This window comes from Marinobacter santoriniensis NKSG1 (genome assembly GCF_000347775.1).
Taxonomy (GTDB): Bacteria; Pseudomonadota; Gammaproteobacteria; order Pseudomonadales; family Oleiphilaceae; genus Marinobacter; species Marinobacter santoriniensis.
This window is the reverse complement of sequence record NZ_APAT01000015.1, coordinates 1-57,671: the sequence shown is the minus strand read 5'-3', so window position 1 is coordinate 57,671 and position 57,671 is coordinate 1. Positions and strand designations below refer to the sequence as shown.

Annotated in this window: 48 protein-coding genes; 19 read left to right on the top strand and 29 right to left on the bottom strand. The window is 56.9% G+C overall.

Annotation, left to right across the window (positions count from 1 at the left end):
* Positions 1-90: 90 nt before the first annotated feature.
* Together MSNKSG1_RS06000 and MSNKSG1_RS05995 are read left to right on the top strand one after the other, a co-directional pair.
* Positions 91-549 (top strand): hypothetical protein, encoded by a 459-nt coding sequence (locus tag MSNKSG1_RS06000; protein WP_008938356.1) that lies wholly within the window; start codon positions 91-93, stop codon positions 547-549.
* A gap of 85 nt (positions 550-634) precedes the next feature.
* Complete coding sequence (locus MSNKSG1_RS05995) at positions 635-937, top strand: hypothetical protein (RefSeq protein ID WP_008938355.1); 303 nt, start codon at positions 635-637, stop codon at positions 935-937.
* Here MSNKSG1_RS05995 and MSNKSG1_RS05990 read toward each other — a convergent pair.
* From MSNKSG1_RS05990 to MSNKSG1_RS05975, 4 genes are all read right to left on the bottom strand, one after another.
* Positions 930-1,517, bottom strand: a complete 588-nt coding sequence (locus MSNKSG1_RS05990) for a hypothetical protein (protein ID WP_008938354.1) — start codon at positions 1,515-1,517, stop codon at positions 930-932. The two genes, MSNKSG1_RS05995 and MSNKSG1_RS05990, sit on opposite strands and share 8 nt — an antisense overlap.
* Positions 1,518-1,654: 137 nt before the next feature.
* On the bottom strand, positions 1,655-3,121 hold the full coding sequence (locus tag MSNKSG1_RS05985) for a PhnE/PtxC family ABC transporter permease (RefSeq protein ID WP_008938353.1): 1,467 nt from the start codon (positions 3,119-3,121) through the stop codon (positions 1,655-1,657).
* 17 nt (positions 3,122-3,138) lie between these two features.
* Positions 3,139-3,789: a phosphonate ABC transporter ATP-binding protein gene (locus tag MSNKSG1_RS05980; RefSeq protein ID WP_008938352.1), complete on the bottom strand. Its 651-nt coding sequence runs from the start codon at positions 3,787-3,789 to the stop codon at positions 3,139-3,141.
* Entirely contained in the window at positions 3,789-4,664 is an 876-nt protein-coding gene (locus tag MSNKSG1_RS05975) for a putative selenate ABC transporter substrate-binding protein (RefSeq protein WP_152638734.1), read from the bottom strand. The genes MSNKSG1_RS05980 and MSNKSG1_RS05975 overlap by 1 nt, the downstream gene beginning before the upstream one ends.
* A 110-nt stretch (positions 4,665-4,774) precedes the next feature.
* Here MSNKSG1_RS05975 and senB point away from each other — a divergent pair, with 110 nt between their 5' ends.
* The gene (senB, locus tag MSNKSG1_RS05970; RefSeq protein ID WP_008938350.1) at positions 4,775-5,767 is read left to right on the top strand and encodes a selenoneine biosynthesis selenosugar synthase SenB; all 993 of its coding nucleotides are present in this window, start codon (positions 4,775-4,777) and stop codon (positions 5,765-5,767) included.
* Here senB and selD read toward each other — a convergent pair.
* From selD to MSNKSG1_RS05950, 4 genes are all read right to left on the bottom strand, one after another.
* The gene (gene selD / locus MSNKSG1_RS05965) at positions 5,751-8,027 is read right to left on the bottom strand and encodes a selenide, water dikinase SelD (protein WP_008938349.1); all 2,277 of its coding nucleotides are present in this window, start codon (positions 8,025-8,027) and stop codon (positions 5,751-5,753) included. The genes senB and selD overlap by 17 nt on opposite strands.
* A complete protein-coding gene (locus MSNKSG1_RS05960; protein ID WP_008938348.1) occupies positions 8,027-8,638 on the bottom strand; it encodes a helix-hairpin-helix domain-containing protein in 612 nt (203 codons plus the stop codon). The genes selD and MSNKSG1_RS05960 overlap by 1 nt, the downstream gene beginning before the upstream one ends.
* Before the next feature lie 39 nt (positions 8,639-8,677).
* Positions 8,678-9,076 (bottom strand): hypothetical protein, encoded by a 399-nt coding sequence (locus MSNKSG1_RS05955; RefSeq protein WP_008938347.1) that lies wholly within the window; start codon positions 9,074-9,076, stop codon positions 8,678-8,680.
* Between the two features lie 167 nt (positions 9,077-9,243).
* Positions 9,244-10,773 (bottom strand): bifunctional GNAT family N-acetyltransferase/carbon-nitrogen hydrolase family protein, encoded by a 1,530-nt coding sequence (locus tag MSNKSG1_RS05950; protein WP_008938346.1) that lies wholly within the window; start codon positions 10,771-10,773, stop codon positions 9,244-9,246.
* A gap of 195 nt (positions 10,774-10,968) precedes the next feature.
* Between MSNKSG1_RS05950 and MSNKSG1_RS05945 the strand changes: the two genes are divergently transcribed.
* Positions 10,969-12,855 carry a methyl-accepting chemotaxis protein gene (locus MSNKSG1_RS05945; protein WP_008938345.1) on the top strand — a complete coding sequence of 629 codons (1,887 nt, stop codon included), beginning with the start codon at positions 10,969-10,971 and terminating at the stop codon, positions 12,853-12,855.
* A gap of 5 nt (positions 12,856-12,860) precedes the next feature.
* On the opposite strand, the gene MSNKSG1_RS05940 is transcribed toward MSNKSG1_RS05945, so the two are convergent.
* Positions 12,861-13,778, bottom strand: coding sequence for a hypothetical protein (locus tag MSNKSG1_RS05940; protein ID WP_008938344.1), 918 nt, complete (start codon positions 13,776-13,778; stop codon positions 12,861-12,863).
* A 158-nt stretch (positions 13,779-13,936) separates the two neighbouring features.
* Between MSNKSG1_RS05940 and MSNKSG1_RS05935 the strand changes: the two genes are divergently transcribed.
* Entirely contained in the window at positions 13,937-14,497 is a 561-nt protein-coding gene (locus MSNKSG1_RS05935) for a YiiD C-terminal domain-containing protein (RefSeq protein ID WP_008938343.1), read from the top strand.
* Here MSNKSG1_RS05935 and recQ read toward each other — a convergent pair.
* A complete protein-coding gene (gene recQ, locus MSNKSG1_RS05930) occupies positions 14,494-16,362 on the bottom strand; it encodes a DNA helicase RecQ (RefSeq protein ID WP_008938342.1) in 1,869 nt (622 codons plus the stop codon). The two genes, MSNKSG1_RS05935 and recQ, sit on opposite strands and share 4 nt — an antisense overlap.
* Before the next feature lie 229 nt (positions 16,363-16,591).
* On the opposite strand from recQ, the gene MSNKSG1_RS05925 reads away from it, so the two are divergent.
* Positions 16,592-17,770, top strand: a complete 1,179-nt coding sequence (locus MSNKSG1_RS05925; protein WP_008938341.1) for a lysophospholipid acyltransferase family protein — start codon at positions 16,592-16,594, stop codon at positions 17,768-17,770.
* A 15-nt stretch (positions 17,771-17,785) separates the two neighbouring features.
* On the opposite strand, the gene glgP (MSNKSG1_RS05920) is transcribed toward MSNKSG1_RS05925, so the two are convergent.
* From glgP (MSNKSG1_RS05920) to glgB, 3 genes are read right to left on the bottom strand one after another with little or no spacing between them, the layout of a single operon-like run.
* A complete protein-coding gene (gene glgP, locus MSNKSG1_RS05920) occupies positions 17,786-20,341 on the bottom strand; it encodes an alpha-glucan family phosphorylase (protein ID WP_040886768.1) in 2,556 nt (851 codons plus the stop codon).
* A 38-nt stretch (positions 20,342-20,379) separates the two neighbouring features.
* Complete coding sequence (gene glgA / locus MSNKSG1_RS05915; protein WP_008938339.1) at positions 20,380-21,837, bottom strand: glycogen synthase GlgA; 1,458 nt, start codon at positions 21,835-21,837, stop codon at positions 20,380-20,382.
* Positions 21,834-23,720, bottom strand: coding sequence for a 1,4-alpha-glucan branching protein GlgB (gene glgB, locus MSNKSG1_RS05910; protein ID WP_008938338.1), 1,887 nt, complete (start codon positions 23,718-23,720; stop codon positions 21,834-21,836). The genes glgA and glgB overlap by 4 nt, the downstream gene beginning before the upstream one ends.
* Positions 23,721-23,914: 194 nt before the next feature.
* On the opposite strand from glgB, the gene glgC reads away from it, so the two are divergent.
* The 5 genes from glgC (at position 23,915) to glgP (MSNKSG1_RS05885) (ending at position 31,398) form a co-directional block, all read left to right on the top strand.
* A complete protein-coding gene (glgC, locus tag MSNKSG1_RS05905) occupies positions 23,915-25,180 on the top strand; it encodes a glucose-1-phosphate adenylyltransferase (protein WP_008938337.1) in 1,266 nt (421 codons plus the stop codon).
* Complete coding sequence (locus tag MSNKSG1_RS05900; protein ID WP_008938336.1) at positions 25,170-26,891, top strand: glycoside hydrolase family 57 protein; 1,722 nt, start codon at positions 25,170-25,172, stop codon at positions 26,889-26,891. Before glgC ends, MSNKSG1_RS05900 begins: the two co-directional genes overlap by 11 nt.
* A 6-nt stretch (positions 26,892-26,897) precedes the next feature.
* Positions 26,898-28,397, top strand: a complete 1,500-nt coding sequence (gene malQ / locus MSNKSG1_RS05895; protein ID WP_008938335.1) for a 4-alpha-glucanotransferase — start codon at positions 26,898-26,900, stop codon at positions 28,395-28,397.
* Between the two features lie 81 nt (positions 28,398-28,478).
* Entirely contained in the window at positions 28,479-28,829 is a 351-nt protein-coding gene (locus MSNKSG1_RS05890; protein ID WP_008938334.1) for a PilZ domain-containing protein, read from the top strand.
* A gap of 43 nt (positions 28,830-28,872) precedes the next feature.
* Positions 28,873-31,398 carry an alpha-glucan family phosphorylase gene (glgP, locus tag MSNKSG1_RS05885; RefSeq protein ID WP_008938333.1) on the top strand — a complete coding sequence of 842 codons (2,526 nt, stop codon included), beginning with the start codon at positions 28,873-28,875 and terminating at the stop codon, positions 31,396-31,398.
* Between the two features lie 9 nt (positions 31,399-31,407).
* On the opposite strand, the gene MSNKSG1_RS05880 is transcribed toward glgP (MSNKSG1_RS05885), so the two are convergent.
* Positions 31,408-32,820, bottom strand: coding sequence for a TrkH family potassium uptake protein (locus MSNKSG1_RS05880; protein WP_040886766.1), 1,413 nt, complete (start codon positions 32,818-32,820; stop codon positions 31,408-31,410).
* Positions 32,821-33,071: 251 nt separating this feature from the next.
* On the opposite strand from MSNKSG1_RS05880, the gene MSNKSG1_RS05875 reads away from it, so the two are divergent.
* The 3 genes from MSNKSG1_RS05875 to MSNKSG1_RS05865 are packed head-to-tail and all read left to right on the top strand — an operon-like array spanning position 33,072 to position 34,831.
* Complete coding sequence (locus tag MSNKSG1_RS05875; RefSeq protein WP_008938331.1) at positions 33,072-33,632, top strand: porin family protein; 561 nt, start codon at positions 33,072-33,074, stop codon at positions 33,630-33,632.
* 27 nt (positions 33,633-33,659) lie between these two features.
* Positions 33,660-34,232, top strand: coding sequence for an acyl carrier protein phosphodiesterase (locus tag MSNKSG1_RS05870; RefSeq protein ID WP_008938330.1), 573 nt, complete (start codon positions 33,660-33,662; stop codon positions 34,230-34,232).
* On the top strand, positions 34,232-34,831 hold the full coding sequence (locus MSNKSG1_RS05865) for an ATP-dependent zinc protease family protein (protein WP_008938329.1): 600 nt from the start codon (positions 34,232-34,234) through the stop codon (positions 34,829-34,831). The genes MSNKSG1_RS05870 and MSNKSG1_RS05865 overlap by 1 nt, the downstream gene beginning before the upstream one ends.
* 51 nt (positions 34,832-34,882) lie before the next feature.
* Here the strand turns inward: MSNKSG1_RS05865 and MSNKSG1_RS05860 are convergent, their stop codons facing one another.
* The 4 genes from MSNKSG1_RS05860 to MSNKSG1_RS05845 all read right to left on the bottom strand — a co-directional run bounded on the left by MSNKSG1_RS05860 (position 34,883) and on the right by MSNKSG1_RS05845 (position 39,265).
* Complete coding sequence (locus MSNKSG1_RS05860) at positions 34,883-35,935, bottom strand: NAD(P)-dependent alcohol dehydrogenase (RefSeq protein WP_008938328.1); 1,053 nt, start codon at positions 35,933-35,935, stop codon at positions 34,883-34,885.
* 148 nt (positions 35,936-36,083) lie between these two features.
* A complete protein-coding gene (locus MSNKSG1_RS05855; RefSeq protein ID WP_008938327.1) occupies positions 36,084-38,285 on the bottom strand; it encodes a PepSY domain-containing protein in 2,202 nt (733 codons plus the stop codon).
* Positions 38,286-38,306: 21 nt separating this feature from the next.
* Complete coding sequence (locus MSNKSG1_RS05850; protein WP_040886765.1) at positions 38,307-38,765, bottom strand: DUF2271 domain-containing protein; 459 nt, start codon at positions 38,763-38,765, stop codon at positions 38,307-38,309.
* A gap of 104 nt (positions 38,766-38,869) precedes the next feature.
* On the bottom strand, positions 38,870-39,265 hold the full coding sequence (locus MSNKSG1_RS05845) for a PepSY domain-containing protein (RefSeq protein WP_008938325.1): 396 nt from the start codon (positions 39,263-39,265) through the stop codon (positions 38,870-38,872).
* A gap of 190 nt (positions 39,266-39,455) precedes the next feature.
* Here MSNKSG1_RS05845 and MSNKSG1_RS05840 point away from each other — a divergent pair, with 190 nt between their 5' ends.
* Both MSNKSG1_RS05840 and MSNKSG1_RS05835 read left to right on the top strand, forming a co-directional pair.
* Entirely contained in the window at positions 39,456-40,115 is a 660-nt protein-coding gene (locus MSNKSG1_RS05840; RefSeq protein ID WP_008938324.1) for a response regulator, read from the top strand.
* Positions 40,115-41,470, top strand: coding sequence for an ATP-binding protein (locus MSNKSG1_RS05835; protein ID WP_008938323.1), 1,356 nt, complete (start codon positions 40,115-40,117; stop codon positions 41,468-41,470). The genes MSNKSG1_RS05840 and MSNKSG1_RS05835 overlap by 1 nt, the downstream gene beginning before the upstream one ends.
* Here the strand turns inward: MSNKSG1_RS05835 and MSNKSG1_RS05830 are convergent.
* The 6 genes from MSNKSG1_RS05830 to MSNKSG1_RS05805 form a co-directional block, all read right to left on the bottom strand.
* Positions 41,453-43,048 (bottom strand): ArnT family glycosyltransferase, encoded by a 1,596-nt coding sequence (locus MSNKSG1_RS05830; protein ID WP_152638733.1) that lies wholly within the window; start codon positions 43,046-43,048, stop codon positions 41,453-41,455. The genes MSNKSG1_RS05835 and MSNKSG1_RS05830 overlap by 18 nt on opposite strands.
* 67 nt (positions 43,049-43,115) lie before the next feature.
* Positions 43,116-43,430, bottom strand: coding sequence for a DUF190 domain-containing protein (locus MSNKSG1_RS05825; RefSeq protein ID WP_008938321.1), 315 nt, complete (start codon positions 43,428-43,430; stop codon positions 43,116-43,118).
* 6 nt (positions 43,431-43,436) lie between these two features.
* Complete coding sequence (gene crcB, locus MSNKSG1_RS05820; RefSeq protein ID WP_008938320.1) at positions 43,437-43,829, bottom strand: fluoride efflux transporter CrcB; 393 nt, start codon at positions 43,827-43,829, stop codon at positions 43,437-43,439.
* 132 nt (positions 43,830-43,961) lie between these two features.
* Positions 43,962-44,216 (bottom strand): hypothetical protein, encoded by a 255-nt coding sequence (locus tag MSNKSG1_RS05815; protein ID WP_008938319.1) that lies wholly within the window; start codon positions 44,214-44,216, stop codon positions 43,962-43,964.
* Between the two features lie 146 nt (positions 44,217-44,362).
* Complete coding sequence (locus MSNKSG1_RS18690; protein ID WP_008938318.1) at positions 44,363-44,791, bottom strand: NfeD family protein; 429 nt, start codon at positions 44,789-44,791, stop codon at positions 44,363-44,365.
* Positions 44,792-44,844: 53 nt separating this feature from the next.
* Positions 44,845-45,798, bottom strand: coding sequence for an SPFH domain-containing protein (locus tag MSNKSG1_RS05805; protein WP_008938317.1), 954 nt, complete (start codon positions 45,796-45,798; stop codon positions 44,845-44,847).
* Positions 45,799-45,926: 128 nt separating this feature from the next.
* Here MSNKSG1_RS05805 and MSNKSG1_RS05800 point away from each other — a divergent pair, with 128 nt between their 5' ends.
* Together MSNKSG1_RS05800 and MSNKSG1_RS05795 are read left to right on the top strand one after the other, a co-directional pair.
* Positions 45,927-46,793 carry an AraC family transcriptional regulator gene (locus MSNKSG1_RS05800; protein WP_008938316.1) on the top strand — a complete coding sequence of 289 codons (867 nt, stop codon included), beginning with the start codon at positions 45,927-45,929 and terminating at the stop codon, positions 46,791-46,793.
* Positions 46,794-47,042: 249 nt separating this feature from the next.
* On the top strand, positions 47,043-48,404 hold the full coding sequence (locus MSNKSG1_RS05795) for an InlB B-repeat-containing protein (protein WP_008938315.1): 1,362 nt from the start codon (positions 47,043-47,045) through the stop codon (positions 48,402-48,404).
* An 11-nt stretch (positions 48,405-48,415) separates the two neighbouring features.
* On the opposite strand, the gene MSNKSG1_RS05790 is transcribed toward MSNKSG1_RS05795, so the two are convergent.
* Complete coding sequence (locus tag MSNKSG1_RS05790; RefSeq protein WP_008938314.1) at positions 48,416-49,288, bottom strand: pirin family protein; 873 nt, start codon at positions 49,286-49,288, stop codon at positions 48,416-48,418.
* Positions 49,289-49,341: 53 nt separating this feature from the next.
* A complete protein-coding gene (ycaC, locus tag MSNKSG1_RS05785; RefSeq protein ID WP_008938313.1) occupies positions 49,342-49,962 on the bottom strand; it encodes an isochorismate family cysteine hydrolase YcaC in 621 nt (206 codons plus the stop codon).
* Positions 49,963-50,170: 208 nt separating this feature from the next.
* Between ycaC and MSNKSG1_RS05780 the strand changes: the two genes are divergently transcribed.
* The gene (locus tag MSNKSG1_RS05780; protein WP_008938312.1) at positions 50,171-51,085 is read left to right on the top strand and encodes a LysR substrate-binding domain-containing protein; all 915 of its coding nucleotides are present in this window, start codon (positions 50,171-50,173) and stop codon (positions 51,083-51,085) included.
* A 406-nt stretch (positions 51,086-51,491) separates the two neighbouring features.
* Here the strand turns inward: MSNKSG1_RS05780 and MSNKSG1_RS05775 are convergent, their stop codons facing one another.
* The 3 genes from MSNKSG1_RS05775 to MSNKSG1_RS05765 all read right to left on the bottom strand — a co-directional run.
* On the bottom strand, positions 51,492-54,695 hold the full coding sequence (locus tag MSNKSG1_RS05775) for a type I restriction endonuclease subunit R (protein WP_008938311.1): 3,204 nt from the start codon (positions 54,693-54,695) through the stop codon (positions 51,492-51,494).
* Positions 54,695-55,840 (bottom strand): restriction endonuclease subunit S, encoded by a 1,146-nt coding sequence (locus MSNKSG1_RS05770; protein ID WP_008938310.1) that lies wholly within the window; start codon positions 55,838-55,840, stop codon positions 54,695-54,697. Before MSNKSG1_RS05770 ends, MSNKSG1_RS05775 begins: the two co-directional genes overlap by 1 nt.
* Positions 55,837-57,671, bottom strand: a 1,835-nt coding sequence (locus tag MSNKSG1_RS05765; protein WP_040886697.1) for an HsdM family class I SAM-dependent methyltransferase, incomplete at its 5' end; no start/stop codon positions are given. The genes MSNKSG1_RS05770 and MSNKSG1_RS05765, both read right to left, overlap by 4 nt.

The following is a 57,671-nucleotide window of genomic DNA, read 5'->3' as shown; positions in this document are numbered from 1 at the left end:
GTATTTTCTCATGAGTGACGACAATTTAGAAACCTTTGCCTTGTCGTCGCGAACCCTCATAATGCGTTTTTTGCTGACCGGGGGTGAACAATGGTACGTGTCATCGCGATCGCAGGATTACTGGTGGCCCTGATCGCTGCGGTGGTATTCGGGCCACATTATCTGTTCTCCACGGATGCCCGGGATTCGGCAGACGGATCGGCCCCGGCCTGCGATCTCCAGGCGGGGCCTTGCACCTGGAAAAACGACGCTGGTCAGTGGTCGGTGGCCATCACGTCCGTCGGCACCGGCAATCAGGGCACCGAATTCCGGTTATCGGTGACCGCGCCAACCCACCCAGGTCGATTCCTGGCGGTGCTGCGGGGCGAATCCATGTATATGGGGGAGTACCCGGTGCCCCTGAAACAGGCCGGGGACAACCGCTACACCGCACAATTCACGGCGCCGTTCTGCACCAGTGGATCGGGGATGCAGTGGCGGATCGACCTGCAGAGCGGCGAGGATCCGGTAGGGCGGGCACCGGAAAAACTGACCTTCTGGGCCCGGTGACCCTCCGGAAGCGTGATCGGGGTGGTGCTCCCGTTGCCCCGGGTTGGTGTAACATTCGAATCGGTTCAATCAAAGGGAAAGGGTAATGGATTACGGTGACAGCGTTCAGGGTGTACTTCTCAGGAAAATCCGCAAGGCCGAGCAGGATGTGCTGCAGTTGAGGCTGGACTACTGCCGGTTTGTGTTCGGGCTTTCCCACCGTTCCAGGGTGATGTCCGGCGACCGGGTTTACGAAGTGACCGGTGTGGACGTTGACAGCATGGTGTACACCGACGATGGGAGCCTGTCCCGGCCCGGTATTACCGGTGTGCCCGTGGATGCCGAGGCCGGTACCGAGCCGGTGGATCTGGGCACGGACTGGACGCTGGACGCGAAAGCGATCAAATAAAGGCGTTGCTGGTGACCGCGTCAAACAGGCTGGAAGGTGTTGGAACAAAGTGGTGGCGCCCCCAGTGTTCCGCGCCTTCGAGTCCGCAGCGATAGCAGGCCAGGTGCACCGTATCCTCCGTCAATGAACGAATCGCGGCCAGTGCGCCGCGCTCACTGACCCCGGTTTTCCGCTGGGCAATCTGGACCACAAGCTGCTTGAGAGCCTCCGAATGCCGCTCGGCGGGCTCGCACAGCGCGTTGGCAGCGCCATACAGCCAGGCCGCGGCGTAGCGCAGTACCGGTTCTGCCGCCTCTGGCAGGTGCAGCCCCCGTTCCCGACAATCCCGTTCCTGTAATCCGGCCACGATGTGCAGTTGAGTGATCAGTTCTGCCTGGCGAAGCTGGGTGGGACGGCTTGTCGACGCCTCCCGGGCCTGTCGCTGGTAAGGAGCGGATGGGCGGGGAAAGGGCGCAGCCGTAACCTGGGGCACCTGTGCCGTTGCCGATTCCGAGCGCGTCAGCATCAGCATCCTGAACGCAAGCAGCATCAGCAGACCAATCAGGCCCGCCTGGGTAATCACGATCAGCCAGTCCGACATACGATTTTCCGATCCGATATTCAGTGGATTTCAGATCGAGTGTAACAGTGTGTAACGTCAAAAGAATGCCGATGGTGGGGCGAATTTGATATTGATCGTTGCTGCTTGACGAAAATGTGACGGCGCTCTCGGTGGGCCTAGCAGGTCGGCATGGTTTGCAGGGCGAGCTTGCGTCGAATGTAACGGCCAAGGGTGTCGATGCCGATGTTCAGCAGTGCGGTGATCAGGATCAGCACCAGCGCCCGGTCAAAGTGGATGTTCTGGATAGCGCTGTCGACGTAGAAGCCGAGGGTGTAAATGCCCAGGATGCCCAGAATCGCGGTTTCCCGCATGATGATTTCCCACCGGTAGAACAGGAAGGCCAGGAACGAACGGTAGATCCGGGGTGTCAGCTCCCAAGTGTAGCGGTTGAAACCTTTGGGGGCGTCCGGGCGCAGGCGGATGCCGTTGGTCTGACGACCGATCAGGTGCCCGATGATGCCCCCGTTGTGCAAGGCCAGGGCAACCACCGCCGGCAGCATGGACGGCCCCCACAACTGAAGCAGAATGTACGCCAGCACGTATTCCGGTGTGGAGCGGGCTATCACGAGGAAAACGTGGCCGAAGGTGCGCCGGACCGGGCCGCCAAAATGGTTGGACACCAGGGGAAAGGCCAGCAGGGCGAGCATGCCGGTGGCAACCAGGGCAATCTGTGTGAGGATCACCGTGTTCCAGATCCCTGGAAGCGCTGCGTTTACCATCAGGTCATTCAGCCAGGGGACCAGTCCGGCCAGGCCTTCGCCATTGCGCAACGGGGCGGGAACAATGTCCTGGGTGAAGAAGCGGGCTACATTGCCCCAGACGATCGGCAAACCTTCCCCCAGGAAGAATGGCGCCGAGAGCACGTAGATGGGCAGCAATTTCGGGCGCACCCAGATGGGGATGGTGGCGATCAGCACGTAGAACAGGATGAGCATGGCGCCGGCGTCGGAATAGAGCCCCTGGGAAAAGGAGGCTTCCAGGTAAAAGCCCAGGGTCGGCAGGCCCACAAAGCCCAGTATGGCGCTGGAGCGAAGGCCGCACTCGAGCCGGTAGGCGGTGTAGGTGCGGATCTGGTGCCAGCAGTCGGGAATGCGTGCGAACAGGAATGCCGAGATAACCCCGGTGCCTGATGGAAGCAGATTGCGCGGTCCGGGATCGGCCTCGTCCAGGATTTCGGAGTAGACCTTGGCGAAGATGCCGGCGTAGGGGATGGCGATGGCCAGCACGCCGGTGAGCGGATGAAACCCGAAGAACTGGAGAAAGATCAGGGCCCAGAACAGTTCGTGGATCGCACGGATGAAGTTGCAGAAAATCCGCACGGGCAGAAAGCGGTACACCAGTGCCAGCAGGAAACCCGAGGCACTGCCGACGGCCACCCCGACGAAGGCGAAGGCCACGGTACGCAGCAGGGCGGTCATCAGCCCTTCGGAGCTGAAGAAGTTCGGGGTCACCACGCCGAGAAAGAAGTTTGCCAGATCCTGCCAGGGGTTGGAGGACGTGATGGCGATGTCCGAAAACAGCAGACCTACCAAGGCAATGGCAACAAAGATGAAACTGGTACGAACCGTGGGATAGGAAAACATGGATTCAGCCCCGGCCGTCAGTAAAGCGACATGATGTCGGACGCCGCAAGCCGGTCACTGGGTTCGTCGAGAGCGACCCTGCCATCCTGAATGCCGATGATCCGGGTGCAGTAGGCGAGCGCCAGTTCCACGTCGTGCATGGCAACGACACTGGTGGCAAACCGGTCACGGAGCAGTGCCATGACCTGGTGTGCCCTGGGGCCGTCCAGGGCGGAAACCGGTTCGTCCGCCAGTAAGAGATCCGATTGCCGGTAGATGGCACGGGCAATGGCGACCCGCTGGCGTTGTCCGCCGGACAGCGCCGCCGTGGGTGTCCAGAGTTTTTCCGCCATACCAAGCTCGCCGAGCAGGTGACTGACCACGGATCGGTCGGCGGCAAACGGACGAATCAATGTCCAGCCGTTGTACCAGGTGGAATGCCGGTCGAGTTGTCCCATGAAGACATTGTGGAACACGGGCAGGGCGTTCACCAGGCCCAGGTCCTGGGGGACCAGCGAGGCATCGCGCCCGACCTCCTGATACAGCAGTCGGATCAGCGTGGATTTCCCGGCGCCGCTACGGCCAACAAGGGCGACCTTGTCGCCCTTGTCAACGCGGAGGGAGAGCGGTCCCAGAACACGCTCTCCTCCGAATGAGGCTGTCAGCCCCGAGACTTCAAATGCGGACATTAATCGAGGATTCCGATCTCTTCTGCGGTTTTGCGGATGGGCTCATAGGCGTCGTTCGATACCGGGATGAATCCGGAGCGGGGGAAGCTTTCAAGCAGTTTGGGATCCTTCAGGTTCAGCAACGCCTGCTTGACCTTCTCCTTGAAACCGTCTCCGAAGCGGTCGTTGACATCACCACGAATGGTCCACTGGTAGTCGGGGAATGGCGGTGTTTTCCAGATCACGCGGACGGCGTCGGTGTCGATGTTTCCGTCATCCAATTCCTTTTTCCAGACCTGGAAGTTCAGGGCGCCCACCTGGTAGGTGCCGGCTTCGACGAGGCGAAGCGTCCGGGTGTGGTTGCCACTGAAGCCTACCCGCGAGAATACGTCTTCAGGCGCTTCACCGAAGGCTTCGCGAATGTGGTATTCGGGCATCAGTCGGCCAGAGGTAGATCCTTTGGAACCAAACGTGAAGGTCTTGCCGCGCAGCTGGTCAGCCAGGTCGGCGAGGTTGTCCGCCGGCTCGATGCCCGTGCTGGTGTTGGCGATGAAATAGGTCTCGAAAGCCTTGTCTTCCACACCCTGGGCCAGTGCTTCGGAACCCGGTACCAGTTTGCGCGCCTGGACACCAGACAGACCACCGAACCAGGCCAGTTGGACCTGATTGTTGCGGAATGCGGTAATGGCTGCGGCATAGGACTTGACCGGGATGTATCGGACATCCACGTCCAGCTGTTCAGACAGGTAGTCGGCAACGCCCTGGAAACGCTCAACGAGTTTGGTTTCGTCTTCGTCCGGGATGGCGGTGAACACAAATGTTTCCGCGGTTGCGACGGATGCGCTAAAAAACAGAAGGCTGGAAACCATCAATTTCCGTATAAAGCTGGTAGCCATATTGAATCCTTGTTGTGGGGGGGATTGTGTGGGCGTCAGGATACCCTGATTTACCCGAACTCTGAACAGCTATACGATTGACCATCTTTATTGGCTCAGCAGCCCCTGTTATGAACATCCTGATCATCACACCAGCACTGCGCGGCTCAAGGGCCGGCAATCGAGCGACGGCCGAGCGCTGGCAGCGACTTCTCGGAACGGCGGGTCACGACGTGCGGGTCATTACCGAGTACCGCGGCGAGGCCTGTGATCTGTTCATAGCTCTGCACGCCTGGCGAAGCCGGGAGGCCATTGCCGCCTTCCGCGCGGACTGGCCCGATTTGCCACTTATTGTCGTGCTGACCGGGACCGATGTGTATCAACACCAGCGCCTATACCCTGAGGACACGTTGGCCTCAATGGAGGCGGCGACTGCCCTGATCGGCCTCCATGACCGTGTGGGACAGGATATCCCCGTGCATCTGCGCGGTCGCCTGGTGACGCTCCGCCAGTCAGCGGCATTGCCGATCCGGCGATCAGAGCCGCCATCCGACGCCTTCCAGGTATGCGTGATTGGGCATCTGCGGGAGGAAAAAGATTCGCTGCGGGCTGCGAAGGCCGCGCGGAAGATGCCACCGGAATCGAGAATTCGGGTGGTTTGTGCCGGAAAGCCGCACAATGAGCAATGGCAGGCTGCGGTGGCGGCCGAAGTGGCGGAGAACGACCGTTTCCAGTGGGTCGGCGAGCTCGGTGAAGCAGACACGGCCGCGTTGCTCACCGGCAGCCATGTGATGGTTATCAGCTCCATCATGGAGGGTGGGGCGAATGTGGTGTCCGAAGCCTGTCGGGCCGGGGTGCCTGTTGTTGCCAGCGACATTCCGGGCAACCGGGGCTTGCTGGGTGACGACTACGAAGGTTACTTCCCGGTCGGCGACGAGGCAGCCCTGGCAGACCTGCTCTGGCGGGCTGAACGCGAGCCGAGCTTCCTGGATCGACTGAACGAACAGGTCAGCCGGCTGGCCCCCCGATTCACGCCGGAGATGGAGCAAAAGAGCCTCGAGCAGGCGCTGGCCCTGGCGGGCGAGCGCTGTTCTTCAGGCCGGCGAGTCAATCCCGAAGGGTAATCGGTTCGATGGGCCCGGTCTCATCCTGCGCGGTGACGCGACCGATGACGGCAGTGTGCGTATAGCCCAGGGATTTGAGTTCCCGCACGCATGCCTCGGCTTCTTCCGCCGCGACACTTGCCAGCAGGCCGCCGGCCGTCTGCGGATCGAAAATCAGCGGATACCTCGGGTGGTTGACCCACTTTTCCTGATCACGGATGCCCCGGCGCAACCGGACGTTTGCCGGCTGCAAGGAACTGAGTATGCCCTCGGCCACGGTCTCTTCCGCGCCTGGCAATATCGGGATCCGGGAAAGCTCCAGTTCCGCATCCACGCCGGATGGGCGTGTCATCTCGACCAGGTGCCCCAACAGGCCAAATCCGGTGACATCCGTGCAGGCCCTGGAGCCATGCCGACGCAGACACTCGGCGGCGAGCTTGTTGGAATGCATCATTGAGGCGAGGGCGGCGTCGATCCAGCGTCCCTTGGCGGCCATCCGTGCATGGGCAGCAAACAGGGTGCCGGTGCCGATGGGTTTGGTCAGGATCAACACGTCACCGGGGCGGAGACCGCCCTTGCTCATCACCTCTTCAGGATCAATCAGCCCGTTCACCGCAAAGCCGAGGGCGAGTTCCTTGCCTTCACCGGTGTGTCCGCCAACCAGCGCGCAGCCGGCTTCGTTCAGAACCTCGACGGCGCCGGACATCATCTGGAAGACGGTGTCCTCGACCTTGGATTCGATGCCGTAGGGAACGGTCGCCACGGCTGTCGCACTCTGTGCCTCCGCGCCCATGGCAAAGACGTCGCCGAGACTGTGATTGGCCGCGACCTTGCCGAACACGTAGGGATCGTCGATAAACGCCCTGAAGAAGTCGACCGTATGCACCACGGCCTTGCCGGGCGGTACGGTCAGGACGGCGGCGTCATCCGGTGCATGGAGGCCGATCAGGATGTCATCCCGTTCGATGGGCTTGAGTTCGCTCAGCGCGCGGGACAGGACCGTGCTGCCCACTTTGGCACCACAGCCGCCACAGCGCATGGCAACGGCGGATATGGCCTGGGCGGCTTCCTCTGAACTCTGTGCCGCTGCGGTATCCGGCAGATCGGCGGTGTCCTCCATCGCCGGGAGATCGCTGAATTTGCGCATGAACCGACGATCAATCCAGTCCTTCCAGCGCCAGACCCAGCGGCCATGGAATTCGGTGTCTCCCCGGGACGCCACAGCGTACTGATCACCGGTGCTGATCAGGGCAAGCCATTTCTTCTGCGGGTAGAAGTTATGGGTAGCCTTGCCCGTAGCCAGTCGTTTCAGGTTGTCTGCCAGCGGCGGCCCCTGCCGGACCGCGAAGACGCCCGCCTTTTCCCGGGGATGATTCACCACGTTGGCAATATCGCCGGCCGCGAAAATATTGTCGTCTGTTTCGCTCTGGAGCGTATCCCGGACCCGGATAAATCGCCCTTCATCAAGGGCCAATCCGGTGTCCTCAAGCCAACTCGGGCCACCGGCCCGGGTCACCCAGAGCACTTCGTCCGCCTCGAAGCGTTGTCCGGACTCGTCGGTCAGAATGCCGGCCTCCACCTTCGAAACGGCGGAACCCAGGTGTACCTGTACGCCCCGCTGGGCAAGCTTTTCCTGAAAAATTGCCCGAACCCGCTCGTTGTGTGTGGGCAGGATTTCCTGGGCCGCATCGAAAAGGTGAAAATGCAGCTGGTCCGGATCCTTGCCGCGTTTTTCCAGCTCATTTCTCAGTCGAAACTGCATGGCCAGGGTCAGTTCGACCCCGCCGGCGCCGGCGCCGACCGTGGCGACAGTGAGCGGGCCTTCGTGTCCTTCAATCCGGTTCAGCAGGGACAGCCAACGCTGGTTGAAGCCGTTGATCGGCTTGACCGGTACCGCATGTGCCTCGGCACCCTCCACATCGCTGACCCGTGGAGACGATCCGATGTTAATCGACAGGATGTCATAGGGAACGTCGGGCCGGTTGCGGCAACGAATACGCTGGGCATCACGATCGATGCCGATGGCTTCGTCCCGGTAAAACCGGGCCCCGGCGTATTCCGCCAGACGGCTCAGATCGATGTGCACGTCGTCGTAGCTGTAATGGCCCGCTACGTAGCCGGGCAGCATTCCGGAGTAGGGCGTGTGGGTGTCGCGGCAGATAAGGGTCAGGCGCACGCCGGGGACCGGGTTCATGGCGAACCGCTTCAGAACCCCGACGTGACTGTGCCCGCCGCCAACCAGGACAATGTCCCGTAATACAGGCTGGTCAGGCGTTTGCATCAGAGTACTTTCTTGGCCTCGGCAGAGAGCTGGTCGTAGCCTTTCAGGCTCTTGAACGCCTTGAGCTTTTCCTTGTCAGCGGCAGACGGATTGGCGATCTGCTCGATCGAGGTGATACCGGCGTCCTTCATTTTCTTGGCGGTGGCCGGACCGATGCCCTTGACCTTTGTAAGGTCGGACTTGTCGACGGGTTTGGCCGCCTTTTTGGCCGTTGAAGCAGGACGCTTGGGCGCGGTCTTCGGTTTGGTTTTCGGTGCCGCCTTTTTGGCAGCGGTGCTGGCTTCCTTGCTGACTTCGTCGGTCAGTTTCTTGACGTCTGTGCCGGCTTCCTTGGCCGCGATACCGAGGCGTTCCAGAATGCTGCTCTGCAGTTCGTGGAATTCGTTCAGGCGACGTTCGAACTCTTCATTGAATCGCTGCATTTCCCGTTCACGAAGATCGTTCACTTCCTTCAGCAGCTTGCGAACCGGTTCCTCGATCTGGGACTGCAGGCTGTCGAACTGTTTGAGGGCATCGTTCACCAGTCCTTCGATCTGGGAGGATGTCTTCTCGAACTCCTTGTTAACCTTCTTGACGATCTTGTCGACGCTCGGTTTGGCTTTCTTCGCCATGAAATTTCTCCTTGGGAATGATTGAAACGGACAGAGCGGTCAGGCCATTTGCCGGAATCCCGACAGGGGGCCTGAAGACGAAACGCGGCGTGATTTGAGTGACAGCTTGCGTGAGAGTACTTCCCGTATTCTTGCGAGCTTGTCCTGCAACGGTGAGCCGTCTTCAAATTCGTGAAAATCAATGGAATAGAAGAAATTGCTACAGTGCTTTCTACGTTCTGTTACCAGCGCGGGAATGCCGTCCGCGCGAATCTTGTCGAACGGCATGTCCATCACAAGATCCAGAACCAGGTTATCACCCGGCTTGAAAACCTTGTCGGTTTTCAGCACGCAACCATAACTGTCCAGTTCGAACAGCAAGGCCTCTACGGTCTCCCTGCGAAACAGTCCGCGCTTTATCCGAAAGCGGGCGGTAAGGTCCGGTAGTGCTTCATTCATGAATTCTGATCTCTGGTGATTTCCGTATCCACTGCAATCCGCCTGATGGACAGACGGATTGGATGTTGGTTAAACAATAGACGCTGATCCGGGCAATGGCAATCCAGTCAGTAATCTACGGTATAGGGCTCACACGGTTCATCAATAGTGCGAGCGGGCCAATTGATTTATCGCGTTTGTTTCAGGCCGACATGGTACATGTCCACGCGGCGATCCTTCAGGTTGTTGACCGACCCTTCGTTCCGGACCAGCTTCAGCTTCTCCAGGTCCATATCGGAGAACATGATCATCTCGGTGTTGGGCGTGGTTTCCGCCATCACGGCATCGTGAGGAAACGCGAAATCCGACGGAGAGAATACCGACGACTGGGCATACTGGACGTCAAGGTTCTCCACTTTCGGGAGGTTACCCACACTGCCGGTGATCACCACGTAGCATTCGTTTTCGATGGCCCGGGCCTGCGCGCAGTGGCGTACCCGCAGGTAACCGTTCTTGGTGTCGGTCCAGAAGGGGACACAGATAATATCGACATCCTGCTCTGCTGCGATCCGGCCCAGCTCCGGAAACTCGATGTCGTAACAGATCAGGATGGCCACCCGGCCGGCATCGGTATCGAACACCTCGAAATGGTTGCCGCCCTCGATCACCCAGTCCCGGCGTTCGTGGGGGGTGATGTGGATCTTGCGCTGCTCATCCACGCGTCCATCCCGATGACAGAGATAGGACACGTTGAACAGGCGATCATTTTCCAGCAGCGGCATGGACCCTGTGATGATGTTGATGTTGTAGCTGACGGCCATCTCGGACATCTGGTCCCGGAACTGTTCGGTAAAGCCCGCCAGGAAGCGGATGGCCCTTGTCTGGTCCATCTGGTCGGTCAGGCCCATCAGGGGCGCGTTGAAAAATTCCGGGAACAGAGCGAAGTCACTCTTGTAGTCGGACAGTGCGTCAACAAAGTACTCCACCTGCTCGAGCACCTCTTCGACGGACGAGAATTCACGCATCTGCCACTGGACCGCACCCATGCGTACCTGGGTCTTGCGCACACTGAGAACCGGCGAGGGCGGGGTGTACAGAATGTTCCGCCATTCCAGCAAGGTGGCGTAACCCATGGATTTCTCGTCTTCCGGCAGATACTTGTGCATCAACCGGGTCACCTGGAAATCGTTGGACAGCTGGAAGGTCAGGATCGGATCGTAGATCTCCTTCCGGTCCACACGCTGAATATATTCGGCTGGCGAGTACTGATCCTTGTACTTGTAGTAACTCGGAATGCGTCCGCCGGCGAGGATTGCCCGCAGGTTCATGGAACGACACAGTTCCTTACGGGCTTCGTACAAGCGGCGACCGAGCCGGTAGCCCCGGTAATCGGGATGAATGAACACGTCCAGACCGTACAGCGAGTCGCCATTGGCGTTGTGCCAGATCTTTTCGTTGCGCAGGATCAGGTCATCATAGGTATGCGGGTTGCTGAACCGCTCGTACTTCACGCACACCGTCAGGGCGACCGCTACGAGGTGCCCGTTGTCCTCAATGCAGATCTGCCCGTCCGGAAACTGCTCAACCAGAGCCTTGATGGTCTCCTTGGGCCAGGCCCCGCCGATATCGTCGTAGACCCGGTCCATCAGCTCCTGGAGCTGGCCATAATCGTCCAGTGTGAGATTGCGGAGATTGAGATGCAGTTCTTCAGGGGGCATTCGGTGCAGCTCCAGTCGCGGGTGATGGATTGATCGGAGTCCGGGATTGCATGTCTCTCAAAAAGTTTAACAGAAGGTGCTCAAGAGTTCGCAGTCCGGGCCGAAACATTCATTAACGGATATCAGGTTTGCGTCACGCTCTCCTTTTTTCAACCGATATCTTTCCTGTCTCTAGCGATGAACGAGGATTCTTCAGTGAACCTGTCATTTGGTCAGAAACTTCTGATTGCCTTCGGCATTCTGTTGCTCCTGGCGATGGGGGCTTTCACCCTGTCGGGAGACTACCGGCTCAGGAACACCACCGACACCTACGTTACGGCATTGGTGGACGACACTGTCAATCAGAGTACGTCCAGCATAGCGCAATGGCTCAACACCCGACTGGGAATGACGGAAGCGACGGCCAGGGCCCTTGAAGGCGTCGATTCCGATCCGGCCGCGCGGAACATCCTGATGGCCATCACCCGCAGTGGTGGTTTCAAGGATGTGTACGTGGGCAGAGCCGATGGCTACATGCTGATGAAGACGGAGAAAGACAACGCCACGCTGCCGGCCGATTACGATCCCCGTAAACGGCCCTGGTACAAAAAGGGTGTTGAACTGGGTAAGGCATCGTTCACGGCACCTTATCGTGATGCCAGTTCCGGTGAGACCATTATTTCCACGATGGCACCGGTGGCCAGCGGCAGTTACAAAGGTGTGGTGGGTGCTGACATCACGCTGGCCGCCATCGAAAAGACGCTGTCGACGGTCACACTGGCGAACACCGGCTATGCGGCCCTGATCAGCAAGGATGGCACTGTGCTTTTCCATCCCGATAAGGACCTGATCGGTAAAAACATCAGTACGTTGATTGGCAGCGATCCGAAGCTGGATGGCAGTGCCATCGATTATCAGACTGAGGAAGCCGACTGGGAGGTCAGTTTCCATCCGATTGCCGATGCCCGCGGTGTCGACTGGTATCTGGGCACCTTCGTGAACAAGGACAAGATTCAGGCGCCGGTGAAAAGCGCCCGCGTCACCGGGTTGATCATGGCAGTGGTTGGCCTGCTGATTGCGCTGGTCATTCTCCACCTGGGTATCAAGGCCCTGATGGCACCGGTGCGCCGGCTGAACCAGGCAATGGCCGACATCAGTACCGGTGACGCCGATCTGACACAGCGGCTGGATGACAGCAGCCATGACGAGTTCGGAGAGCTGGCGCGCAGTTTCAACCGGTTCGTGGAGAACATCGGCAACGTGGTGCGGGATGTTCAGCAGGGCAGTGAGGAGCTGGCCAGCAACGTCGAGTCCCTCAAGACGACCGCAGGAGCCAGCCGAAACAGCGTTGAACAGCAGCAGTCGGAGATCGACATGGTGGCGACGGCCATCAACGAAATGTCGGCTGCGGCCAACGAGATTGCTCAGAATGCCCAGCAAACCGCCGACGCTGCCAATACGGCCGACGAAGACAGCCGGTCCTCACTGGAGACAGTGGCCGCATCACGGGATGCCGTGCAGAAGCTGGCGAAGGAAGTGAATGCTGCCGCTGAAGTGATCGACACGCTGGGACGGGATGTGACCTCCATCACTTCGGTTCTGGAAGTGATCCAGGGAATCGCGGAGCAGACCAACCTGCTGGCCCTTAACGCCGCCATTGAGGCCGCGCGGGCCGGAGAGGCCGGACGTGGCTTTGCGGTGGTTGCCGACGAAGTCCGAAACCTGGCCCAGCGGACCCAGAGCAGCACCGAGGAGATCAATAACATGATCGAGCGTCTTCAGAAAGGCGCAAACGATGCTGTCGACGTGATGAAGGCATCCACGGCGGTGTCGAACGTCAGTATGGAGAAAGCCCAGGATGCGATGGAGGCTCTCAACCGGATAGCCGAGGCGATCACGTCCATCAGCCAGATGACATCGCAGATCGCCACCGCCTCGGAGGAGCAGACCTCCGTGACCGAAGAGCTGATTGCGTCCATTAACCGGATAGCGGATCAGGGCCAGGAAGCCGCGGCAGCGGCCAGTGAAAACGACGTGTACAGCGGACACATCGAAACCATTGGTCACAGCCTGCAGCAGAACGTCTCCAGATTCCGGGTCTGAGCTCGCTAGTGGCTGGCAAGGAAGTCCAGCCGCCGCTCCAGATTCTGGAACGTTTTCCGGCCAATGAGCCGGGATTCTTCGGTCAGGTCGGGGTTCTGCAACCGTATCACGTTGCGTTGACGCAGGCGCAGAGCCTCGACCGCCGTACCGTAGTAGGTCGCCAGGTAGTTGCCAAAACTGCCATCCTCTATGGCGCGCTCCAGGCCGAGCTGTAATCGCTGGGCGATTTCGTGCTGTCTCGGGCCAACAAACAGGTAGGACGGCATGGGGTAGGCGAGCAGCAGATTGGGCTCGACCGCCAGGTTCGGATCCCGCTCGATCCCCAGGTCGTAAAGCACTTCGCTGACGCCGCGCGCAAAGCAGTCGAAACGGTCGTTGCGAAGCATTCCGAACAGGATTTCATAGCGCGAGTGGGTGACCACGGAGATTCCGTTTGCCCTCAGGACCTGGGTATCCGGCCAGTGCGCTCCCTGACCAATCCGGATGTCTCGCTTCCTGATGTCGTCGAGTGTGCGTATGCCCTGAAACAGCGGCAGTTTATCCGGTGTTGCCACGCATACCCGAAGCCCCAGCAGTCCGCCGTCGATTGGGATAGGGATGGCCGTCAGCTGGGTTTCACGCTCCCTGGAGGTCGCTACATTGACGATGTCCACAAGCCGTGCATGATCGTCGGCGAGTTCCCGAAGCGCCCGTCCCTGGCTGAGTTCCTCGCTACGAATCAGGCGAAAGGGGCCATATTCCGGGGTTTTCTTCAGGGCGAGCGTAACCAGGGCGCGAATGGCCGAACTGTCGTAGTTCCGATACCACAGGATATAGCCGTGGGTTTCGGGTGCCACGTAAGGGCCGGGGTCGGCAGACCCCGCTACGGGCCATCCAGTAAGCCCCCAGCAGAACATCAGGGCGAGAATGCGGGTGCGAGACACCAACGAGTTCCTTCTCTGCGTGTTGATCAACAGACTCTACTGTAGACCAACCAGCCGGGGAAAAAACGGACGGCATCTAAAAAACTGTAAAAGATGCTTGCCGGTGACTTGCCGGATTGCAATCATCGCCCACATAGATTGAGACAGGACGTAACATCATGGCACTGATAGACAACATTGTTGGCACAACCGGGCAATGGGTTGCATCCGCCGACCCCCGGGCGACACTGGCCCATCCGCTGGCCTGGCTGAAGAAAACCAGTGGCTACGCGGCGGTCAATCGGCTGGTGGGGCTATCCATCCCGTTCGCACCCCGCAATGGCTTCCGGGTTGAGGAAGTCCGCCCGGGCTACGTTCGGGCCAGTATCCGACTGAAAGGTAACAAGAACCACTTCGGAAGCCTGTACGCAGGCGCGTATTTCCTGGTGGCAGAAATCCCGGGCGGTGTGCTCACGCTGTTCGACCTGGGGCCGTCCTACACGCCGATTCTCAAGGAAATGACGCTGCAGTTCCTTCAGCCCGCCAATTCCGATGTCACCGTGGAGTTCTCGCTCAGTCCCGAGCAGGTGGCCGCCATCCAGCACGACGCAGACACGACCGGGCGCGCGAAGTTTACTCTTGAGGGCGTGCTGACAGACGCGACCGGTGAACATGTGGCCACGTCCATTGCGCACTATCGGGTCCGCAAGAAGGGCTTCACCGAGCAAAATCCCGCCTAGAGACTGGCGGCCTCGGCGAGGGCTTGCAGGAAGGTCTCGCCGTACTTGTCCAGCTTCGCTGCGCCAACACCGGTTATCTCTCCCAGCTCTTCCCGGGTGCGGGGGAGCCGTTTGAGCATTTCATACAACGTGGTGTCGTGGAAGATCACGTAGGGCGGCACGCCCTGCTGATCCGCCAGGGCCTTTCGGCAGGCACGCAGATGGTCCCAGGCCGCCTGGTTGACATCATCGCCAATCACCGGCCTTGCCTTGCCGCCTGCGGTCTTGCGGCCGGAACTCCGACGGGCGACCGGATCCTTGCGGAGCAGGATGCTGTCCTCGCCTTTCAGCAGGGGACGGCAGCGTTCGGTCAGTTGAAGCGAGCCGAAGCCATCCGGGTCCGCCCTGAGATACCCATTCGCTACCAGTTGCCGGAATACCGATTTCCATTCGTTGGCCGTTAGCTCCGTCCCGATTCCGTAGGTGGAAACGGAGTGGTGACCGGCCTGAAGAATCCGTTCGTTTTCGGCGCCGCGCAGGACGTCGATCAGGTAGGTCACGCCATATCGCTGTCCGGTCCGGAAAACGCAGGACAGAGCTTTCTGGACTGCTACTGTCCCGTCCCAGGTCTCGGGGGGATTCAGGCAGGTGTCGCAGTTGCCGCAAGGCGCTTCCAGGGAATCACCGAAATATTCCAGCAACACCTGCCTCCGACAACCGGTGACTTCGCACAGGCCCAGCATGGCATCCAGCTTCTGGCGTTCGACCCGCTTGAAATGGTCGCTTCCCTGGGAGCCCTCCAGCATCTGACGGAGCTTGATGACATCCTGCAGTCCGTAAACCATCCAGGCCGTGGAGGGATTGCCATCCCGGCCCGCCCGGCCGGTCTCCTGATAATAGGCTTCCAGGCTTTTGGGGAGGTCCAGGTGGGCGACGAAACGGACATCCGGTTTGTCGATACCCATTCCGAATGCGATGGTCGCGACGATGATGACGCCGTCCTCACGAAGGAAACGTTCCTGGTGTTCGGCCCGCTGTGCTGCGTCCAGTCCGGCGTGGTAGGGAAGTGCTGTCAGGCCGTTCTGGCTGAGCATCCGCGCGGTCGCTTCCACTTTGTTTCGTGACAGGCAGTAAACAATCCCGCAGTCGCCGTCGTGCTCGCTCTTGATGAAATCGAGCAACTGTTTGTTGGCGTTGGTCTTCGGTGCGATCCGGTACTGGATGTTGGGGCGGTCGAAACCGCTCACGAAGTGCCGCGCGTTATTGAGCGACAGCCGGTCGGCAATTTCAGCCCGGGTCCGTTCATCGGCGGTTGCCGTCAGGGCAATCCGGGGAACGTTCGGAAAGGCCTCGGCCAGCATGGAGAGCTGGAGGTAGTCCGACCGGAAATCGTGGCCCCACTGGGAGACGCAATGGGCCTCGTCGATGGCAAACAGAGCAATCGGCGCACCCTGCAGTAAATCGAGTGTCCGTGGCTGGATCAGCCGCTCGGGGGCACAATACAGCAGATCGAGTTCGCCCGTTGTCAGCGCGTATTCCGTGCTTCGGGCCTGCTCGAAATCCATGGTGGAGTTGAGGAAAGCCGCGCGGACACCCAACTCCCGGAGGGCCGCCACCTGATCCTGCATCAGCGCTATCAGCGGAGAAATGACAATGGCGGTACCGGGGCGGACCAGCGCCGGCACCTGATAGCAGAGCGATTTACCGCCGCCAGTGGGCATCAGGACAAGGGCATCGCCTCCATTGATGACTTCCTCGACAATCTCTCCCTGCAACGGCCGGAATGACTCATAGCCGAAAACCTCCTGCAGAACCTGATGGGGCGACGTTCTGGCCAGGGTGGGGCGTTCTTTGGCAAGCTGTTCGAAGTCCTGATCAGGGTACATGGCTAACCGAGTGTCGTTTCCAGGAAGAGAGGGAGAATCTTTGTCGGGAGGCGGCATCCCGGACGCGTGGCGCATGATATCAGAATAGAGGCGCGGATTGGTCAACCCGCCTTTCGGGTGAGACAAATCTGCAGGATAAACGCTACAATAGCGCCGCTTTACCAACGCTGTGATGTTTGATTCATAATCCGGGGGCACTCCCCGCAACAGCCACAATAACAGGGTTTCAATGCAGGAATTTGACGCCATCCGTCCTTATTCGGACGAAGAAACGGCTCCGGCGATTCATCGTCTGGTCAATGACCGGGAATTTCTGGATATGGTCGGCCGCTTCAAATCACCCACACTCGCTCGTTGGACACCGGCAATGCTCCGGGTGTTCGTCCGTCACTGGCTGATCCGCCAGTTTGGCCAGTTTACCCGTGTTGATGATCTGCAGGCGAAGCTGTCGACCTATGTCGGCGAGCTGGTAGAAGGCACGACGACCCGCGTCACCCACAGTGGATTGGAGCGTCTGGACAAGAGAGGCGCCTACCTGTTCATCTCCAACCACCGGGACATTGTGTTCGATCCGATGGTGGTCAATTACCTGCTTTTCCAGAACGGATTTCACACCACCCGCATTGCAATTGGTGACAACCTCCTGCAGAACCGGGTGTTCGCGGAGATGATGCGGCTGAACAAAAGCTTTGTGGTCCGGCGCAATATGACCAGCCCCCGGGAGATGCGGGACGCCTACCTGACGCTGTCGGGTTTTATCAACCACAGCATCGATACCAATCACAGTATCTGGATTGCGCAGCGTGAGGGACGGGCGAAGGATGGTATCGACCGCACCGATCCCGCGATCATCAAGATGTTCTACATGAGCCGGAAGAAAAGCGGGCTGGGTTTCGACGAAGCGATGGACCGGCTGCACATTGTGCCGGTGGCGATTTCCTACGAATACGACCCCTGCGACGTTGACAAGGCTCGGGAGCTTGAAACCCGGGCCCGGACCGGGAGCTACACCAAAACCGAAGGCGAGGACAGTGAGCAGATTGTCCGGGGCCTCACCGGGTTCAAGGGGCATGTGCACGTGCACTTCGGCGCGCCGATCCAGGGCGCCCCGGACAACCCCAGGGCCATGTCCGCATTGATCGATCGGGAGATGCACGCGAATTACCATCTGCACGCGTCCAATCTTGTTGCCTACCAGCAGCGTGGTCTGCATCCCGGAGCGCACGACACACCGGAGACTGTGACCGACTCGGTGGTGACCGCCGACACCTGGTCACCGGCGGATATCGCGGCGGCAGAAGCCGAGATGGAGCGCCGGCTCGAAGCCTGCGACCCGGCGATTCGTCCCTACCTTCTCGATATGTACGCCAATCCGGTCGTCACGTCGCTGGAAGCGAACGAGGACTGATCGCTTTCCGGATTCCTAAACCCATAACATGCACCCCATCTCAAGGAGATGGGTGAGCGCCGGGTGGTAGGGATACATTCTCAGGCGCAGGGTTTGCAATCCGGGATAGGGCGGCGGAACCTGTGCCGAAAACAGGGTTCGCCCATCCTGCTCACCTTCCTTTTCGAGAATAAAGCGGTCCGGTCCTGATGCGTCATGGCTGCCGGTGCAATCCGGTGTGACCAGGCACTCGATTCGCACGTCTTCCGGTGCCAGCCCGTTCAGCACCACTTCGACCCTCAGTTCGACGGTCTCATCGTAGGCGCACTGGGCGTCAACACAGCCGACCACGGACATGGAGACTCCGGACCAGGCCTCGCGTACTTTCGCCTTCCATTCCGCCAGTTCCCTCGCTTCCCGGGCCTGGTTCGCCATCAGGCGCGCCCCCTGCATCGAGGCCGGGTGGTAATAGCGTTCCACGTAATCCATCACCATCCGTTGGGCATTGAAACGGGGCGTGATCGTTTTCATGGATGCCTTGGAGCGCTTTACCCAGCCTTTGGAGTAGCCCTGGGAGGCCCGGTCGTAATAGAGCGGGATGATTTCGAACTCGAGAAGATCGAGCAGATCCCGGGACTCCTCAAGGTTGCGGAATTCCGGATCGAGCCGGGTATCCCGGGGCGTGATGGCCCAGCCGTTCTCGCCGTTGTAGCCTTCCCCCCACCAGCCATCGAGCACACTGAGGTTCAATGCACCGTTGAGCGCGGCTTTTTCGCCGGAGGTCCCGCTGGCTTCTTTCGGGTATTCCGGGTTGTTCAGCCAGACGTCCACCCCTGACACCAGGTAACGGGCCATGGCCTGATCATAGTCTTCCAGCAACAGCACGTGGCCCATCAGGGCAGGGCGCATGGACAGATCGTGGATCACCTTGATCAGGTGCTGGCCGGGATTGTCCCGGGGATGGGCTTTACCGGCGAAGATCAGAATGGTCGGGCGCTCGGGATCGGTCAGCATCCGTTCCAGCCGGTCAAGGTCGGAGAAGATGAGCGTTGCCCGCTTGTAGGTGGCAAAACGGCGGGCAAATCCGATGATCAGCGTGTCCTTGTCGGGAGACACCAGTTGCCGGGTCATTCGCTCGGTTACCGAGTGCCCTGTACCGTTGCGTTCGTGCTGCCGCCGAAGCTGCTCGACCACAAACTCTCCCATCTGTTGCTTGAGCGCTTTGTGGACACTCCAGTAATGGTAATCGGGGATCTGGTCGACAAAGCTCCAGTATTCCGGGTTTCTCAGTTCCGAGCGCCAGGTAGGCGACTGGATGTCGAACAGGCTGGCCCATTCCGGGGCGAGGAAAGTGGGAACGTGGACCCCGTTGGTGATGTAACCCATGGGATTTTCCGCTGCCGGAATCTGTGGCCAGATGTCGCCTTCCATGACGGACGCGACGCCGCCGTGGATGCGGCTTACGCCGTTGTGGAACCGGGATCCCCGCAAACCCAGGCTGGTCATATTGAAGCTGTCGCCGCCGTCCTTGCTTCCCAGTGCAAAGATCTGGTCGAAGTCGAGCCCGGATTGCTCCAGATAGGGACTCAGTGCATGCTCCACCAGCCCCTTGGGAAAGATGTCGTGGCCGGCCGGGACCGGTGTATGGGTGGTAAAGAGCGTGGATGCAGCCACCGCTTCGAAGGCCGCTTCGAAGGGCAAATCATGCTTGCCCATGGTCTGTCGGCAGCGTTCGAGTATCTGGAATGCCGCGTGGCCTTCGTTGATGTGCCAGGCGGTGGGCTCAATGCCGAGGGCCTCCAGAACCCGGGTTCCGCCGATCCCCAGCAACATTTCCTGCTGGATACGTGTGTTCTCGTCGCCGCCGTAGAGCTGGAGAGTCAGCTCCTGGTCTTCGGCGGTGTTTTCTTCGGTGTGGCTATCGAGCAGGTAAAGGCGTATGTGCCCGATCCTTGCCTGCCAGACCCGGGCGGTGAGCATCCGGCCGGGAAAGGGAACCGAAACCTTCAGCGGGGTGCCGTCCTGCATGACCGGAGTGATCGGTAATTCATCACTGGTATGGGATTTATAACGCGCTATCTGATGGCCCTGGGCGTCGATGGACTGAATGAAGTAGCCCTGCTGGTACAGTAACCCGACAGCAACGAATGGCAAGCCGAGGTCGCTGGCCGCCTTGCAGTGATCGCCTGCCAGAATTCCGAGACCGCCTGAATAGATCGGAAAGCTCTCGTGCAACCCGAACTCGGCACAGAAATAGGCGACGCGGTACTTGTCCGGATCAAGGTATTCCGTGACTTCCGGGACCGGTTCCGACTCGCAGTAGGCGTCGTAGTTGCTGAGTACGCGACGATACTCGGCGAGGAAGGCCCGTTCCTGGGAGGCTTCGTCGAGGCGCTCCTGGGCAACCCGCCGCAGGAAGACTTTTGGATTGTGCTCCACTTTCTGCCAAAGGGACTGGTCTATCCGGGCAAACAGGTTCCGGACACCGTGGTCCCAGCTGTAGAACAGATCATTAGCGAGCTCCTGCAGCCGCTCCAGTGAGTCCGGAATGCGGGGTCTGGCTTCCAGACGGAACCGGGTTGCTTTGTCCATGAACATTGCCTCCTATATGGCAATCGTGAACGGCCTGTTCAACGCGTTTGACAGCGTTCTGCGAGCAAGGTTTGGTAGAGTTTGCTGTATTCACGTGCCCGTTCTTTCCAGGAATATTCACCGGCCATACCGTTGCGCTGCAGTTGGTGCCAGCGTTTGCGCTGCTGCCGGTATTCCAGTGCTCTTTCGACGGACGTCCGGAACGCGGCGGCGGTTGGCTCGTTGAAGCTGAACCCATTGGCCTTGTTCGGTCCGACCTGATCTGGATCCAGAACTGCATCTCCGAGCCCACCGACCCCGTGCACCACCGGAACGGTACCGTACCTGAGGCTGTACATCTGGTTCAGGCCACAGGGCTCAAAGCGCGATGGCATGAGAAACAGGTCGCTGCCCGCGGTGATTTTGTGGGCAAGGGGCTCGTCGTATCCGATGGTCAGGGACAGTTGCCCCGGATGCTGTTTTGCCAATACCCGCAAAGGCTCTGTGTAGCGAATTTCGCCGGAGCCCAGGATGGCGAACTGGCAGCCCAGCTGGAGCAGCGGGGGCAGGGCGTCCAGCAACCAGTCAATCCCTTTCTGCTCGACCAGACGTCCAATGGAACCCAACAGTGGCGCGTCGCCCGGATCCAGTCCCAACTGTTTCTGAAGGGCCGCCTTGCATTCCTGTTTTGATACGAGGGTATCTGCATCGTAATGGCAGTCCAGATACTGGTCGGTCGAGGGATTCCAGAGTTTTGTATCGATGCCATTGAGAATGCCGGAAAGATGCTCAGACCGGTGCTGGAGTAGCCCTTCTAGCCCGTAGCCGAAACCCGGGGTCTGAATCTCTGCTGCGTAACCGGGACTGACGGTGGTGATTCGGTCAGCGTAGACAAGGCCGCCCTTGATAAAGGACAGCTGGCCGTGGAACTCCAGCCGATCAAAGCGCCAGAGACTGTCGGGCAGGCCCAGGGCTCGAAAGGTGTCATGGGAAAACAGGCCCTGATAGGCGAGGTTGTGAATGGTGAAAACCACTGGTGGGCCGTTGGGGGCGGATTCAAGAAAGACCGGCACCAGCCCCGACTGCCAGTCGTTGCAGTGGACGATGTCGGGCGTCCACCGGAGCCCGGCCTGGCCCGTGGCCATCATGGCAGCCACCCGGCAGAACAACTGATAACGATGAGCGTTGTCCCACCAGTCCTCGCCCTCCTCATTCTGATAGGGATTGCCAGGCCGATCGAACACGCCGGGACAGTCCACAAGCCAGAGGGTGACCGAGGTGCCTGGCAGGCGGGTTCGCCACAATGCCACGCTGTACTGGCCGATCATCAGGCGGGCCTGACGCCGCGAACCACTTGCCCGAGCCGCCTTCATGGCAGCTGGGTAGCCCGGTAACAGAATATGGACATCGTGGCACTGGCGACACAGCGCTTCCGGCAGACTGGCTGAGACGTCGGCAAGACCGCCGGTCTTGATCACCGGGTAGACCTCACTGGTGACGAAGAGCACTCGCGTCATGGCGCTGGCCTCAATACGATGGCGGCCAGTGGGGGCAAGGTCAGATCCACGGAGAAGGGGCGCCCCATCCACGAATCCGCTGAGGCATCCAGACCGAGGGGATTCCCCACATTGCTGCCGCCATAGTATTCCGAGTCCGAGTTGAGGACCTCTACCCAGTGACCTCCCTGGGGAAGGCCAATTCGATAGCCGTACCGGGGAACCGGTGTGAAATTGATGACAACCACCGTCACGTCATCTCCGTCTCTTCGGAGGAAGCTGACGACCGACTGTGGAATGTCGTGGCAATCGATCCATTCGAATCCGTCTCTCTGATAATCCCTCCGGTGCAGGGATCGTTCGCGCCGGTACAGTCCATTGAGATCCCGCACCAATGTCCGGATGCCGGCGTGCTCGGGGTACTGAAGAAGCTCCCAGTCCAGTTCCCGGGACTCACTCCATTCCCGTCGCTGGCCAAATTCACCGCCCATGAACAACAGCTTCGATCCGGGATAGGTGTACTGAAAGGCGAAAAGCAGGCGAAGGTTGGCCCGCTGCTGCCAGTCGTCTCCGGGCATCTTGTGAAGAAGGCTGGCCTTGCCATGGACGACCTCATCGTGGGAGAGGGGCAGCATGAAGTTCTCGGAGAACGCATACAGCAGGCCAAAGGTCAGTTTGTCGTGATGGAATTGCCGATACACCGGATCCTGATGGAGGTAGTCCAGTGTGTCGTGCATCCACCCCATGTTCCATTTCAGGTTGAATCCGAGCCCACCTACTTCCGGTGGTCGTGTTACCTGGGGCCAGGAGGTGGATTCCTCCGCCACCATCAGTATGCCTGGAAATCGGCTCTGGCAGACCTGGTTGAGGGTCCGGAGGAAGTCAATGGCCTCCAGGTTCTCATGTCCACCATGCACGTTGGGCAGCCACTCGCCGTCTTCCCGGGAATAGTTCAGGTAAAGCATGGAAGCGACCGCGTCCACCCGCAAACCGTCCAGATGGAAGGTGTCGAGCCAGAACAGGGCACTGCCAATCAGGAAGTTGCGAACTTCGTGTCGACTGTAGTTGTAGATCAGCGTGCCCCATTCCTTGTGCTGACCTCTCCGGGGATCTTCGTGCTCGTATAGCGCCGTGCCGTCGAAGCGCGCCAGTGCGTATTCATCCTCAGGAAAATGCCCGGGCACCCAGTCGAGGATGACGCCGATGCCATTCTGATGGCACTGATCGACGAAATACCGGAAGTCGTCCGGGTTTCCGAAACGGCTGGTCGGCGCATAGTAACCGGTGGTCTGGTAGCCCCAGGATTCATCGAGCGGGTGTTCGGTAACCGGCAACAGTTCGATGTGGGTGAAGCCCATTTCCAGCACATAGGGAATCAACTGGGCGGCCAGTTCCCGGTAGCTCAGCCAGCGTCCGGCACCATGGTGCTGCCAGGAGGCCGCGTGCACCTCGTACACCGAAACCGGCGCTTCGGACCACGACCAGCGGCTGCGCCGAGTCAGCCATTCGCCATCGCCCCAATTGAAGGTTCCGCGCTGGACAACGATTGCCGCCGTGGACGGCCGCAGCTCGAACTGTTGCCCGTACGGGTCTGTCTTGAGGATCTCCCGGCCAGACCGGGTCACGATGGCGAACTTGTAGAAATTGCCTGCGGCGACACCGGGCACAAAGAGGCTCCAGACGCCGGTGCTGTCGTGGGGCGTCATGAGGTGTTGGTCCGGCGCCCAGCCGTTGAAATCTCCAACGACGCTGACGCTTTTGGCATTGGGCGCCCAGACGGCGAAACGAACACCCTCCGTGCCCTGTTGCCGGCAGGGGTGGGCGCCGAGCACATTGTAGATATGCCAGTGACGACCTTCCCCGAAAAGGTACAGGTCGAAATCGCTGAGCGTAGGGCTGTCCATAGTCCGTGCTTTTCCCGAAATGGTGATCGTTATTGAACGCTATCACAGGCGGCTAAAAAGTGACCTGTAACAATTCTAGGTCATAATTCCATGCTACTGTTCTAATATTATTTCGACAGCCTTGAACTGTCGGGCGCCGGGTATTCCGGCCAACGACAGTGCGCGTAATTTCACTGTTTTGCAGGGATGGACCCATGCATACGGCAAAGCGTTTTGTCAGTCGTCTTACCCGCCAGACTCTGGCGTTGGTTCTTGCCGGAGGTCGCGGTTCGCGCCTTCACGATCTCACCAAATGGCGGGCGAAACCAGCCGTGCCTTTCGGTGGCAAATTCCGCATCATCGATTTTCCGTTGTCCAACTGCATCAATTCCGGCATCGGCCAGGTTGGCGTGGTTACCCAGTACAAATCCCACTCCCTGATCCGGCACATCCAGCGGGGGTGGGGCTTCCTGCGGGGCGAGCTGGACGAATTCGTCGAACTGCTTCCTGCGCAGCAGAGAATTGAAACATCCTGGTACGAGGGTACCGCCGACGCGGTATTGCAGAATCTCGATATCATCCGGAGCCACCGGCCGGAGTACGTTCTCATTCTTGCCGGCGACCACATCTACAAGATGGATTACGGCACCATGCTCGCGGCGCACGTTGAGAGTGAGGCGGACATTACCGTGGGCTGTATCGAAGTCCCCGTCGAAGACGCCAAGGGTTTCGGTGTCATGGCTGTCGACGAGGATCTCCGGATCCGCGAGTTCGAGGAAAAACCCGAGCATCCGAAGCCGATTCCCGATCAGCCGGGCAAGGCGCTTGCCTCCATGGGAATCTATGTCTTCAGCACCCACGTCCTGTTCGACGAACTGATCCGCGACCATCAGTCCCAGTCTGAGTCGTCCCACGATTTTGGCAAGGACATCATACCGTCGGTGATCAACCGTCTGCGGGTCATGGCGTTTCCCTTCAAGGACCCGGTAGCCGGGAAGTCCGCGTATTGGCGGGATGTCGGTACGATCGATGCCCTGTGGCAGGCCAACCTCGAACTGATCGGTGTCAGCCCGGAGCTGAATCTCTATGATTCGGATTGGCCAATCTGGACCTACCAGGAGCAGCTACCTCCAGCCAAATTCGTCTTTGATGATGAAAACCGGCGGGGGACAGCGGTGGACTCCATGGTTGCGGGGGGGTGTATTGTCTCGGGCGCGCTGGTGCGTCATTCCCTGTTGTTTTCCCAGGTCCAGGTCCATTCCTTCAGCGAAGTCACGGATTCGGTCATTTTTCCGGATGTCGATATTGGCCGTAATTGCCGGATAAACCGGGCCGTCATCGATCGCGGCTGCCGGATACCGGAGGGCACCGATATTGGTGTCGACGAGGCTGAGGATCGTAAGCGGTTCCATGTGTCGCCCAAGGGCGTTGTTCTGGTGACACCCGAGATGCTCGGGCAGGATTATCCCCATGGCCTCTGATAACAGAACTCCGGTGGTGTTGTGCTGGCACATGCACCAGCCCGGCTATCAGGATGTGAAGACACGGCAATTTCTCTTTCCCTGGGTCTACCTTCACGCAATTAAAGATTACAGCGATATGGCAGGCCATCTGGAAGCGCATCCGAATGCCCGTGCCGTGGTGAATTTCGCGCCCGTATTGTTGGAGCAGATTGAGGAATACCTGGTTCAGATCGAGCGTTGGCGACACGGTGTTGGTGAACTGGGTGACCCGTTACTGGCCGCGCTGGTCTCCGAAGAACTGCCGGAGACTGGAACGCCGGCGTTTCTGGACCTGATGAACAAGGCACTCAGAGCCAACGCTGATCGCATCATCCAGCGGTTTCCGCCCTATGCACGCCTTGCGGAACTGGCCGAACTGTATCGATCCAGACCCGAAATCCAGCGGTACCTGTCCAAAGGTCTGTTACGGGATCTGCTCGTCTGGTACCACCTCGGCTGGATGGGGGAGACGGTCCGCAAACAGAATCATTGCGTCCAGAGCCTCCAGGAAAAGGGTTCCGGATTTTCGATGGATGATCGGCGGGCGTTGCTGGACGTTATTTTCGAGGTGATGGCGGGTATTGGCCCCCGCTACCGGAATCTCGCCCACCGGGGGAATGTGGAACTGTCCGTCAGCCCTTATACCCACCCCATTCTCCCGCTGTTGCTGGATCTGGGCTCCGCCAGGGAAGCAATGCCGGATATCCCGCTGCCGCAACACGAGAAATATCCCGGAGGGGAGCTGAGAGCAAGCTGGCAACTGGAACAGGCCCGGCAGGTGTTTCAACGCTTTTTCGGGACCGAACCGTCCGGATGCTGGGCATCGGAGGGTGCTCTCAGCCAGGAGACCCTGTCACACCTGCAGCAGCATGGCTTCAAATGGACGGCCAGCGGCGACTCGGTCATCCACAACAGCCTGAACCAGGCCCGTGAAGCGGGCGAACCGGTCGGTGAGAACGATATCCATAAGCCGTATCGGTTCGGCGACTCTGAGGTGACCGTCTTCTTCCGGGACGATGGGCTGTCGGACCTGATTGGCTTTACCTATGCGGACTGGCACGCAAAAGACGCGGTCGGGGACCTGGTGCATCACATGGAAAACATCGTCCGGGCGGGAAAGGGCAAAGCCGGACCGGTGATCTCGGTCATCCTGGATGGGGAAAACGCCTGGGAGTATTACCCGGAGAATGGTATCCACTTCCTGGACGAGCTCTATGCGGTTCTCGAAGACCATCCACGCTTGCGTCTGACCACCTACCGGGATCTGGTTGATGAGCCGGTGTGCGAACCGGTTGCCTTGCCCCATCTGGTGGCCGGTAGCTGGATTTATGGCACGTTCTCGACCTGGATTGGCGATCCGGACAAGAATCGTGCATGGGATTTGTTGTGCGAGGCCAAGGGGCATTACGACCGGGCGATGGATAACGGGCGCCTGAATGCAGATCGTAAATTGGCTGCCCAAAAGCAGCTGGCGCTCTGTGAGGGATCCGACTGGTTCTGGTGGTTTGGCGACTACAACCCCGCCCAGATTGTCTCGGATTTTGAGCATCTGTACCGGCGGCACCTCGTCAATCTATATGAACTGATCGAGTACGACGCGCCGTCATCGGTCTTCCAGCAGTTGAGCCAGGGCGGCGGAGAACCGGCCCGCGGCGGGGCGATGCGGCCCGGCCATGAAGAAGGAAAGTGAGGCATAATGGGTGAACAGGATGCGCACTCGTCAACGCTGTTCGAACATCGTATGGCCGGAGTCCTTCTCCATCCCACCGCGCTCGCGGACCGGTACGGTATCCTGGGAAAGAACGCTCGCCAGTTCATCGACTTTATCGCACAGAGCGGTCTGAGCATCTGGCAGACCCTGCCCGTAGGTCCCACCCATTCGGACCTTTCTCCCTACCAATCTCTTTCGGCGCACGCGGGAAATCCGTGGTTTATTGACCTTTCGGAACTGGTTTCGCTGGAACTTCTCTCCGAGCTGGAACTGGAGCAGATGAGCGACGGGGAGCGCGGTCGGCTGTTGCGACTGGCGGCGAGCCGCTTCTTCCGGGGAGAAGGCCTGCTGCACCGTGAATCCTATGACAGATTTTGCCAGGAGCAGTCGCAATGGCTTGAAGACTTTGCTCTTTTTTGTGCCATCCGGGAACACCAGGGCGGCTTGAGCTGGCCGGACTGGCCCCGGCCGTTGAGGGATCGGGCGCCGGATGCAATGTCAGCCTTCGAACAAGACCATCAGGCGACCGTTCGGGAGATACGCTTTGAGCAGTTCCTTTTTCAGCACCAGTGGCAGGCACTGAAATCCTATGCCAATGCTCGTGGTGTAAGACTCTTCGGTGACATTCCGATTTTCGTCGCCTACGACAGCGCCGACGTGTGGGCCAACCGCCACCTGTTCAAACTGGATGAATCCGGGGCGCCGACGGTGGTTGCGGGGGTGCCGCCGGATTATTTTTCTCCGGACGGACAACACTGGGGGAACCCACTGTACAACTGGGATGCCATGGCGGCCGATGGATTTGCATGGTGGCTTGAGCGGCTGGACAGCCAGCGCCATCTGTTTGACCTGATTCGTATCGACCATTTCCGGGGGTTGGAAGCCTATTGGGAGATCCCGGCTGCGACGCCGGAACCCCGGTTTGGCTACTGGGTTCCCGGGCCGGGGAGGGCATTCCTTGAAACCTGTTTTCAGCGTTTTCCGGATCTCCCGCTTATTGCCGAGAATCTGGGGATCATCAGCGATGAGGTCGAGCAGCTCCGTCATGCATTCCAGTTACCCGGCATGGCGGTCATTCAGTTCGCCTTTGATGGCAATTCCGACAACCCCCATCTGCTTCATCGGCATGAACAGCGGGGTATTGTGTATACGGGCACCCATGACAACGATACGACGCTTGGCTGGTACCGCTCACTGGACGACTCCACTCGTAACTACGTGAACTCGTACCTGTCGTCCGATGGCCACGATATGCCCTGGCCAATGATTGAGGCAGCCTGCCGTTCGGTTTCCTGGCTTGCCATGATCCCCATGCAGGATTTTCTCGGGCTTGACTCCTCTGCGCGTTTCAACACGCCCGGGACAACCAGCGGAAACTGGCTCTGGCAGCTGGATCTGTCCCTGTGTACGACAGAGCTTGTGTGCAGTATTCGACAATTGCTGGAACGTAATGAACGATCTCTTTCCGGGGTGGTCATAATTTGACCAGAGTCAACCGATACCCGGGTGGGCTTCGGTATAAACAGGATGTATTGATGGCGTTATTTTGAGTCAAGGGAGGGAAAAATGGAGCACCGACTCAGCAAGCGCATCCCCGGTAGAGTCTCTCTTCTGGTTTTCAAACGCGGCATGCCTGTTGCCACGGGACTTGTGCAAGATGCATCTCGCCGCGGTGTTTTCGTGGCTACGGACTACGATGACGTCAAGCTCAATCAGACCGTCGAGCTGGAACTGTACTATCCAGACAGAACGATGGAATCCCTGAGGCGGCTGAAGGCGCATGTGGTGCGTAAATCCGAGCAGGGCATCGGGTTGGATTTTGACATGGTGGAGAACGATGCGCTCTGCATAGCCCATCTCCTGCAATGGTTACAACAGCACCCGAAGGCACAACGCCACTATTCGCCGATGCATTGACAGCAAAGGACGGGCGCATTCTCTGGAAGGACTCTGATCAACCATGACACTCGCTGCCTATCGGCCCCGAAAGGTTCCGGAAGCACTCGTTGGACTATTCACACTTGCTCTGGACCTCCGGTGGAGCTGGCATCACGGCAGCGATGTGCTGTGGCGTACACTGGATGAGGACACCTGGAACGCAACCCGCAACGCCTGGCTGGTACTTAACAGCGTCGCCGGAGATCGTCTCGAAGAGCTCAGTCGCGATTCCTCATTCCTGGCCCGCTACCGGGAACAGATGGAGGAGCACGAAGCGTTTGTCCATGCCCGGACCTGGTATTCCGATCAATGCGGCAATGCTCTGGATCGAGGCGTTGCCTTCTTTTGCATGGAATATGGCCTGAGTGAATCCCTGCCGTTATACAGCGGTGGCCTGGGGGTGCTTGCCGGCGATTACCTGAAAGCCGCGAGCGACCTTGGGGTGCCGGTGACCGCCGTGGGATTACTATACCAGCAGGGCTATTTCCGACAGGCGATCGGCGCTGACGGGGAACAGATTGAACTCTACCCGTACAACGATCCGACGATGCTGCCGCTGTCGGCTTTGCGTGATGAAAACGATGAGTGGGTAAGGGTGGTTGTGCCCCTGCCGGGCCGGGATGTCAGGCTCCGCGCCTGGATCGGTCGGGTCGGGCACTGTGATCTGCTGCTTCTCGACAGTAACGATCCCAGGAACGAACCGGGGGATCGCGGGATCACGAGTGAACTCTACAGTGGCGACCCGGAGAAGCGTCTACAGCAGGAAATGGTGCTTGGAATCGGAGGGTGGCGTCTGCTCCGTATGCTGGGGCGGAATCCTTCCATCTGCCACATCAACGAAGGGCATTGTGCATTTGCGATGCTGGAACGGGCCTTCGGATGGGCAGAGGACAATGAGCGGGATTTCGACACCGCACGACTGGCCACCCGCGCCACCAATCTCTTTACTACCCACACGTCGGTCACAGCGGGTTTTGACCGATTCCCCCGGCGTCTTATCCAGCTTTATCTCGGACCCTGGCTGGCCAGTCAGGATATGTCGGTGGATGAGCTGCTCTCCCTGGGCAGTACGGCTGACGACGTCGATAACGATGGGCACCCGCTGCTGAATATGGCCTGGTTGGCCGTGAACCTGAGCGGTCGTATCAATGGTGTCAGCCAGGTTCACCAGAAGGTCAGCCAGACCATTCTGGAACCCTTCTTCCCTCGCTGGCCCCGTGAAGACATCCCGGTCGAATACGTCACCAATGGTGTTCACACGCCAAGCTGGGATTCTCCAGAAGCGGACGAGCTCTGGACGACGGCCTGTGGCCGGGATCGGTGGCGCAAACCCATGCGCAATACCAACCCCATGGATGGGATATCGGATGAGTCCATCTGGGCTATGAGACTGGCCCAGAAAAAACGTCTGGTCCATTACCTTCGGCAGCGGTTGTCCAGTCAACACTGCGATCAGGGACCGGGCAACAATCCAGCCACTGCGTGCGGCCTGCTGCTCGATAGTGAGACCCTGACACTCGGTTTCGCCCGACGGTTCACGGAGTACAAACGTCCGGATCTGTTACTTCGGGACGAACGCCGGCTGTTGTCCCTGTTAACCAATCGCGACAGGCCGATCCAGATTGTTCTCGCGGGCAAGGCTCACCCGAAGGATCGTACAGGCAAGGCCCTGATTCGGCGGTGGAAACAGTTTTCCCGGCGTCCGGAGGTTGAAGGCCGAGTCGTGTTCATCGAGGATTACGACCTCGGTGTCGCAGCGCAATTGATTCAGGGTGTCGATGTCTGGCTGAATACGCCCCGCCATCCATGGGAGGCGTGCGGAACCAGTGGGATGAAGATCCTGGTCAACGGAGGCCTGAATCTGTCCCAGTTTGATGGATGGTGGGCGGAAGCCTGGAACCGGGAGGTTGGTTGGGCGATCCGGCCCGGTGCGACGTTCGAAGAGCTCAGCCATACCAACGACCACGATGAGCAGGATGTGCGGGAGCTGTTCGATCTGCTTGAGAATCAGGTGATTCCCGCCTTCTACAGCGTTGGCCAGGACGGGCGCCCCAAGGAGTGGATTGAGAGAATCCGTGCAAGCATGAATCAGCTCACCGCATCGTTTTCCGCCACTCGGATGGTCAGGCAGTATGTTGAGGATTTCTATCTTCCAATGCGTGCGCTGGGGAAACAGAGGGGCTCAGAAACGGCGCATACGCTTGTTCAGGAAGCCCGTGAGATTGCGTCCCATTGGCCCCGAATGCGGTTCGCTGGCCTGAATGTCCACGAGAAGGACGACCAGCAGTTGTATCTGGTGGATGTTTACCTGGATGGCGTCAGCGAGCAGCGGGTTAAGGTAGAGCTGGTCGCCGAAGCGTCCGAATTCGGTGAACGTGAGGTCCATGAGATGAAAATGATTCAGGCTCTGGAAGGCTCCGCCAATGCCTGGACCTACGAATGCCTGGTACCGCCCAGACCCGAGGGGCACTATACGCCGAGAGTGCGAATCCGGGATGATCGGTTGAACCTGCCGCTGGAGAATCCGGCCATTCTCTGGCTGAAGTGACGCTCCCGGCTAGCCTCGCCAGAAAGCCGGAGAGAGCACGATCACCACGGAGAGGATCTCCAGGCGTCCCATCAGCATTCCCACTGCGAGAATCCATTTGGCAGCGTCTGGCAGTGGGCCGAAGTTCCCGGCCGGGCCGATGATTTCACCGAGCCCCGGGCCGACGTTGGTCAGGGCGGTGAGAGCACCAGAGAGGGCCGTCACGAAATCCAGCTGCATGGCTGCCAGCGCGAGAGTGATCAATGCCAGGCACAGAAGAAAAATAAAGGTATAGGCGATCATCGAAGAGATGATCTCGTCGCTGACCGCCCGCCCGTTGTAGTTCCGGGTCAGTACCGCACGCGGGTGGAGCAGGCGCATCAATTGCTCGCGGAGGATCAGGATTGAGAGCTGGAACCGGAAAATTTTCATGCCGCCGGCTGTCGAACCTGAACAGCCCCCTACGAACATCAGGAAAAAGAACACCACAAAGGCCAGTGAACCCCAGGCGGAATAGTCCTCTGAAGCATACCCGGTGGTCGTGACGACCGACGTAACGTTGAACAGGGTAGAGGTGTAGTTGTGGAAGGGATCGAACTGATCCGGAGACACCCACCACTCATGGAAGGTCAGCAGCAGGGGCACAATCAGCAACAGGGCCAGGAACATGCGGACCTGCTGGTCCCGGAACAGTACTCCATGCTGGCCATGCATTTCCCGGACAAACAGAAAAAACGGCATACTGCCGATCATCATGAATACCGTGGCTTCCATGAGAATCAGGTCGTCGAATTTCCCCATGGACATGTCCGAGGTTGAAAATCCGCCCGTGGCGATGCTGGTGAGGCCATGGTTGAACGCGTCAAACAGGTCCATCCCGGACACGCGGTAAGTGACCACCGCGATAATCGAAAAGAACAGATAGACAAACAGCAGGCCGCGGCTGAGGGTTTTCATCCTCGGCAAGGCCTTGTCCGTCCACTCCGACGATTCGGTGGCGAACAGGCGCATGCCGCCCACCCGCAGGAAAGGCAGAACCGCGACGAACATTCCGATGATACCGATTCCGCCAATCCACTGGAGGATAGACCGCCAGAGCAGGAGATCGCGATCCATCGTGTCGAGGCCACTGAACACCGTCGCGCCGGTGGTGGTGATTCCAGAAGCGCCCTCAAAAAACGCGTCGGCTGCGGAAATGCCGTTATTGCTGAGCAGGAAGGGAAGTGCCGACAACAATGCAATGATGAACCAGCTGGAAACCGTCAGCACAAACATGTAACGGGGTTTGAGGTCGCTGGCGTAACCCCGCGTGGCGAACATCCCGACCAGACCCAGCCCCAGACAGATACTGGCAGACTCCGCGAACGCAACGGCATTGGGCGCAGTGGATTGCACCAGTAAAAGCACAGGGAGCGTCATGAAAATGCTCAGCAGCACGAACATGACGCTGACAATGAAGACGACGGGGTAAAGGTTTCTCAAGAAATGCTCTTGTCAGCGACACTTGAAGACCGCGTCAGAATACCCACGCCCCCCGGCTTCTGCAAGGTAAAGGCACGTGTTCACGGGCATTTCCTGGAAATTACAGTGATGTAAATTCGGCGTAAATCAGGATCTTTCCTCTGGCAAGCGTCGTGCGGTTATTGCATCTTGATAAACGGCAAAGCCGAATGGATCGGTTAAGGAGAACTCAGATGAAACGAACAACAAGTCTCGCTCTGACAGTTGCAGGTATGGCCGGCGGTGCATTGCTCGCCAGCAGCCCTGTGATGGCCCAGGACATGTATAAATCTTCAATCGGTGGTCTTTATGCGGGCCTGAACTATACGTTCATGAATGCCGACTACACCGACACCAGTGAGGATGCGGATCTTGGAACCCTCTCCGGAAAAGTGGGCGTTATGGCGACTCCGTTCCTGGGTGTCGAGGCGCGCGCAGGTTTTGGCGTAGATGATGACCGCGTTGCAGGTGCGGATGTGTCCATCGACAATTTCTACGGTGGCTATGCCACAGTCAACCTGGCGAACGAATCGCCGGTCACGCCCTACGCTGTGCTCGGGTTCACCCGGGTGGAGTCGCAAGCCGATCTGGGCTACACAACCATCAGTGACGACGGCTCCGATGTGTCCTATGGCCTTGGCGTCAATATGCAGTTCGCGCCGAACCTGTCGGGTAACCTGGAATACATGCGTTACTACGACAAGGACAACGTCACCCTGGACGGACTCGGACTCGGCGTTCAGGTAAACTTCTGATAAAGGTCACCTGAAACAGGAACTGTTTTGAACCATCTCGCCCACGTCTTCCTGGCACCGAATTCCGCGCAGGCTCGCGTGGGCAGTATCCTCGGGGATTTTACCCGCGGGGTTGAGCTTGAAAGGCTTCCCGAGGAGGTTCGCCGGGGCGTGGAGCACCATCGGATGGTGGACAGCTTCACGGACCGGCACGATTCGGTTCTCGCCTCGAAGCGCCTGTTCTCTGCCAGGCGCCGGCGTTTCGCCGGGGTGGCGCTGGATATCCTCTATGATCATTTTCTGCTCAAACACTGGGACGTCTTCAGTGATCAGAACCCGGACACCTTTATCGCACGGGTCTACGACGAGCTTCAGTCACGCCAGCACCTGATGCCGCCTGACATGGCGCGAGTGACGGCCCGCATGGTCACCCATGACTGGTTCAACGCCTATCGGAATCTGGACAACATAGGCCAGGCTCTTGACCGGGTGGCAGCGCGAATCCGCTTTCCCAACCGGTTCGACGGAATGATTCTCGAAATCCGGGAGCATCACGACGAGCTGGAGGGATATTTTTTAGATTTTTTCCCCGAATTAGAGAATGTTGCACAGGATTTTTGATGCGATTTATTAGCTTTTATGCGCTTGTTTTTTCCGTGTTCATCGCGCCCTGCGTCAATGCGAAACCGGATCCGGACAGAAAGGTCCCTGAGGTGCTGGGGTTTGTTGAGTGGACCGTTCTCAGCGACGCTGACCTCCGTTTGAAGGCCCGTCTGGACACCGGTGCCAAGACCTCGTCGCTTCACGCCAAACAGGTTGAAGAGTTCAAACGCAACGGCAAAGAATGGGTTCGTTTCGTGATTCCTTTGGGTGATCACAAGGATCAGCGAAGCGAAGGGCAGGTAGATCCGGAGGATGTCGTCGCACAGTTTGAGCGGCCCGTCCGAAGGGTCGTGCTGATAAAGAGAAAGGGCGCGCCTCCGCAGAGACGCTATGTGGTGGACATGGATTTCTGTATTGCCGGCACCCGCCACACCACGCAATTTTCACTCACCGATCGCAGCGCCTTTTCATACCCGGTGCTGCTGGGACGGCGATTTCTGGGAGATGACGGCATCCTGATCGATTCCTCCGACAGTTTTCAGGCGAAGCAAGAGTGCGCTTCCCCTACGCTTGAGGAACTGGTTCGGGAGCACAAAGCGACGCTGGTCAAACCCTGAACGAAAAAGACCGCCCCGGAAGGCGGTCTTTTTTCCATGCGCGACGCGGGCTTATTCGGCCAGGGTCGCGTTGTCGATCACGAACCGGTATTTCACGTCGCTTTTCAGCATCCGCTCATACGCTTCGTTGATGGCTTTGGCGGGAATCAGCTCGATATCCGCCACGATCTTGTGTTCCGCACAGAAGTCCAGCATCTCCTGGGTTTCCGCAATGCCACCGATCAGCGATCCGGCGATATTGCGACGCTTGAAGATCAGGTTTCCGATAGCGGGTGAGGGGTGCGGATCCTCCGGAACGCCTACCATGGTCAGGGTGCCGTCGCGCTTGAGAAGGTTGGTGTATGCATCGAGGTTGTGGCTCGCTGCGACGGTATTGAGGATGAAGTCGAACGTGCCGGCATGGGCTGCCATTTCGTCCTCGTTCCTGGAAACGATGACCTCATCGGCTCCCAGCTCCCGGGCCGCTTCACGCTTGCTCTCGGAGGTCGTGAATGCAACGGTGTGGGCGCCCATGGCGTGAGCCAGTTTGACCCCCATGTGACCCAGACCACCGATTCCCACAATGCCGACTTTTTTGCCGGGCCCAACGTTCCAGTGGCGCAGCGGTGAGTAGGTGGTAATGCCGGCGCACAACAACGGTGCCACCGCCGCCAGCTGGTCCTCCGGATGGCGAATCTTCAGGACAAAATTCTGATCCACGACGATTTTCTGTGAATACCCACCCAGGGTGTGTCCGGGATGATCCTCGGTGGCGCCATTGTAGGTGGGGGTAAAGCCGTTTTCGCAATACTGCTCAAGGCCTTCGTCGCAGGAGTGGCAATGCTGGCAGCTGTCGACCATGCAACCCACGCCAACGGTATCGCCCACACGGAAGGCGCTGACCTTGTCGCCGACAGCGCTCACATGGCCCACGATTTCATGGCCCGGCACGCAGGGGTAGTGGGTGCCTCCCCACTCGGAGCGAACCTGATGGAGATCGGAATGGCAGACGCCGCAGTAAACAATGTCAATTTGCACATCGTCCGGACCGGGCGCTCGACGCTGAATGTCCATGCTTTCGAGTGGTTTGTCTGAGGCATGGGCGCCATAAGCTTTCACTTCCATAGCATGCTCCTGATGTTGGTGATGAGTAGGTCACTGAAACAGTTCGTAAGCGTAGCTTACGAGTCGTTACCCTGCTATCTACGTGGATAAACGAAAGGTGGCTCAGCGACTTCGACCAAAGTGTCAGTCGCCGATGTCGCCACATTCATCAATAAACGTCTTCAAGGTACCGTCCCTCGGCTCTGAGGGCACTCACGTCCAGTTTCAAGGGCGCGAGAATCTCGTCGAGAGCGGTCATTACGCCCTGCGCCATGTCCCGGCCCCCACACACGAGGACCTGGCCGCCATTGTTGATCACCTGCCGGAGCCGGGAGGCGTCAGCCCGGAGACGGTCCTGCACGTAATGTCCCTGCTCAACCCGGGAGAACGCGGTGTTCAGCTCGCTCAGCCGTTTGTCCTCAAGGCATCGTGTCAGGACATCCCGATACAGAAAGTCGGAGTTGGGGTTACGGCCACCCCAGTACAGGTACATCGGTTTTCGAGCCCCGTTTTTTCGGATAAAGCCCGCCAACGGACCGATACCGGTCCCTGCACCAATCAGAACGACCGGAGAGCCACCGGTGGTTGGCCGGAAATCGGGATTGGGTTGGATGAACGCCTGGATCTCCTCGCCCGGCTTTAGTTGCTGAAGGTGTGTCGAGCAGAGACCGCCCTGGTGCTTGCGGACGCAGATCTCGGCAACGCCGTCTTCGCTGGAGGACGCCAGGGAATAGAATCTCGGCGTCTCGCTGCCGGGTGGGAGTATGCCAATCAGATCACCCGCTTCGAAGGGCCGGGTTTCGGTATCCCGGCTGTTTTTCATATCGGACTCGGATGGACGAAAACGCAAAACAAAAATAGGCGAATCCGGTTCTCCATAGCTCTCACGGTCCAGAAGTGTCATCGGTTGGGTGGCAGGTCGCTCCGGCGTGTGATTCACAGACAGTTCGATGCCCATCGACTCGCCCAGTCGGCGGCTCCACCGATTGAACACCTGACTGTTCTTCCGGTCGATCCACTCGGCAGCAATCAATCGCGGCCATCCCTTGCGCGCCAGGGCATGCTCGACGTCCTTGGCAAAACCACAGAATGCAGGGAATTGTCTGTCGCCGAAGCCGAGCACGGCATAGGGAAGATTCAGATCATCCGACATCCGCTCCAGCCGATCCAGAAACCCGGAGGCCGAAGCTGGCGCATCGCCTTCCCCGTAGGTGGCAGTCAATACGATCATTCGCCGGGCCCTGGGGTAGGAACGGGCCAGGCTGTTCATGGCCGCCAGATGCACACGCGAACCGCTATCGATCAGCGCCGTGGTGAGGGCTTCGGCAAATCCCCAGGTCGTGTTGCCTTCGCTGCCAACCAGAATCACAGTGTCCGCATCCTCCCTGGAATAGCCGACGGACTTTGGTGCGGAACGTCTGCGACGCCACCAGATGACAGTGCCGGTCATGGAGAGGGCCGGGACTCCCAGGGCTCCTATGCCGAGTATGATGGCGAGCCACCACAGGCCCTCACCGGTGTGCAGCTGATAGATCAGTCCGTATACGCCTGACGGCATGGGGCAAGGCGTGAACGAAAGCAGGTCCCCGGTGACCGGATCAACGAAACCGGCACCCCGGGTGGTTCTCAGCGAATAGACATCCTGAGGATCATCAGGGAAGGGGAAGACCAGCTCCTGGAGCTGGGCAAGGTCGACGCTCCGGAGGGCCTTGAGGTCACCCACCGGCGCCCTTGGCGCATCGTGGTTGACGGTCGGGAAAGGTGGCTCTTTCAGTGAGGCGTCGGGAAGCAGCCCGAACCGGGTTGCGGACATGTAGGTCCCTGAAAGGGCAGAAAGCAGAAGCACCACGACGGTGATTCGTCCAATCTGGGTGTGCACCCGCTGTGCCAGTGTGCCTTTGAGTGGCTTGGCCAGATTACGCCAGCCGCCCTGGCGCCTGACCAGGAACAGGAGGCCGGACAGGCATACGATGGACATCAGAGCGGCTGCAATGCCGACGGTACCCCGGCCGGCGTCACCAAGCATCAGTGAACGATGCAGGTCCTTCACCCACCGGAAGAACCGGGAGGGCTCGTATGGTGCAATGGCGTTGCCGGTAGTCGGGTTGATGAGAGCGGCACCGGTGGATCCATCATTGGTGTAGTAGGCAATGACGGACCCCGAAGGGGTGCGCTTGATCTGTTCGGTGCCGGGATAGTGGCTCACAATACGGTCTGCAAGCTGGGCGACGGACAGTTCTCCGGCCGGGGGCACAACCGCCTGGCTGCGCTCCAGCACAGGATGGATTGCCATGATCGCTCCGCTGATCGCAAGGACGATGGCAAAGATCCCGACAACAAGTCCGGGTATGGAATGCAGTTTGCGCAACATGCTCAACTCCGGCAACGAGGCTTATTTGAAATCGTAGCGAAGGGATTTGACGTATCCGCGCCCCGATACCGGCGTGCCGGCCCCATCGCGGGTTAGCGGAACAACGACATCGGAGGGCGCATCCCTGAGGTCCTCAACGGCGCTGTCGATTCTTACCTGATATCCGCCATCGAACAGCTTGTCCGCCAGATCAACGGTCACGTTCAAAGTTCTTCCGCTCTGGACCGAAGCCCCGGTCAGGCCATCGTATTCGCTGCGCGAAAGATTGCTGCCCCGGGCCCATTGGCGGAGGTGCCGGTAATATTTGGACTTTCCACCTGCAACCCACAGCGTGCCCTGGTACTGCCCCTTGTCGTCAGTGACGTACAGCGCAAGGTAGGCACCGTCGCCATAGTAGGGTTTGAGCTCCGCAGAAAAGGTCACTTCCCTGGCTGAGGCCGGCATGCTGACCGCAAGGGCGGGGACCAGCAGCAATGCCATGAGGAACAGGCGCCGAATAGCGGATCCATGTCGTGGTTGTGCATTGTCGTTCGTCATCAGTTGATTCATTCGTTCTACCCTCTGGATTTGAAACACTCGAGGCCTCATTGCACCGATACCTTCGGGCGCGCATTAATCAGGCTGTTCGCAGGAGGCTGGGCCGGGGTTGATGTCTGTGGATCGACGGACGGAGCAAGCCTTTCATGTTCGTTCTCTTCGTCGTCATCATCGCCTTCGTATTCCTGGCCCATACTTTCGAAAGTCGACGGAGAGAACGTTGCCTCGACACGCTGGCCCGCAGGATTGACCCCTTCGACTTCATAACAGCCGTCATCGACCTTGATTCGCATGACCTGCCATCCCGAGCTCTGCAGGTATTGGAGCAGCTGGGACTTCGGGCGCCAGTTGGCGACGGGTTCATAACAGTCGTCGTCAGCCTGTACGCCGGTACTCACAACAGTTGCGGCGAAAACGGCGCCGGCTATCAGTAACGCTTTCATGGAATTCCTCCTGACCTTGAGCAAGAACACCGGTGGTCCGGTAGCTATAATGCTGCAGTGTAGAGAGCGTTCCTGACATCAACCTGAATGATCCTGTTCAGGTTCCGGTAAGGTTTGTGTGTAACGATGCCGCGCTGACCGTAGCCTGATGAAGGCGGCATGTTGGATAAATTGTGGGAGTTGGCAGAGCGTGCGAATCCTTTTGGTGGAGGATAACCCCGTCCTGGGCGAGGCAGTCGTGGACCAGTTGACGGAAGATGGCCATGCCATGGACTGGGCAAAGAGTCTGGCTGAAGCCGAAGCCATTGCACGAGTGACTGACTACAACCTGGTTTTACTGGATCTGATGTTGCCGGACGGGCATGGACTCGATCTGCTCAAAGGTTTTCGACGGCGGGGCGATCTTTCACCGGTCATTATTCTTACCGCAAAGGATCAGGTCTCTGACCGGATCGCCGGGCTGAATGCCGGCGCTGACGATTATCTGGTCAAGCCATTCGACCTTGAGGAACTCTCTGCGCGGGTCTCCGCGGTGGCACGTCGATATCACGGAAACCCCAATCCGTTTCTGGAGCTGGGACCTCTTCAGGTGGATCTTTCGGCTCACAGCATTTTCCACGAGGGGAAAAGCGTTGAACTGACGGCACGTGAATGGGCTCTGTTCGAGGGGCTTATCCAGCGTCCGGGGCACCTGCTGACGAAAACCCAGCTTGAGGACCGCCTGTACGCCTACGGGACGGAAATCGAAAGCAACACCATCGAGGTGTATATCAGCCGGATCCGAAAGAAGCTCGGACGCGACGCCATCGAAACGGTTCGGGGAATGGGCTACCGCCTGGGTTATTCATGATGCAGGAATCCTTTCAGCGACCGGTCAGCCTCCAGCGAAGGTTGGGCGTTGGTCTCACCATTCTGCTTGCCAGTCTGTGGCTTGCCGCCACCGGCATAGCCGGCTTTGTCGTTCGCTCGGAAATGTATGAGGTCTTTGACAGCGCCCTGCAGGAAACCGCTGAGCGGCTGATGCCCCTGGCTGTTATGGAAATCCTCAACCAGGACACCTCAAACGGTTCGATCAATCCGCAGAACATTGCACCACTGCAGGAGGCGAAGGAATACCTGACCTACACGGTCCGCGACGCCAGTGGTAACGTGCTTCTGCAATCCCACGAAGCGAAAGGGGATATCTTTCCGGCCAGCCCCGAGACCGGATTCCACAGCACCGACCACTACCGCTTCTATGGCACGTCAGCCATCAGTAACACCCTTTTTATCGAAGTTGCGGAACCGCTGGAACACCGTCGCAAGGCGCTCCTGGAAACGGTGCTGGCTCTCCTGGTCCCGTTGGCGCTGGCCATTCCCCTGAGCTTTCTCGGTGTCTGGTACTACGTTCGACAAAGCCTCAGGCCAATGGTGGCCTACCGCGATGCGATCGAAGCCAGAGGTGAGGGCGATCTGACACCGGTCGACAGTCAGGGACGATTGCCCGCGGAGATGGAACCGGTTTCCCGGGCGGTCAACAGTCTGATGGAGAGACTGGAGCGCGCCCTGGAAGCTGAACGCAGTTTTACCGCCAACAGCGCCCACGAGCTGCGGACACCGATTGCTGAAGCATTGGCCCAGACCCAGCGATTGAAGCGGGAAATTGCCGATGTTTTACCGTCCGATGAACGAATAAAACGGATTGAATCGTCGCTCCGGAAGCTGTCCCGGCTCTCTGAAAAGCTCATGCAGCTGGCCAGGGCCGAGGGAGCGGGACTGCTATTACCGGAGGCGGCCGACCTGACACCTGTTTTGCATTATGTGCTTCAGGATTTTCGAGGGTCATCCGATCGACTCGATGTCGACGTGCCCGAAGATGGTCCTGTGCTTTCCAGACTGGACCCCGATGTGTTTGCCATTCTGGCACGCAACCTCATTGAAAATGCGCTCAAATATGGCGGTGAGGACGAATCGGTCGGGGTTCAGCTAAGTCCGGGTGTGTTCCGGGTGACCAATAGTGGGCCTCCAGTGGAAGAGCAAACGCTTCGGGGGTTGAGCGAGAGGTTCGTGCGGGGCAGGGGCACGGCCAAGGTCCACGGATCCGGACTGGGCCTGGCGATCGTCAGCGCGATCGCACAGGGTGTGCACACGAGCCTGGACATTCGGTCTCCCGCAACGGGGCGATCCGATGGGTTCGAAGTGGCGTTCTCACTGCCCGGCGCCTGAACGTTTGTATCTTAGCCAATCGTCAACCGACACGATCAGTGCCTGTTCGCCCCGATATGGGTAGACGGCCTTTGCCACATCGCCCAGAGACGTCTCGTTGCGATCCTGGTAGACAATCAGGACGGCCCCGCGATGGTTGGGCGCCCACCGCCGGAGTTCATCGCCCCGCAAGACTTTGAGCGGATGCTCGAGCCTGCCGGCAAACTGATACTGATTGTGGTACTTGTCGACATTCACCACCGTGATTCCCTGGTCCTGCAATGCCCGGATCTCCATCGCGATGGGGCGAACATCCTGGCGTTGGGAAAGACCGATAAAGTTAACGAGAACGCCGATAAGCAGAGCCAAAGGAAAGACGGCAATCAGACACAGGCGTTCAACCTCGCTCGCGCCCGAGCGCATCAGAAGTGCCAGCCCCAATGCCAGCGGAAGCAACCCGCCCAGGCGCGGTGTGTCTTCACAGGCCGGATAGGACCCGCTCAGCTGACACCACTCCGGAGCCAGCATCAGAGCAATTCCGATCAACAGGGACAGGCTGCCCAACACAATGAGGCTGATCCGCCGGACCGGGCGCTCCTCGAACCGTCGGGCCAGCCAGAGCGCGACAGCCGGCAGGACCGGAATGAGGTAATGAATCTGTTTGCCGCTGATCAGGGAAAAGGCCAGCAAGGTGACGCCGAACCAGAGCGCGCAAAACCGCTCCCCCGCGTCGCGCCAGACCCGTCCCCGCCAGGCTTTTTCCCAGACCATAATGCCCCAGGGAAGAAGCAGGATCGGGAGCAGCATCAGATACCAGTACCATGGGCGGGCGTGGGCGAATGACTCCACCATTCGGCCGGCAGTCTGCTTCCAGATCAGTGCGTTTTCAAAATCGGGGCCGCCCCGTTGTATCGCGGGGTACACCCACGCCAACATGATCAAGGCACTGAGAATGACCGCAACCAGGATGCCGGCATACCAGCGGCCGATCCGGAAGCCGTCGGAATCCGGGCGCCACAAAGGCACCAAAACCAGGATGGGCAGTACATCGAGGAGAATCACCGGACCCTTGGTCAACATGCCGCCACCCAGCATCACCCCACAAAGTGCGAACCAGCGGAGAGAGGCATGCGGATAGGCTTTCAGGGCAGACACAACCGCGGCCAGGGCAAAGAAACCGAGGACGATGTCGAACATGATGGTGGTTGAATACAGCAACCACGCCAGAAAGCTGGCAAGTACCAACGGAGCGACTGAGCGTATTGCCGGGCGTTCCGGCCAGAAAAAGCGGGCGATGGCAGAAACCAACGGCAGGGCAGCCAACGCCGCAAGCAGTGAAATCAGCCTTGGGGAATAGTCATTCACGCCAAAAACCGCCCATCCAGTGTGCATGAGCCAGAAAAGAAGAGGGGGTTTATGGGAGTAGGGCTCGCCATTCAGCGTCGGCAGGATGAAATCCCCGTTGTGCCACATTTCCCATGCAACGGAGAGATATCGGGTTTCATCAATCGGAAAGGGTTGGCGAAGAATCACGCTCCCCAATCCGGCAAGGAGAAGGAGACTGGCTGTGTACCAGGCAACCGGCGTTTTTCCAGACACGTTTTACCCTCCCGGCATCCTGCATTTTATGGAAGGTCTCTTCTATCAATGAAGTATGGCAGTCCCGTTACGGGAGATCTCCGAACTCCACCTCTTTGCGAACGCAGAACACATGTATTCCGGCTGACCGCACTGCCTCAATCAGTTTGTCGCCAATGTGTTGGTTCACGACAAACATGATCTCCATGGGCTGGTCGGCCAGTTCAAAGAAATGGGCCGAGTGAAGGTGACCGGAGAGGCCCTGTCCCTCGCTGTCCATCCGCGTGGTGACACGCTGGACTCCGTGGTCCTTCGCCATATCAACGATCAGCTTGCTGACCAGTTTGCCCTCGTGTCGACGATTCTGGGGCGTTATGAAGAGAATTTCGTAGCCTTTTTCCATGGTCGTTTACCCCGCCTGTAGCCATCGAACAAAAACGAACGTACCCATTCCTGCGAGTGTCATGGCCAGCGAACCACCCACATGAACCGCAATACCCCCCAATGCCCACCAGAATCGTCCGGATTGCAGCAGGCTGACTATCTCTGCGGAGAATGTCGAAAATGTGGTCAGGGCGCCCATGAATCCGGTAATCACGAACAGGCGCCATTCCGGCGCCAGATTGGTGAAATGCGAAAACACCATAATCGACAGACCGATCAGGTATCCGCCCACCAGGTTCGCAACCAATGTGCCCGGTGGAATATTCGGAAACAGCGCGTTCAGCTGGATACCCAGGAACCACCGAAGCAAAGCGCCACAGGCAGCACCGCCAGAGACGGCCAGAATGGATAAGAGCATGTGTATCTCACTGGGGCAGGTTTTGAACCAAAACTAGTAAAAGATCAATGACTTTGCAACGAGTAAGATTGGTTTTGATCAACCAGGCTGGAAACAGGATGCGGGAAAGGGCCGGGCACCGCCCGGCGAATTTCAAATGATTGTGGCTGCCTTGATACCCCAGTACTCCGGCGTTACGCGCGGATCGAGCATCATCGAGTCTTTCTCACCTTTAGCCGGTATCTCTTTGACTGGCTGAGGTTTTTTCGCTTTTTCCTCTTGCTGCCGCTTCAGACTCTCTTCCAGGATCTGTTCGGCAATGTATTGCTGGGCGCAAACGCCACTGCCATACCCCAACAACACCAGGAAAGCGGCTAACGATCCCAGACTGGCTGTTTTTCGTTTCATGGTGGGCCCCCCTTTCGGTTCCTTCCGGTTCTTAGACACGCCAAAAGGGGAATTGGTTACATCGGGATATAGATTGTTTTGCGATCTAAAATGTCATTATCCTATCTAAAATGACCAAGACTGTTCTCCGGTAGAGTCAGGCGTAGTCACCCGGAGATGCTTACATAAGCCTTGTTGTTCCGGAATTCCCGGATTTCCAGAGTGGTGCCGGGAGTACGGTGTTGTGGAGCAATATCGTCGGGGTTACCAATCTGCCAAAATGTTCCGTTGGCAAACACGGTCAGAACACCGGTTTCGGTGACATGCAGCTCACCGGTCGTCCGGGAAAATGTATGGAGTGCCTCTTGCGAGGCGTTTTCTCCAGCGATGCACCGGTCTCGGAAAAAATACAGCAGGACGGCCCCGATCAAGGCTGCCAGCAACAACTGGATGCCCGCGTTGAGGTCTGGGATCAATAAGGTCAAAAGCCCCGCAATCACGGCCCCAAAGCCGAACCACAGAACAATGAACGCGCCGATGAATACTTCGGCAATTACCAGTGCGATGCCCAGAGTGACCAGAAGCCACCACGACATGGATAACTCCATCATTTTTTCACAGCCTCGTTTGCACGAGGCTTCTCCCTGTTTCAGCGAGTGGCGGTTTCCGTCTTCTTACCCAGGAACTCCCGGGCCATTGCGAGGGAGCCGAGCAGGTCGCTGGCTTCGTAGGGCACAACGATCTTGTTCTGGCTATCACTGGCGGCAATACCTGTCCAGGCTGCGATACGGTCCTGGGCCAGGAGGTATTCGCCGGCGTCGGGGTTGTCCCGGAGACCCGCGGCCACCAGTTCAATGGCCTGCTTCTGCCCCTCGGCTTTCAGCACTTCCTCGGCCTTTGCCGCCTCGGCCATCAGAACCTGCTCTTTCTTCCTCGCCTCTGCAGTCCGCTCCAGCGCTTCGGCTTCCCGATAGGCCCGCTCCTTGTCGCCTTCGGCTTTGGCGATGGTAGCGTTCTTGTCGGCTTCCGCCTTCTGCTCGATTGCGCGGCGCTCGCGGGTTGCCTGAAGCTGGAGCTCCATGGCCCGCTGCACATTTTCGGGTACCGAGATGTCACTGATCTCAACCCTGGTTACCTTGGCACCCCAACCCCCGGATGCGTTATCCAGAGCCAGGAGCAGGGCGGCGTTCATTTCCTCACGACTGGACAATGTATTATCCAGCTCCATCTTGCCGATCTCAGACCTCAGCGTTGTCTGGGCCAGCTGGGCGACGGCGTATTTGAGATCATTGATCTCGTAAGTGGCGAGTTTGGCATCGTTGATCCGCAGAAACACAACACCGTCAATCGTTATCTGAACATTGTCAGAGGTGATAACTTGTTGTGAAGGTATGTCGATAACCTGTTCCTGAGTGCTGAAAGTCTGGCGAACCTGGTCGACGAAGGGAACGATGACGTTAAGCCCCCCATTCAGGACCCGGTGGAAACGACCCAGCCTTTCAATAACCTGTACTTCCGCCTGAGGCACAATCCGAACCGCTTTGGCGAGAGTCACAACAACGAGGAGGGCGATTACGCCCGAAACGATCAGAACAATATCCATAAAATCCAGCTTTCCCTGATTTAGGTTTTGGTGGAGGGATTATCTACGCATACTGCCCACTGAGCAATTTCAGTCAGGATCGCACAACATCCCTGGGGCATAGTGGCTGCCGTTGAGGAGGTGTACCAGTGAATGACACAAAGGCAGCGGCGTATGCCCGGCGATTCGAGCGGGTTTTCGCCTACATCGACAAGCATCTGTCCGGGGATCTGTCCCTGGATCGACTGAGCGAAGTGGCGAATTTCTCGAAGTTCCACTTTCACAGGCAGTTCTCGCAATACGCGGGTATCAGCGTGACACGTTATATCCAGCTAATGCGACTGCGCCGGGCGTCATACCGCCTGGCGTTTGAGGATGCGACCCCGATCATCGATATCGCCCTGGAAGCGGGCTTTGGGAACCCGGAGTCCTTTTCCCGGGCGTTCAAGAGCACCTTTGGCCACACACCCTCTCAATTCAGAAAAGCTCCGGCGTGGCAGCCGTGGCACGAACGTTATCAACTACCTCCAAGAGAGCGGATAGAGCCAATGAATGTAGAAATTATTGATTTCCCGGAAACAGCCGTTGCGGTGCTTGAGCATCGGGGATCGCCCGCACTGGTCAATGAATCAGCCAAGCGGTTCATCGACTGGCGTAAACGTACCGGCCTTTCACCGGTCAAGACCAGCGAGACCTTTGGTCTGGCCTACGACGACCCGGCAACCACGTCGCCAGAAGCGTTCCGTTTCGATATTTGCGGGTCCGTCAAACAACCGGTTCCAGAAAACGATCAGGGCATCGTCAACAAGGTGATTCCGGCCGGACGTTGCGCAGTGATTCGCCATCTCGGATCTCACGACAGCATCGGCGAGCCGGCTTATTACCTTTACCGGCTGTGGTTACCAGAAAGCGGGGAGGAACTGCGGGATTTTCCATTGTTCTTTCATTACCACAACCTGATTCCGGACACGCCAGAGCATGAACTGGTGACGGACGTATGTTTGCCGCTGGTTTGAATCATCTGAACGAAATGGCAGGTTCAGCGGTGCAGGGCAGGAGCCTGTTTCGCCGAGCCTGCTCCTGGTCGCAGCGATGAGGTATTTGAAGGAAGGATTAAGAATTCGTCCACAAAATACGAATTGACATTCATTTTTTTGGGCGTTTTCCGCCAAGGTTTGTCGCATTTCACGATAGGTTGAATTAGATTTCTCTTCGTTTTTGATCGCGAAAATCCGATAAAAGTCAGTAAAACGGAGAGTTACCGAATGGACGCATTTCCCTTCCGTCACGCATTTAACACGTTCAAAACGCTCATTATTACCCTGAGTTTCGCGTTTTTAGTGGCCGCTTGTGGTGGTGAGGGAAACAGCGGATCGGATGACGAAAACGCATCTGCCAACAAGGCCCTCGAGACCGCTCCCCATACTGTTGCCTTATATGCTGAACCTGAAAACGCTGGAACCTATAGTGGCGGGGGCCAGTATAAAGACGGCCAGAAAGCATCCCTGACCGCTCAAACCACGCCCCATTATGTTTTCGTCAACTGGACAGACGGAGACGGTCACGTCATCTCAGAGCGTCCCGATTTCGAACTGACGGTAGATCACGACTACGCGTTGCAGGCAAACTTCGAGCTGGCACGCACCGCTTATCCGATTGGCACTCCTCCGGCAGGCGTCATCACCGAACTCAGGGCTGCCGGTGAGCCGGGATTGTTATTCGCAAGCACTGCCGAGAAAACGATCGGAGACCAGTTGAATGGCCTGTGGAGATCTCAAAACTGGGGAGCGAGCTGGGAAAGATTGGCAAAAGGGAAGGTGCCCTTCATTTCGGTCGGTTCCGGCGACCCTGATCTCGTCATTGTGGGAGTCGAGGACTTCTTTGTGATCTCTATGGATGCGGGTGAGAACTGGTCGACTGGCGGGGTTAGGGATGCCTCCGGTAATCTGGTGGCATTCAATGATGGGGCGGCCTTTACCGCAGAGTGGGGCATATACATGGTAAGCTCAGCCATTTCGGGTGCCGGTATTTATTTGCTCAACCCATTTGACCGCACGTCGTTCCTGTTATTTTCAGAGACAGATACTGGGGTGGTCGAAAAGGCCCAGTTTCAACACATAGAAGTTTCCCCATCCAATCCGAACATTATCTACGCCAGCACAGCGACCAACAACGAATTCGTAAAATCCTTCGATGGTGGGTGGTCGTACTACTCGTTGATCGACGGACTCGCGCCAACTGGCGGAACCATTGGTGACGGCATCGCCTTGAACCCCCTGAATTCCAATCAACTGTTTGTAGATGGAAGTCTGAGTGTCGACGGTGGGGTTAACTGGACCCCAAACAGCCAGGTAACGCTTGGTCGAACATTCTGGGTCGACGATTACGTGGTCCGGTTCAATGAAATCGATTCTGTTGGCATTCTCGAGGTGTCCAGGGATTTCGGCGCGTCCTGGACTGATGTACTGACGCTCGATGATGGCTCCGGAACTGGTTTCAACACTGTGAGCATTTTTTCAGTGGGCAGAAATCAGGTGTATTTTGAAGCGATCCCGAATGGCAGTAGCACGGCCGGTATTTACGGGATCGATTTTTCATTGATCAGGAGTGGCATAGAGTCATTATGATGCTGGCGTGTTTACCCCGGCATCGGAATAAACTCATCAGTGTCACCCGGAACCAGAGGAAACGACCGATTCTTCCAGTCGGTTTTTGCCTGGTCGATCCGGTCTTTTCTACTTGAAACGAAATTCCACTCGATAAACCGTTTGCCAAGTGGTTCTCCGCCGATCACCGCAATCAGAGAGTCCTCGTGCGCTTCAATAGTCACACCTTCCTCACGGTTAAGCACCGCCATTGAGTGCGCCGGCAGAGGTGTACCTCGTGCTTGAATTTTTCCCTCCACGACATATATGGCGCGTTCATCGTCGTCAGGTATCGCCAGGGTTTGTCCTGTTTTGAGCCGCGCTTCCACGTACAGTGTCTTTGCAAAAGTCCGGACCGGCACGCCGTTAACGTCAACCTGAGGTATATCATCGGCGCGATAATGAAAAAAGGCGGGCTCCATTTCTTCGTCTTCCTCCGGTAGTGCTAGCCAGAGCTGGAGCCCATGAAGCCTATGATGTTCAGCTGTGATTTCCGGTCGCTCACGTTCGGAATGAACGATACCCTTACCAGCTACCATGAGATTCACATCCCCAGGACGAATGGCCTGGAAACTACCGAGCGAGTCCCGGTGCAGGATTTCGCCTTCAAAGAGATAGGTCACCGTGGCCAGGTTAATGTGCGGGTGAGGGCGAACATTGATGCCGTCTCCGGGCTCGAACTCTGCAGGCCCCATGTGGTCGAAAAATATCCAGGGACCAACCATTTTCAGGCGCGCAGTTGGGAGTGTTCGGCGCACAGAAAATCCTCCGAGGTCTTTGTCCCGAGGTTTGATAGTCAGTTGGATAGCGTCACAACCGGTGGAAATGTCGCACGGTTGTTCTGGTTTGCGCTCAAGTGTGCTCATGGAGGGCATCCTTAATTCACATCCCTGTGAGTATAGTTTGTCAGTCTTGGCTCTTACGCCTTTTGTGCGGAAAAACTCTGCATAAGGTTGGCGTAGTGGGGAAGGTGTTTGGCCAGAATACCACCGAAGCCTTCTATGTCGTTTCGCCAGTCCCGATGCAGTTCACAGCCAACGCTGAACCAATTCATCAGCTGAGCTCCGGCCTGCTCCATACGGCTCCATGCGGCGTCGCGGGTAGTCTGATTGAATGTGCCGGACGCATCCGTCACTACAAACACCTCGTAGCCTTCTTCGAGCGCAGAAAGGGTTGGGAACGCGACGCAGACATCGGTCACGACACCTGCAATCAGGAGCTGCTTTTTACCGGTCGCTTTTACTGCATTAACGAAATCCTCGTTATCCCAGCAATTAATCTGTCCTGGCCGGGCAAAGTATGGCGCATCTGGGAAACATTCCTTCACCTCCGGAACCATGGGCCCGTTAGGACCATCCTCGAAGCTAGTGGTGAGAATAGTGGGGATATCAAAAAACCTGGCAATGTCGGCGAGCGCCAGTACATTGTTCTTGAAGTCGTCCGGGCTGAAATCCCGTACTAACGACAGCAGCCCCGCCTGGTGGTCAACCATCAGCAGTGCGACGTCGTCCTTGTTAAGTCGATTATAGGTATATCCCATTTCCCGTTCTCCTTGCTATTGACGTGATCAGTTTTCGCCAGCTGCATTGTTTAGTAGGTTGCATTGGCGCCAAAGAGGCCTTTTTCTATATGATCCAGGCCGTTTCAGTTCCCTCAATGGAGGAACACGGATTAGACTAAAGCCGCTCGATTTAGCTGGGTAGACAGCGAAATTCGTACTGACTGTTCCATGAATAGGACGATTTCATATGCAGGACCTGAACGATCTTTACTACTTCGTCCAGGTGGTGGACTACGGTGGTTTCGCACCAGCGGGAAGGGCGCTTGGCATTCCCAAATCCAAACTAAACCGGCGAGTCGCCTTGCTTGAGGATCGGCTGGATACAAGGTTGATCAACCGCTCAACAAGACGCTTCACCGTTACCGAACTGGGAAAGGAGTATTATCGGCATTGCGTCGCGATGCTGGTGGAAGCCGATGCGGCACAGGAGCTCATTGATCGATCACGATCGGAGCCCCGGGGAACTGTTAGGCTGAGTTGCCCGCCTGGCCTGATTTATTTTCTTATCTCGCCGCTTCTGGTTCGATTCATGGAAAAGTTTCCAAAGGTGAAAGTGGAGATGGAAGCGACCAGCCGCCGCGTTGATGTCTTGAAAGAGGGCTTCGACATCGCCCTGAGGGTCCGTTTTCCACCTTTGGAGGATAGCGACCTGACAATGAAGGTTCTTTCCCGAAGCCCACAATGTCTGATGGCGTCGCCCGAACTTCTCGCCAGTCCGAGAAGTGTTGAAGTACCGGAGGATTTAATCGCATTTCCAAGCCTCGATTTTGAACAGCCGGGTGGCAAACATGTGTGGTGCCTTGACGGCCCAGACGGTATCTCGGTCCAGATTGCCCATAACCCACGTCTGGTCACTGATGACGTATTCACATTACGTCAGGCCGCGTTAGCAGGGCTGGGTGTTGTCCGAATGCCGCTTATTGTTGCTGGTCGGGATTTAATCGAGGGGCGACTCATCAATGTGATTCCCGGATGGCATCCGCGTGGTGGAATTTTCCATGCGGTTTTTCCCTCGCGAAGAGGTTTGTTGCCAGCTGTCAGGGCACTTCTTGATTTCCTGAGTGAGTCATTGGATGAAGTGGACTTTACGTTGTCCGAATGAGGAGAGGGTCACGACTGCAATGGAGATAGGTATCAAGTATTCGGACCCACATTCGATTTAACATAATATACATTATGCGCAGTATAGTGTGGTGGCCCGCAATCAAGACGAGCAACTTAGGTGGTGTTAATTTCAGACGAGACTGAGATTCGGTCTCACGAGGATTGAAATCTATAACTATCTTTATATCAGAAGCTTGCGAGTACGTTCGACTGTTTCACCTGTAATTTTTCAAAAGCAACATGAGATTCTTGGTGCAGCGAGGTCGCGCTCCTCTTGTTCACGATCGGTGCAATCTTGGCACTCACTTAGTAATCTTATTTCTTCCTCGAGACTGAGTTCAGGCGCGGGCCCGACCAGAATTGCTCACGGTTGCTCGAACCCTTTTGTCCGCATTGAGGCGAACTCAGATGGCACTCATCCAAGCGCCGTTGCGCTGTGAAATCAACAAATGCACAAATACTGCCTCAGTTTTTTCCTCAACTTCTTCAGGATTAAAGCTCTCAGGCAAGCCAGTTTTCTCATCCCACAAGAAATTTTTGATTTTCACCTTAATCTCATCTCGCGTACTCTGCTTGGCGGAAAAGTTCTGCACTCGATCCAGCTCTTCTCTTATCGTCTTGTACAGGCCTTCGGACACTGTCTTAATACGATCAATTTCTTTCCCGGAAAGATCTGGCTTCAATAGCAAATCAAACAGCGCTAAGGAATCTTCCGACAGGCCCTCCTTGACTGCTCGCTGTTCCTCCTCGCTCAAATCATCAACCAGTTTAATTAAAGCTTCGAAGGTCGCTTCAATAGTTACCCGGTCTTTCTCATTGTTATATGCATCAACGATTTCCTCGTAGTGCTTCTGAAAATCCGTCCGAGTCGGGTTCTGCATGAGCATTTTAAGGAGCTTTTTCTCGATGACCTCTTTGAGACTTTGAACGGTTGTGTTCTTAGCGGGCGAGCGCTCAAATTCTCTTCGCAGCCGATCAAAGTCGATCTTGCTGATATCATAAAGTTTGCCTTGACCCTTGCCGCCACTTTTCGGCTCAATACTCTCTTCAATTGCAGCGTGAAGTTTGCGCATGATGTCGGAAATATCAGCCTTCTCTACATCCTCTTTCAAGCTTTTGTAGATAATATTGATTGCATCGTAGGCGGAGCGGTAGTTATTTATAGCCTTAATCGTCAAACAGGCCTTGAACTTTTTGAACACCTCACGGCAGATAATCTCAAATCGCTTGCGGGTTTCATCGTTTTGGTTGATTACTTCTTTTGCGTCAATAATTACCTTGTTGCGCTCAAAGCCCGTTTTCTCAAGGACATCTTCCAATCTAAATTCTTTTCCGGCCAGAAAAGCTCTTATTGTCTCTATAGTTTCTTCAAGATCCGCAAGCAATTCTTCTTCTGGTTTTACCGGATCAAACTCTGGCGGCGGCTTGTCATCTCCGCCCCCACCGCCAGAATGGCCAGCAAAGGTCGCAAGGGCTTTGCGTAAGTTCTTCAAGATACCGCAGTAATCTACGATCAGGCCGTTATTTTTGCCTTCGGCTACACGGTTGGCGCGGGCTATCGCCTGCATCAAGGTGTGCGCCTTAAGCGGCTTATCAAGATATAGCGTCGACATGGTTGGCACATCAAAGCCTGTCAGCCACATGGCGCAAACGATGGCCACACGAAAAGGATGGTCCTCCTTCTTAAAAGCGCTCTCCATGTCCAGGCGTTTGCCATCGACCGTTTCAAAGCCTTCCTTAATAAGCCTTCGGTGTGGGGTGATATCAAGATCCCACTTGCGGAATTTATCGACCTCGCCCTGCTCTTCACTGACCACCACAGCCATGATGGTTTCACGCATCCAAGCAAGCTTGCGCTCCATCTGCATGACAGCTTGCTCATCAGAGAGTTTCGGCAACTCTTTTTCAACCTCAGCGATTTTTTCCTGCCACTTCTCGAGGATAATCTGCTGCATACGAACGCAGGTGATTTTGTCGATACAGACCATCATCGCCTTGCCGTTTTGACCGCCAACGCTGTAGTGATCGACGAAGTCTTCGGCTATCTGCTCCAAACGGCTTTGCGCCGTGATGATGTGATAGTCACGTTTTAGCTCACGCTCCAAGCGCTCGGACACATCCTGATCTTCAATCTCGATCTCTTCGAGCTTGGCTGCGATTTTTTCATTGAGGTCATTGGTCGCAAGGCCGAGCTTTTCACCCCTGGCATCGTAGTAAAGAGGAACTGTTGCGTGATCTTCTACAGCCCTCTGGAAGTCATAGGTCGAGACGTATTCCCCAAATACCCGTCGAGTGATTTCATCATCTTTAAAGAGCGGCGTCCCGGTGAAGCCGATATAGCTGGCATTGGGCAGCGCGTTGCGCAAGTTCAATGATAAGCGCCCATATTGGGTTCGGTGCGCTTCATCGGTAATCACGATAACATCGTCGCGATCCGAATACGGATCATCGGGATCAACATCCTTATTGAATTTCTGCACTAGCGTGAAGACATAGGCTTTATGCTGGTGGAGCAATTCTTTTAGGTGATGGCCTGAGCCCGCGCGGCATGGATCCTGATCATTATCAACAAGCCCACACCCTGCAAAGGTGTTATAGATCTGACCATCCAGATCCTCACGATCGGTACAAATCAGGAAGGTAAAGTTACCGCCAAGCTTGCGGTGAATTTTACGAGCAAAGAATACGATGGAATAAGACTTACCAGAGCCCTGCGTATGCCAGAACACGCCCAGCTTGCCCTGTCGCTCTTCACGCTTCTTTACCGCTTCGATGGCACGGTTCACGCCTAAGAACTGATGGTTACGGGCAAGGATCTTAATTAGCTTGCCATCGCTCTCATCAAACAGCGTATAGTTTTCGAAGAGATCAAGAAAATCGCGTTTATTACAGATACCTTTGAGCAAAGTCTCCATATCCACAACACCTGGATCATCCTCGGCCAAACGTTTCCAGTCATTGAAATGCGCAAACTTGCTGGAAACCGATCCAATCCTGGCGTCCACACCGTTACCTAGAATCACAAAGGCATTGTGGTGAAAGAGATGGGGAATAGTGTCTTTGTAATCAGACAGGTTTTGCTCATAAGCATGACGAATGTCTTTGTGAATGGTCTTGCACTCAATGAACATCAAGGGAAGGCCATTAACAAAACCAACAATGTCGGCGCGGCGGCGGTAAATATCACCACGCACCCATAGCTCACGAACACAAAGGAAGTGATTGTTTTCAGGGTCGTCAAAATCAATGACTCTCAGACGCTTTTTCTCAAGCTCACCTTTAGCATTGCGGAACTGAACCTGAACGCCGCTTTTAATCAACTCATACTGTTCAAAATTGATTTGCAGCGTGTTCTCGGTCACGGGGGCTTCGGTGATCTGGCGCAGCGCATCCTGATAGGCAGTATTGGGGAAGCCTGGATTAAGCTTCATTAGTGCCTCGCCCAGATGACGGGTGAGAACAACTTCTCTATCAGACGCCCTGCCGAGCGTGCCTTCCTTGCCAAAACTCTCACTGTTATAGGCAAAGATACTTTCCCAGCCTAACTGGTCTTTCAGATAATCGGCTGTGGTTGCTTGAACCAGCGTATCTTCATTGAGCAGTGCCATCAGACTGCAATCTCCCCATTCATGAGTTTAGGAAGAAGGAGGTCACGAGCTAAGGCCAATTGTTTATTCTGGTCCCTTAATTTAGAAACCTGCTTCATGTTCGTTGATGCAATATCGGTGAAAGCCTGCATTAACTGTTCAGTTGGGATTAAGAGAATTTGATCTTTCAGAAATTTAAAATGACGCGCGTAAAAATAATTTGACAGATCAACTGTCACCAAAGCAAAGTAAAAATACTGAATACTTAGCCTGTCATCATTTGGATGCAGCAACTGAGTACCGTCGGCTCCGCATGCAAATGGAAAATCGATAAATTTTAAAACCCTAGTATGATCACCAAAAACCACAAGTGGTAGAGGCTCTTTAATTACGATATCGGAAGCATCAGTATATCCACCTATAAAATCCCGTGATTGATCTACACAAGGAAACTCGCCAAACTCTAAATACTCATCTTTTTTTACCTTGCCGGGACGTTTTATTTTCATTAAAAGATCGCCCACCTTTTTAGACTCCCACCCTGCCGGCACGCCATTTATAATTTTAATATGCTCATGTCCGGGGAAGCGGAAACGCACAAACCACTCTTTAAATAACTGTCTAGCGGACTCCTCGAGCAACTCTATCCGCCGATTGTTGTTGTCGATGAGTTCGTCGTACTTGCAAAGGATGTCAGCTATAGATTTTTGAGTCCGGAAGTTCGGGACTGGAAATTTAAGCGAAAGTAATTTGCCTTGGCTTAGATTATCTTGAGCCGCACCTTGAGTGAAATTCATGTATCGTTTCTTCAACATTGCATCGAAAAGATACTTGATAAAACGCGCATCGGCTTTCTCTTTTTCGGGGATGAAGCCTATTACGCTGTCAGGAAAGCAGGCCCTAATTTTTAAAATTGAGGTATCGGCGATATTCGCTGCGATGGTGATACACAAAGTTCCCTCAGGCCAAAGTTTGCTTTGTGCCAATCCCGCTTCGCTATAAGTATGCTCATATTCAGTTAAATATAACCCAGCATGCTTCACATCACCTGTTTGTATAAAGGGGTATTCACCTCCATAAAGGTGAGCTGCGTCACGAGGCCTATGTCGAGATCGGCCTCTCGATACAGTGCCTAACTCATCAAGGCTTTTTTCCGCCCAACTCATATGCCCAATTCCTCAAAATTCTTCTGGATTCGAGCGCTTATCGTTGAGGCTTCTTCATCCAGTCCTTTAAGCTCGATATGAATATCGCGAAGCGTTTCTTCAAAATCGAAGTCTTCATCTTCTTCCTCTGGTGCGACGCCGACATAGCGACCTGGCGTCAGGCTCCAGTCATTGTCTTTGATCTCCTCGATATCCGCCAGTTTGACCAAGCCTTCCACGTCACATAGCTCGGCATCGGGGAAGCGGTCTTGCAGCCAGTGGGCCTGCTTAAAGAAATAACGAATCAGCTTTAACTGCTCGACCGTTTCTTTGCGTTGTTCGTCAAGTTCTTTAATCGGTCTGTTAAAACCTTTTGCTCCGCTATCTTTGGCGTGTTTCTCAACGAGCTTGAAGAGCTGATCAATTTGCTTAATCAGATCGCGGCTCGTTTCAGCTAAAGGCTCTAATTTTCCAGCGGTAGCGATAAGCTTCGAATTGCTCCTCTCTGCTCTGTCCCAAGTCATTGCCTCGGCGTCAATTCTTTCTTCAAAAGCTTTGAGATCTCGGGCGAGTGATTCAAAAGCAGATTTTGTGTCTTCATCTGGATTTGGAATTTTACCAATCAGTTCATCCAGTTGAGCGATAAAGCTCCATACCTGCTCTTTGCTAGACTTGGCTTCTGCAAGTGTGCGAGCTAGGTAGGTCCCAACCAGATCCAGGAAGCGCTCTTTCTGGCCACGATAGAGCCAAACGATAGAGGTCAGATTGGCCAGTTGCTCGGGCGAGAAATCGTAGATTTTGCGCGTTACCTTTGTATAGACATTCCGCGCATCCAGCATCAGCACCTTATCTTTCATGTGCTCTGCTTTGTTCTTGTTAAAGAACCAAAGCTCACAAGGTACTGAGCGGGTATAGAAGAAGTTTGAGCGGATTGCGACCATCGCGCCGACATGACCACTCTCGACCAGCTTACGGCGCACTTCGGCCTCCTGCCCTCCGGCACTGGAAGCCTGCGAGGACATGACGAAACCTGCTCGGCCAACGTCATTCAGATAGCTATAAAAGTACGAAATCCAGAGATAGTTACCGTTGGAGACTGCGCCTTTTTTATTCACCCCTGGCAAGCCAAACGGTAAGCGCGGATCGTTTTTGATTTTCTCCGCATCCACGTCATCAACGTTGAACGGCGGGTTAGCCATCACGAAGTCGGCTTTGCCCAGAAATTCATGGGGATCTTCGTAGTAGGAAATGGCCTTCTGGATTTTGCCCTCCAGACCATGGACAGCCAGGTTCATCTTGGCGAGGCGAATGGTAGTCGGGTTTTTCTCCGCTCCGTAGAAAGTGGCTACATCCTGGGGGTTCTTATGCATCTTCTCGATGAAATGAGCACTCTGCACAAACATGCCCCCAGAGCCACAAGCAGGGTCAATCACCGAGCCGTGATCTGGCTCGATAAAGTTCACGATCATCTGCACTAAGGAAACGGGCGTGAAGAACTCACCACCATCGTGGGCGCTTTGGTTAGCAAATTGGGTTAGGAAGTATTCGTAGATGCGGCCAAAGATATCGCCAGTCGCTTTCTTAAGCGCCGGGTCGTTGAAGGTACGAAGAAGATTGCCAAGAACATCGTTATCCAGTTCTTGATACTCGCTTTTCGGCAACACGCCTCTGAGGGTTTCGTAGTCGGCTTCGATGACCTCCATCGCGTCGATAATCGCTTGGGCGCGATCATCTCCTTCCTTAAGGTTCACCAGGGTGTCGAACTGTGCTTTTTCCTGAAGGAAGATCGCCCCTTTGCTGGAGAAGTCTTCTTTAGTGAGCGGTCTCGTTACACCGCCTCGGGAGGGCAGTT

Excerpts from the sequence above, each read along its gene's own strand:
- MSNKSG1_RS06000 (WP_008938356.1), top strand. The coding sequence starts at position 91 with ATGGTACGTGTCATCGCGATCGCAGGATTACTGGTGGCCCTGATCGCT.
- MSNKSG1_RS05995 (WP_008938355.1), top strand. The coding sequence starts at position 635 with ATGGATTACGGTGACAGCGTTCAGGGTGTACTTCTCAGGAAAATCCGC.
- MSNKSG1_RS05990 (WP_008938354.1), bottom strand. The coding sequence starts at position 1,517 with ATGTCGGACTGGCTGATCGTGATTACCCAGGCGGGCCTGATTGGTCTG.
- MSNKSG1_RS05985 (WP_008938353.1), bottom strand. The coding sequence starts at position 3,121 with ATGTTTTCCTATCCCACGGTTCGTACCAGTTTCATCTTTGTTGCCATT.
- MSNKSG1_RS05980 (WP_008938352.1), bottom strand. The coding sequence starts at position 3,789 with ATGTCCGCATTTGAAGTCTCGGGGCTGACAGCCTCATTCGGAGGAGAG.
- MSNKSG1_RS05975 (WP_152638734.1), bottom strand. The coding sequence starts at position 4,664 with ATGGCTACCAGCTTTATACGGAAATTGATGGTTTCCAGCCTTCTGTTT.
- senB (WP_008938350.1), top strand. The coding sequence starts at position 4,775 with ATGAACATCCTGATCATCACACCAGCACTGCGCGGCTCAAGGGCCGGC.
- selD (WP_008938349.1), bottom strand. The coding sequence starts at position 8,027 with ATGCAAACGCCTGACCAGCCTGTATTACGGGACATTGTCCTGGTTGGC.
- MSNKSG1_RS05960 (WP_008938348.1), bottom strand. The coding sequence starts at position 8,638 with ATGGCGAAGAAAGCCAAACCGAGCGTCGACAAGATCGTCAAGAAGGTT.
- MSNKSG1_RS05955 (WP_008938347.1), bottom strand. The coding sequence starts at position 9,076 with ATGAATGAAGCACTACCGGACCTTACCGCCCGCTTTCGGATAAAGCGC.
- MSNKSG1_RS05950 (WP_008938346.1), bottom strand. The coding sequence starts at position 10,773 with ATGCCCCCTGAAGAACTGCATCTCAATCTCCGCAATCTCACACTGGAC.
- MSNKSG1_RS05935 (WP_008938343.1), top strand. The coding sequence starts at position 13,937 with ATGGCACTGATAGACAACATTGTTGGCACAACCGGGCAATGGGTTGCA.
- recQ (WP_008938342.1), bottom strand. The coding sequence starts at position 16,362 with ATGTACCCTGATCAGGACTTCGAACAGCTTGCCAAAGAACGCCCCACC.
- MSNKSG1_RS05925 (WP_008938341.1), top strand. The coding sequence starts at position 16,592 with ATGCAGGAATTTGACGCCATCCGTCCTTATTCGGACGAAGAAACGGCT.
- glgP (WP_040886768.1), bottom strand. The coding sequence starts at position 20,341 with ATGGACAAAGCAACCCGGTTCCGTCTGGAAGCCAGACCCCGCATTCCG.
- glgA (WP_008938339.1), bottom strand. The coding sequence starts at position 21,837 with ATGACGCGAGTGCTCTTCGTCACCAGTGAGGTCTACCCGGTGATCAAG.
- glgB (WP_008938338.1), bottom strand. The coding sequence starts at position 23,720 with ATGGACAGCCCTACGCTCAGCGATTTCGACCTGTACCTTTTCGGGGAA.
- glgC (WP_008938337.1), top strand. The coding sequence starts at position 23,915 with ATGCATACGGCAAAGCGTTTTGTCAGTCGTCTTACCCGCCAGACTCTG.
- MSNKSG1_RS05900 (WP_008938336.1), top strand. The coding sequence starts at position 25,170 with ATGGCCTCTGATAACAGAACTCCGGTGGTGTTGTGCTGGCACATGCAC.
- malQ (WP_008938335.1), top strand. The coding sequence starts at position 26,898 with ATGGGTGAACAGGATGCGCACTCGTCAACGCTGTTCGAACATCGTATG.
- MSNKSG1_RS05890 (WP_008938334.1), top strand. The coding sequence starts at position 28,479 with ATGGAGCACCGACTCAGCAAGCGCATCCCCGGTAGAGTCTCTCTTCTG.
- glgP (WP_008938333.1), top strand. The coding sequence starts at position 28,873 with ATGACACTCGCTGCCTATCGGCCCCGAAAGGTTCCGGAAGCACTCGTT.
- MSNKSG1_RS05880 (WP_040886766.1), bottom strand. The coding sequence starts at position 32,820 with ATGTTCGTGCTGCTGAGCATTTTCATGACGCTCCCTGTGCTTTTACTG.
- MSNKSG1_RS05875 (WP_008938331.1), top strand. The coding sequence starts at position 33,072 with ATGAAACGAACAACAAGTCTCGCTCTGACAGTTGCAGGTATGGCCGGC.
- MSNKSG1_RS05865 (WP_008938329.1), top strand. The coding sequence starts at position 34,232 with ATGCGATTTATTAGCTTTTATGCGCTTGTTTTTTCCGTGTTCATCGCG.
- MSNKSG1_RS05860 (WP_008938328.1), bottom strand. The coding sequence starts at position 35,935 with ATGGAAGTGAAAGCTTATGGCGCCCATGCCTCAGACAAACCACTCGAA.
- MSNKSG1_RS05855 (WP_008938327.1), bottom strand. The coding sequence starts at position 38,285 with ATGTTGCGCAAACTGCATTCCATACCCGGACTTGTTGTCGGGATCTTT.
- MSNKSG1_RS05850 (WP_040886765.1), bottom strand. The coding sequence starts at position 38,765 with ATGGCATTGCTGCTGGTCCCCGCCCTTGCGGTCAGCATGCCGGCCTCA.
- MSNKSG1_RS05845 (WP_008938325.1), bottom strand. The coding sequence starts at position 39,265 with ATGAAAGCGTTACTGATAGCCGGCGCCGTTTTCGCCGCAACTGTTGTG.
- MSNKSG1_RS05835 (WP_008938323.1), top strand. The coding sequence starts at position 40,115 with ATGCAGGAATCCTTTCAGCGACCGGTCAGCCTCCAGCGAAGGTTGGGC.
- MSNKSG1_RS05825 (WP_008938321.1), bottom strand. The coding sequence starts at position 43,430 with ATGGAAAAAGGCTACGAAATTCTCTTCATAACGCCCCAGAATCGTCGA.
- crcB (WP_008938320.1), bottom strand. The coding sequence starts at position 43,829 with ATGCTCTTATCCATTCTGGCCGTCTCTGGCGGTGCTGCCTGTGGCGCT.
- MSNKSG1_RS05815 (WP_008938319.1), bottom strand. The coding sequence starts at position 44,216 with ATGAAACGAAAAACAGCCAGTCTGGGATCGTTAGCCGCTTTCCTGGTG.
- MSNKSG1_RS18690 (WP_008938318.1), bottom strand. The coding sequence starts at position 44,791 with ATGTCGTGGTGGCTTCTGGTCACTCTGGGCATCGCACTGGTAATTGCC.
- MSNKSG1_RS05805 (WP_008938317.1), bottom strand. The coding sequence starts at position 45,798 with ATGGATATTGTTCTGATCGTTTCGGGCGTAATCGCCCTCCTCGTTGTT.
- MSNKSG1_RS05795 (WP_008938315.1), top strand. The coding sequence starts at position 47,043 with ATGGACGCATTTCCCTTCCGTCACGCATTTAACACGTTCAAAACGCTC.
- MSNKSG1_RS05790 (WP_008938314.1), bottom strand. The coding sequence starts at position 49,288 with ATGAGCACACTTGAGCGCAAACCAGAACAACCGTGCGACATTTCCACC.
- ycaC (WP_008938313.1), bottom strand. The coding sequence starts at position 49,962 with ATGGGATATACCTATAATCGACTTAACAAGGACGACGTCGCACTGCTG.
- MSNKSG1_RS05780 (WP_008938312.1), top strand. The coding sequence starts at position 50,171 with ATGCAGGACCTGAACGATCTTTACTACTTCGTCCAGGTGGTGGACTAC.
- MSNKSG1_RS05775 (WP_008938311.1), bottom strand. The coding sequence starts at position 54,695 with ATGGCACTGCTCAATGAAGATACGCTGGTTCAAGCAACCACAGCCGAT.
- MSNKSG1_RS05770 (WP_008938310.1), bottom strand. The coding sequence starts at position 55,840 with ATGAGTTGGGCGGAAAAAAGCCTTGATGAGTTAGGCACTGTATCGAGA.